This window comes from Kitasatospora sp. NPDC086801, assembly GCF_044745805.1.
Lineage (GTDB): Bacteria > Actinomycetota > Actinomycetes > Streptomycetales > Streptomycetaceae > Kitasatospora.
In genome coordinates this window covers 1-54297 of record NZ_JBIVAX010000019.1, presented here as the reverse complement: position 1 = coordinate 54297, position 54297 = coordinate 1, and the positions used below count along the sequence as shown (strand labels likewise).

Annotated in this window: 54 protein-coding genes, 1 pseudogene and 1 riboswitch (1 of these 56 only partly in view); of the genes and pseudogenes, 29 read left to right on the top strand and 26 right to left on the bottom strand. The window is 73.7% G+C overall.

Translation table 11 applies throughout. From position 1 onward, the window contains the following. Positions 1 to 297: the beginning of a helix-turn-helix transcriptional regulator gene (locus ACIPLC_RS20785; RefSeq protein WP_400474472.1), read on the bottom strand. Its footprint begins 927 nt before the window's first position; only the first 297 of its 1224 coding nucleotides appear in the window; its start codon is at positions 295 to 297; its stop codon lies off the left edge, out of view. A gap of 186 nt (positions 298 to 483) precedes the next feature. Here ACIPLC_RS20785 and ACIPLC_RS20780 point away from each other — a divergent pair, with 186 nt between their 5' ends. From ACIPLC_RS20780 to tgmC, 4 genes are all read left to right on the top strand, one after another. Next, the gene (locus ACIPLC_RS20780; RefSeq protein WP_327074898.1) at positions 484 to 747 is read left to right on the top strand and encodes a hypothetical protein; all 264 of its coding nucleotides are present in this window, start codon (positions 484 to 486) and stop codon (positions 745 to 747) included. A 906-nt stretch (positions 748 to 1653) separates the two neighbouring features. Continuing rightward, positions 1654 to 1932, top strand: a complete 279-nt coding sequence (gene tgmA, locus ACIPLC_RS20775) for a putative ATP-grasp-modified RiPP (RefSeq protein WP_266272923.1) — start codon at positions 1654 to 1656, stop codon at positions 1930 to 1932. Between the two features lies 1 nt (position 1933). After that, positions 1934 to 2905, top strand: coding sequence for an ATP-grasp ribosomal peptide maturase (gene tgmB, locus ACIPLC_RS20770; protein ID WP_380408255.1), 972 nt, complete (start codon positions 1934 to 1936; stop codon positions 2903 to 2905). After that, positions 2902 to 4035 (top strand): ATP-grasp peptide maturase system methyltransferase, encoded by a 1134-nt coding sequence (tgmC, locus tag ACIPLC_RS20765; RefSeq protein ID WP_329875931.1) that lies wholly within the window; start codon positions 2902 to 2904, stop codon positions 4033 to 4035. Before tgmB ends, tgmC begins: the two co-directional genes overlap by 4 nt. A gap of 109 nt (positions 4036 to 4144) precedes the next feature. Here tgmC and ACIPLC_RS20760 read toward each other — a convergent pair whose 3' ends face one another. Further along, positions 4145 to 4396, bottom strand: a complete 252-nt coding sequence (locus tag ACIPLC_RS20760; RefSeq protein WP_400474471.1) for a GntR family transcriptional regulator — start codon at positions 4394 to 4396, stop codon at positions 4145 to 4147. A gap of 162 nt (positions 4397 to 4558) precedes the next feature. Between ACIPLC_RS20760 and ACIPLC_RS20755 the strand changes: the two genes are divergently transcribed. Then, the gene (locus ACIPLC_RS20755) at positions 4559 to 4906 is read left to right on the top strand and encodes a hypothetical protein (RefSeq protein ID WP_400474470.1); all 348 of its coding nucleotides are present in this window, start codon (positions 4559 to 4561) and stop codon (positions 4904 to 4906) included. 463 nt (positions 4907 to 5369) lie between these two features. Here ACIPLC_RS20755 and ACIPLC_RS20750 read toward each other — a convergent pair whose 3' ends face one another. Further along, a complete protein-coding gene (locus ACIPLC_RS20750; RefSeq protein WP_400474469.1) occupies positions 5370 to 6830 on the bottom strand; it encodes an NCS2 family permease in 1461 nt (486 codons plus the stop codon). Positions 6831 to 6992: 162 nt separating this feature from the next. Between ACIPLC_RS20750 and ACIPLC_RS20745 the strand changes: the two genes are divergently transcribed. From ACIPLC_RS20745 to ACIPLC_RS20735, 3 genes are read left to right on the top strand one after another with little or no spacing between them, the layout of a single operon-like run. Then, positions 6993 to 7295 (top strand): DUF2530 domain-containing protein, encoded by a 303-nt coding sequence (locus ACIPLC_RS20745; RefSeq protein WP_400474468.1) that lies wholly within the window; start codon positions 6993 to 6995, stop codon positions 7293 to 7295. A gap of 52 nt (positions 7296 to 7347) precedes the next feature. After that, complete coding sequence (locus tag ACIPLC_RS20740; protein ID WP_400474467.1) at positions 7348 to 9822, top strand: HAD-IC family P-type ATPase; 2475 nt, start codon at positions 7348 to 7350, stop codon at positions 9820 to 9822. A 57-nt stretch (positions 9823 to 9879) separates the two neighbouring features. Next, positions 9880 to 10137: a hypothetical protein gene (locus ACIPLC_RS20735; RefSeq protein ID WP_400474466.1), complete on the top strand. Its 258-nt coding sequence runs from the start codon at positions 9880 to 9882 to the stop codon at positions 10135 to 10137. 58 nt (positions 10138 to 10195) lie between these two features. On the opposite strand, the gene ACIPLC_RS20730 is transcribed toward ACIPLC_RS20735, so the two are convergent. Both ACIPLC_RS20730 and ACIPLC_RS20725 read right to left on the bottom strand, forming a co-directional pair. Then, entirely contained in the window at positions 10196 to 13492 is a 3297-nt protein-coding gene (locus tag ACIPLC_RS20730) for a sacsin N-terminal ATP-binding-like domain-containing protein (RefSeq protein ID WP_400474465.1), read from the bottom strand. Positions 13493 to 13666: 174 nt separating this feature from the next. After that, the gene (locus tag ACIPLC_RS20725) at positions 13667 to 14548 is read right to left on the bottom strand and encodes a DUF3027 domain-containing protein (protein ID WP_400474464.1); all 882 of its coding nucleotides are present in this window, start codon (positions 14546 to 14548) and stop codon (positions 13667 to 13669) included. A 522-nt stretch (positions 14549 to 15070) separates the two neighbouring features. Here ACIPLC_RS20725 and ACIPLC_RS20720 point away from each other — a divergent pair. From ACIPLC_RS20720 to ACIPLC_RS20705, 4 genes are all read left to right on the top strand, one after another. Further along, the gene (locus tag ACIPLC_RS20720) at positions 15071 to 16462 is read left to right on the top strand and encodes an MFS transporter (RefSeq protein ID WP_400474540.1); all 1392 of its coding nucleotides are present in this window, start codon (positions 15071 to 15073) and stop codon (positions 16460 to 16462) included. Between the two features lie 72 nt (positions 16463 to 16534). Then, positions 16535 to 17065, top strand: coding sequence for a hypothetical protein (locus ACIPLC_RS20715; protein WP_400474463.1), 531 nt, complete (start codon positions 16535 to 16537; stop codon positions 17063 to 17065). A gap of 10 nt (positions 17066 to 17075) precedes the next feature. Continuing rightward, positions 17076 to 17831, top strand: coding sequence for a futalosine hydrolase (locus tag ACIPLC_RS20710; protein WP_400474462.1), 756 nt, complete (start codon positions 17076 to 17078; stop codon positions 17829 to 17831). After that, entirely contained in the window at positions 17824 to 18675 is an 852-nt protein-coding gene (locus ACIPLC_RS20705; protein ID WP_400474461.1) for a 1,4-dihydroxy-6-naphthoate synthase, read from the top strand. The genes ACIPLC_RS20710 and ACIPLC_RS20705 overlap by 8 nt, the downstream gene beginning before the upstream one ends. Positions 18676 to 18691: 16 nt before the next feature. On the opposite strand, the gene ACIPLC_RS20700 is transcribed toward ACIPLC_RS20705, so the two are convergent. After that, positions 18692 to 19075 (bottom strand): cold-shock protein, encoded by a 384-nt coding sequence (locus tag ACIPLC_RS20700; protein ID WP_063348207.1) that lies wholly within the window; start codon positions 19073 to 19075, stop codon positions 18692 to 18694. Positions 19076 to 19548: 473 nt separating this feature from the next. On the opposite strand from ACIPLC_RS20700, the gene ACIPLC_RS20695 reads away from it, so the two are divergent. After that, positions 19549 to 19791, top strand: coding sequence for a hypothetical protein (locus tag ACIPLC_RS20695; protein ID WP_400474460.1), 243 nt, complete (start codon positions 19549 to 19551; stop codon positions 19789 to 19791). Between the two features lie 19 nt (positions 19792 to 19810). Here the strand turns inward: ACIPLC_RS20695 and ACIPLC_RS20690 are convergent, their stop codons facing one another. Next, a complete protein-coding gene (locus ACIPLC_RS20690) occupies positions 19811 to 20437 on the bottom strand; it encodes an HAD family hydrolase (protein ID WP_400474459.1) in 627 nt (208 codons plus the stop codon). A gap of 99 nt (positions 20438 to 20536) precedes the next feature. Between ACIPLC_RS20690 and ACIPLC_RS20685 the strand changes: the two genes are divergently transcribed. The 4 genes from ACIPLC_RS20685 to ACIPLC_RS20670 all read left to right on the top strand — a co-directional run bounded on the left by ACIPLC_RS20685 (position 20537) and on the right by ACIPLC_RS20670 (position 24487). Next, positions 20537 to 21568, top strand: a complete 1032-nt coding sequence (locus ACIPLC_RS20685; protein WP_400474458.1) for a FecCD family ABC transporter permease — start codon at positions 20537 to 20539, stop codon at positions 21566 to 21568. Beyond that, positions 21565 to 22641: a FecCD family ABC transporter permease gene (locus ACIPLC_RS20680; protein ID WP_400474457.1), complete on the top strand. Its 1077-nt coding sequence runs from the start codon at positions 21565 to 21567 to the stop codon at positions 22639 to 22641. The genes ACIPLC_RS20685 and ACIPLC_RS20680 overlap by 4 nt, the downstream gene beginning before the upstream one ends. After that, positions 22641 to 23447 carry an ABC transporter ATP-binding protein gene (locus ACIPLC_RS20675; protein WP_400474456.1) on the top strand — a complete coding sequence of 269 codons (807 nt, stop codon included), beginning with the start codon at positions 22641 to 22643 and terminating at the stop codon, positions 23445 to 23447. The genes ACIPLC_RS20680 and ACIPLC_RS20675 overlap by 1 nt, the downstream gene beginning before the upstream one ends. 68 nt (positions 23448 to 23515) lie before the next feature. Continuing rightward, positions 23516 to 24487: an ABC transporter substrate-binding protein gene (locus ACIPLC_RS20670; RefSeq protein ID WP_400474455.1), complete on the top strand. Its 972-nt coding sequence runs from the start codon at positions 23516 to 23518 to the stop codon at positions 24485 to 24487. Here ACIPLC_RS20670 and ACIPLC_RS20665 read toward each other — a convergent pair. Continuing rightward, complete coding sequence (locus tag ACIPLC_RS20665) at positions 24450 to 25280, bottom strand: DUF6597 domain-containing transcriptional factor (protein WP_400474454.1); 831 nt, start codon at positions 25278 to 25280, stop codon at positions 24450 to 24452. The two genes, ACIPLC_RS20670 and ACIPLC_RS20665, sit on opposite strands and share 38 nt — an antisense overlap. Before the next feature lie 112 nt (positions 25281 to 25392). On the opposite strand from ACIPLC_RS20665, the gene ACIPLC_RS20660 reads away from it, so the two are divergent. Then, a complete protein-coding gene (locus ACIPLC_RS20660) occupies positions 25393 to 25836 on the top strand; it encodes a MarR family winged helix-turn-helix transcriptional regulator (RefSeq protein WP_400474453.1) in 444 nt (147 codons plus the stop codon). A 109-nt stretch (positions 25837 to 25945) separates the two neighbouring features. On the opposite strand, the gene ACIPLC_RS20655 is transcribed toward ACIPLC_RS20660, so the two are convergent. Continuing rightward, on the bottom strand, positions 25946 to 26557 hold the full coding sequence (locus ACIPLC_RS20655; RefSeq protein ID WP_400474452.1) for a cysteine hydrolase family protein: 612 nt from the start codon (positions 26555 to 26557) through the stop codon (positions 25946 to 25948). An 87-nt stretch (positions 26558 to 26644) separates the two neighbouring features. After that, positions 26645 to 28060 carry an MFS transporter gene (locus ACIPLC_RS20650; protein ID WP_400474451.1) on the bottom strand — a complete coding sequence of 472 codons (1416 nt, stop codon included), beginning with the start codon at positions 28058 to 28060 and terminating at the stop codon, positions 26645 to 26647. A gap of 251 nt (positions 28061 to 28311) precedes the next feature. Between ACIPLC_RS20650 and ACIPLC_RS20645 the strand changes: the two are divergent. Continuing rightward, positions 28312 to 28614 (top strand): annotated as a pseudogene (locus ACIPLC_RS20645) (TIGR03086 family protein); the annotation flags it as partial. A 205-nt stretch (positions 28615 to 28819) separates the two neighbouring features. Here ACIPLC_RS20645 and ACIPLC_RS20640 read toward each other — a convergent pair. Then, a complete protein-coding gene (locus ACIPLC_RS20640) occupies positions 28820 to 29296 on the bottom strand; it encodes a hypothetical protein (protein ID WP_400474450.1) in 477 nt (158 codons plus the stop codon). Between the two features lie 117 nt (positions 29297 to 29413). Then, positions 29414 to 30064 (bottom strand): hypothetical protein, encoded by a 651-nt coding sequence (locus ACIPLC_RS20635; RefSeq protein WP_363619103.1) that lies wholly within the window; start codon positions 30062 to 30064, stop codon positions 29414 to 29416. Positions 30065 to 30166: 102 nt separating this feature from the next. Between ACIPLC_RS20635 and ACIPLC_RS20630 the strand changes: the two genes are divergently transcribed. Then, positions 30167 to 30901: a TetR/AcrR family transcriptional regulator gene (locus tag ACIPLC_RS20630; RefSeq protein WP_400474449.1), complete on the top strand. Its 735-nt coding sequence runs from the start codon at positions 30167 to 30169 to the stop codon at positions 30899 to 30901. Here the strand turns inward: ACIPLC_RS20630 and ACIPLC_RS20625 are convergent. Next, on the bottom strand, positions 30798 to 31775 hold the full coding sequence (locus ACIPLC_RS20625; protein WP_400474448.1) for a hypothetical protein: 978 nt from the start codon (positions 31773 to 31775) through the stop codon (positions 30798 to 30800). The two genes, ACIPLC_RS20630 and ACIPLC_RS20625, sit on opposite strands and share 104 nt — an antisense overlap. Before the next feature lie 159 nt (positions 31776 to 31934). Between ACIPLC_RS20625 and ACIPLC_RS20620 the strand changes: the two genes are divergently transcribed. Next, positions 31935 to 34436: a helicase-associated domain-containing protein gene (locus ACIPLC_RS20620; RefSeq protein ID WP_400474447.1), complete on the top strand. Its 2502-nt coding sequence runs from the start codon at positions 31935 to 31937 to the stop codon at positions 34434 to 34436. A 19-nt stretch (positions 34437 to 34455) separates the two neighbouring features. Here ACIPLC_RS20620 and ACIPLC_RS20615 read toward each other — a convergent pair whose 3' ends face one another. Continuing rightward, positions 34456 to 34707, bottom strand: a complete 252-nt coding sequence (locus tag ACIPLC_RS20615) for a hypothetical protein (protein ID WP_280678786.1) — start codon at positions 34705 to 34707, stop codon at positions 34456 to 34458. Positions 34708 to 34807: 100 nt separating this feature from the next. Here ACIPLC_RS20615 and ACIPLC_RS20610 point away from each other — a divergent pair, with 100 nt between their 5' ends. Both ACIPLC_RS20610 and ACIPLC_RS20605 read left to right on the top strand, forming a co-directional pair. Further along, complete coding sequence (locus tag ACIPLC_RS20610) at positions 34808 to 35215, top strand: hypothetical protein (protein ID WP_400474446.1); 408 nt, start codon at positions 34808 to 34810, stop codon at positions 35213 to 35215. A gap of 82 nt (positions 35216 to 35297) precedes the next feature. Further along, positions 35298 to 36935: a DNA repair helicase XPB gene (locus ACIPLC_RS20605; RefSeq protein WP_400474445.1), complete on the top strand. Its 1638-nt coding sequence runs from the start codon at positions 35298 to 35300 to the stop codon at positions 36933 to 36935. 57 nt (positions 36936 to 36992) lie between these two features. Here the strand turns inward: ACIPLC_RS20605 and ACIPLC_RS20600 are convergent, their stop codons facing one another. Continuing rightward, the gene (locus ACIPLC_RS20600; protein ID WP_400474444.1) at positions 36993 to 37187 is read right to left on the bottom strand and encodes a hypothetical protein; all 195 of its coding nucleotides are present in this window, start codon (positions 37185 to 37187) and stop codon (positions 36993 to 36995) included. A 288-nt stretch (positions 37188 to 37475) separates the two neighbouring features. Here ACIPLC_RS20600 and ACIPLC_RS20595 point away from each other — a divergent pair, with 288 nt between their 5' ends. After that, positions 37476 to 39527: a HelD family protein gene (locus tag ACIPLC_RS20595; protein ID WP_400474443.1), complete on the top strand. Its 2052-nt coding sequence runs from the start codon at positions 37476 to 37478 to the stop codon at positions 39525 to 39527. Between the two features lie 47 nt (positions 39528 to 39574). On the opposite strand, the gene ACIPLC_RS20590 is transcribed toward ACIPLC_RS20595, so the two are convergent. From ACIPLC_RS20590 to ACIPLC_RS20580, 3 genes are read right to left on the bottom strand one after another with little or no spacing between them, the layout of a single operon-like run. Beyond that, the gene (locus ACIPLC_RS20590) at positions 39575 to 40261 is read right to left on the bottom strand and encodes a copper homeostasis protein CutC (protein ID WP_400474442.1); all 687 of its coding nucleotides are present in this window, start codon (positions 40259 to 40261) and stop codon (positions 39575 to 39577) included. Between the two features lie 57 nt (positions 40262 to 40318). Beyond that, positions 40319 to 41311, bottom strand: coding sequence for a hypothetical protein (locus ACIPLC_RS20585; protein WP_400474441.1), 993 nt, complete (start codon positions 41309 to 41311; stop codon positions 40319 to 40321). Then, entirely contained in the window at positions 41308 to 41691 is a 384-nt protein-coding gene (locus tag ACIPLC_RS20580) for a PadR family transcriptional regulator (RefSeq protein WP_400474440.1), read from the bottom strand. Before ACIPLC_RS20580 ends, ACIPLC_RS20585 begins: the two co-directional genes overlap by 4 nt. Positions 41692 to 41748: 57 nt before the next feature. Between ACIPLC_RS20580 and ACIPLC_RS20575 the strand changes: the two genes are divergently transcribed. Next, positions 41749 to 42414, top strand: a complete 666-nt coding sequence (locus ACIPLC_RS20575; protein WP_400474439.1) for a hypothetical protein — start codon at positions 41749 to 41751, stop codon at positions 42412 to 42414. A gap of 12 nt (positions 42415 to 42426) precedes the next feature. Here the strand turns inward: ACIPLC_RS20575 and ACIPLC_RS20570 are convergent, their stop codons facing one another. From ACIPLC_RS20570 to thrC, 5 genes are all read right to left on the bottom strand, one after another. Further along, positions 42427 to 42783 (bottom strand): hypothetical protein, encoded by a 357-nt coding sequence (locus ACIPLC_RS20570; RefSeq protein WP_400474438.1) that lies wholly within the window; start codon positions 42781 to 42783, stop codon positions 42427 to 42429. 94 nt (positions 42784 to 42877) lie between these two features. Continuing rightward, positions 42878 to 44500 (bottom strand): chaperonin GroEL, encoded by a 1623-nt coding sequence (gene groL / locus ACIPLC_RS20565; RefSeq protein WP_400474437.1) that lies wholly within the window; start codon positions 44498 to 44500, stop codon positions 42878 to 42880. Between the two features lie 346 nt (positions 44501 to 44846). Next, complete coding sequence (locus ACIPLC_RS20560) at positions 44847 to 45050, bottom strand: cold-shock protein (RefSeq protein ID WP_030289665.1); 204 nt, start codon at positions 45048 to 45050, stop codon at positions 44847 to 44849. A 579-nt stretch (positions 45051 to 45629) separates the two neighbouring features. After that, positions 45630 to 45908 (bottom strand): MoaD/ThiS family protein, encoded by a 279-nt coding sequence (locus ACIPLC_RS20555; protein ID WP_400474436.1) that lies wholly within the window; start codon positions 45906 to 45908, stop codon positions 45630 to 45632. Positions 45909 to 45944: 36 nt separating this feature from the next. Further along, positions 45945 to 47225 (bottom strand): threonine synthase, encoded by a 1281-nt coding sequence (gene thrC / locus ACIPLC_RS20550; RefSeq protein WP_400474435.1) that lies wholly within the window; start codon positions 47223 to 47225, stop codon positions 45945 to 45947. Between the two features lie 17 nt (positions 47226 to 47242). Next, positions 47243 to 47379: riboswitch (SAM riboswitch) on the bottom strand. Between the two features lie 147 nt (positions 47380 to 47526). On the opposite strand from thrC, the gene ACIPLC_RS20545 reads away from it, so the two are divergent. Then, positions 47527 to 48528, top strand: coding sequence for a glucosyl-3-phosphoglycerate synthase (locus tag ACIPLC_RS20545; protein WP_400474434.1), 1002 nt, complete (start codon positions 47527 to 47529; stop codon positions 48526 to 48528). A gap of 50 nt (positions 48529 to 48578) precedes the next feature. Continuing rightward, positions 48579 to 50045 (top strand): trehalose-6-phosphate synthase, encoded by a 1467-nt coding sequence (locus tag ACIPLC_RS20540; protein ID WP_400474433.1) that lies wholly within the window; start codon positions 48579 to 48581, stop codon positions 50043 to 50045. A gap of 26 nt (positions 50046 to 50071) precedes the next feature. On the opposite strand, the gene otsB is transcribed toward ACIPLC_RS20540, so the two are convergent. Further along, the gene (gene otsB / locus ACIPLC_RS20535) at positions 50072 to 50911 is read right to left on the bottom strand and encodes a trehalose-phosphatase (RefSeq protein ID WP_400474432.1); all 840 of its coding nucleotides are present in this window, start codon (positions 50909 to 50911) and stop codon (positions 50072 to 50074) included. A gap of 30 nt (positions 50912 to 50941) precedes the next feature. Next, positions 50942 to 51202, bottom strand: a complete 261-nt coding sequence (locus tag ACIPLC_RS20530; protein WP_400474431.1) for a DUF3263 domain-containing protein — start codon at positions 51200 to 51202, stop codon at positions 50942 to 50944. Between the two features lie 67 nt (positions 51203 to 51269). On the opposite strand from ACIPLC_RS20530, the gene ACIPLC_RS20525 reads away from it, so the two are divergent. Beyond that, positions 51270 to 51620, top strand: coding sequence for a cupin domain-containing protein (locus tag ACIPLC_RS20525; protein WP_400474430.1), 351 nt, complete (start codon positions 51270 to 51272; stop codon positions 51618 to 51620). Positions 51621 to 51654: 34 nt separating this feature from the next. On the opposite strand, the gene ACIPLC_RS20520 is transcribed toward ACIPLC_RS20525, so the two are convergent. Continuing rightward, a complete protein-coding gene (locus tag ACIPLC_RS20520; protein WP_400474429.1) occupies positions 51655 to 52935 on the bottom strand; it encodes an extracellular solute-binding protein in 1281 nt (426 codons plus the stop codon). Between the two features lie 293 nt (positions 52936 to 53228). On the opposite strand from ACIPLC_RS20520, the gene ACIPLC_RS20515 reads away from it, so the two are divergent. Continuing rightward, positions 53229 to 54176: an ROK family protein gene (locus tag ACIPLC_RS20515; protein WP_400474428.1), complete on the top strand. Its 948-nt coding sequence runs from the start codon at positions 53229 to 53231 to the stop codon at positions 54174 to 54176. Positions 54177 to 54297 lie beyond the last annotated feature (121 nt).

Sequence of the window (54297 nt, the reverse complement as noted above, 5' to 3'; positions counted from 1 at the left end):
GCGCGCCAGCTCCAAGGCGTCGATTTCGTCGTCATAGGACGGCGGTACGGTTGCGGAAGCCCGCATAACCTGCGAGCGCCCCTGATCCACGCCACCGTACAGAATGGCGTCAAGCTCGGCCAGCGTCACCCTCAGCACCTTGACAAGAGTGGGGCGCTGCCAATCCTGCGGATCGACTTTTCCGCTTTCCCATCTCGCCACCGTCGAGCGGTCAACACCCACGCTCTGAGCCAAGGAATCCTGAGTGAAACCAAGGGCCTTGCGCCTTTCGATAAAGGCCCTGCGCCGAGCTGCCATGTCGCCTCCCTGTCTCTGAGTAACTGTTCTAGCAGGTCAGGGCACTCGATGCAGTAACTATGAGACAGGGATGCCACAAGAGTGCGTCATCCATGCTCTGTTCACGCGGGGCCTTTGACCCTGAACTGGTGCCTCGCCCAACGTCCGGCAGTGATCGGAGGGATTGTGATGCGGCACAAAGCAACTGTGATCAGCGCTGCCCTGGCAGCCGTGGTCGGACTCGGACCCGCCGTCCTGGTGTTCGCCCTCGGCAGGCTCGACCCGCAGACCGGGCGCCGTTGGGTGTGGGCCTTCCTCGCCCTGGCGGTGGCCATGCTCGGCATCGTGTACGGCGGAGACTGGGAGACCTGGTTCCGTCGCCGAAGACAGGCGAGGGCGCGCGTTCGCAGGGCGCTGCACCACGGCTCGGCACTGTGCCGCGAGGCACGGCGCGGGCGTACCGGCTCATGAACCCAGAGACCGGGATTCTCCCGCTGGTGCCGGACGGGCTCCGCTGGGCCTCGGGCTGGTGCTTCCCCTGCGGAGTGACACGGGACGTGGTGCCCATACCGGCGATAGGGCTTCGCACGGTCATGACGGTCTGTCGCTGGCACCACGGCCAGTACTCGGCTCGGTTCGTCCGGACGGTTCAACTCCGGCCCTGGTATGGGCTGCTGCGCCGTCCGCTTGTCCGCCCCGAGCCGTCCAAGTCTCCCGGAGCGAGTCCCCCGCGCTCCGGGTCGCCCGTCGGTCCCACCCGGCGGAAGGGCGCGTGCGGCGGCGCGCGTCGGTGGTCCTGGTTCAGCCCCCGGCGCGGACCAGGACCACCCTTAGGGCCCCGGCGGGTGCCTGTCTGCCGTCGGGAAGCACAACCCCCGCCCTGGTGACGTGACGAGTGGACGGCACGGACGACCAGGGCGGGGGCCCAGACCGAGAACTAGCGGCGGAGAACAGCGGATGTACAAGTGCCCCGAGGGCGCCGGACACAAGGTCGAGCGGGCCGAAGAGTCGGGCGCCGTGCAGAGCGGTCCGGGTGGGCCGGTCTGGCGGTGCACGACGTGCGGCCGGTGGGGTGCCTTCCTCACCGACGAGTGGGCCGAACTGTTCCCGGGCGAGCCGGAGTTGTTCCCCCTCGGGTGGACGCAGCCCGGCGAGCCGGCCCCGATCCGCAGGGCGTACCCCCTCGGGCGCGGAAGCTAGCGCCCCACGATCACCCGTCCTGGCGGACGGAAAGGGAATCACCCGCCAGGACGGGGCACCACTCCCGCCCCGGTGTCACGTGGCTATGTCGGTCGGGGTGGGCTTGCCCCGCACCCTGCGCTCCCGCAGGGTGGTTGAACCTACTTGGCACCACCACGACAAGGAGGAACAGCACATATGACGACCACACCCGCCCCTTGGGGTGTACAGCGCATGGCGCCGTACGCACCCACCCTCGCGGTTCCGCAGTACACGCCCGTGATCGACCCCGAGACGCAGATTGCCGTGATCGTGGACGAGCACGGCCGGACGGTCGAGATGGGCGCGCACGGCACCAGCACGAACCAGACCGGCCCGACCACCACGGGTGGCGGCGACGGACAGAACGGCGGGCAGAACGTACCGTCCGACGTGGACACCATGCAGTCGAACGACCAGGACCAGGGCACGGGCTGACATGACACCGGATCGGGACGGGGCCGTACTGGTCCTCACCAACCCGTACGACGTGACCGCGGACCTGGTGTTACGCCGCTTGGCTGACCGCCGGGTGCCGGTCGTCCGTGTCGACCCCGGCGCCGATCTGCACGCGGGTGCCTCGCTGTCCGCCCGCTACGGGACAGGTGGACAGCGGGGCTCCCTCTGCACTGCAAGCCGGACGCTCGACCTGTCCAACGTCCGGGCCGTGTGGGTCCGCAGGCCCTCGCCCTACGACCCCCCTGCCGGGATGGCGGAGCAAGAGGGCAAGTTCGCTGCCGCACAGGGGTTCTGGGGCACCGGGGGCATCCTCGCGTCACTTCCCGGGGCGCACTATGTGAACCACCCGTGGCGCATCCGCAATGCGGAGTACAAGCCGGCTCAGCTCTCGGCGGCGAGCCGGAACGGGTTCCTGGTGCCAGACACGATCATCACAGCGAACCCGGACGAAGCTCGGGAGTTCTGCACCTCCCAACCTGGCGGCGCGGTCTACAAGCCCTTGTGGGACAGCCGGTACCGGGATGCCGAGGGCGCCCTGCAACAGGTGTGGGTGCGCGGGGTCGACCCGTCTGAGATCACCGATTCCGTGTCCCTGTGCCCGCACCTGTTCCAAGCCAAGGTGTCGAAGGTGTTCGACGTACGGGTGACTGCCGTAGGCGACCGCCTGTTCGGGGTCCGCGTGGACAGCCCCGATCTTGACTGGCGCTACCGGCAAGACCTGATGACGTGCGCACCGATCGAGATCCCCGAGGCGGTCGCACGTTCGGTTGCGGCTTACCTTGACGAACTCGGTTTGGTGTACGGCGCGTTCGACTTCGCCGTGACCTCTGACGGTTCCTGGTACTTCTTTGAGTGCAACGCAAACGGCCAATGGGCATGGCAGCCGACGGAGACAACTGCTGCTATCGCCGACGCCCTCGCCGACCAACTACAGAAAGGCCCCGACACGTGAGCACATCGGCCGAACTCCGCGCCGCCCTGGTGGACGGGTTCACTGGTGACGACATGGTCACCGATCCGGCGTGGAACCGCGCCGCCAAGTCCGTCCCCCGGGAACTGTTCGTCGGGTCCTACTTCCTGCCCGTGGAGGGGACCGCCCCCACCGAGTACCGGCCCGTCCAAGAGGGCGAACCCGGTTGGCTGGCGGGCGTCTACACGAATCAGACCCTGATCACCCAACTCGACGGCCGTATCAGGCCCGAGGACGGTACGGCGAGCGGTTCGCCGTCTTCGTCGTCCACCCTGCCGTCACTGGTGCTGCGCATGTGGCACCAGCTCGACACCGAGGCCGGGCACCAGGTGTTGGAGATCGGTACCGGCACCGGCTACTCGACCGCTCTTGGTGCGTACCGTCTCGGGGACGCCAACATCACCAGCATTGAGTACGACCAGGCCGTGGGGGAAGCGGCTGCTGCGGCACTCAAGTCCGCCGGACACGCACCCCGGCTGATCATCGGTGACGGGCTGCTCGGTGACCCGGACGGGGGCGAGTACGACCGCCTCATTGCCACCTGCTCGGTTCGGTACATCCCGCAACCGTGGCTCTACCAGGTCAAGCCGGGCGGAAAGATCCTGGTCACCCTCTCCGGCTGGTCGTACGGGTTCGGCCTCGCGCTGCTCACCGTGACCGAGCCCGGCAGTGCCACGGGCCGGTTCCTGCCTGGGTGGACGAGTTTCATGATCGCCCGTCCGCACGACCGGCCGCCCCGTCAGAGTCTCGCGCTGCTGCCTGGCGACGAACGCCCGAGCCGGATCGATCCCGAGATCATCAGCACGTGGACCGGTGGTTGGGTGGCTCAGCTCGCGGCACCCTCGGCCGAGCGGATGGGTGCGGGCGGGCAACAGATCCTCTCGGACGTGGCCACGGGATCGCAGGCCCGGACCATGCCCAACCCTGACGGAGGGTGGACCGTGATTCAGCGCGGACCGCTCCGACTCTGGGACCAAGTGGAAAGCGCCGTTGAAGCCTGGCAGGCGGCCGGGGAGCCCCACCAGGACGGTTTCGGCATCACGGTCTCGCCCCTCGGCCAGCGCGTGTGGATCGGCAGCGAGGCCGGTCCAGGTTGGAACCTGCCGATCTGAGCCGGATACCCGGAGCCGGGACGCAGGGGCGCCAATGGAAGAACCACCCTTGCCGACTCTCGCGCCCAACTCGGCCCCGTCCCGCTGGTCTCCGGCAGGGCGGGGCATTCTACTTTTCGGGGATCCGCTCGGCCACGTACGTCCCGCGCTGCGGCACGGTGTAGACGTACCCGCCTTCGCGCAGATGCCGGACCGCTCGACGGGCCGTGTCCCGGGCCACGCCCCACCGCTGGATCAGTGCCGACTCGGACGGGATCGGACGGTTCGCCGCGAGTACCCCGGACTCAATGTCGCGGATGATCTCCGCCGCAATCTGCTGGTACGGCGGGGTGGGTGCGTCGTAGTCGATTTCCGAGGCCATGGGCCAAGGGTAGACAACGAGCCACATCCCGAGCTATGTGCACACGTAGGTAGACGAGGGTAGAGGAGTTGCCTTACCTTCGAAGCCGAAAGAACCCCCGGCGCCGCTTAGGACCGGCTCCGGGGGTCGAGTGTCCGACAGCTAATTGGGAGCTGAACGAACATGCGACACCTTATCGCCGTCGCCCTGCGCGCCGTCCTGCGCCTGGTCCTGCCGGCTCGCGGGCAGCACCGTGCCGTCTCGGCCGAGCCGAAGCCCATCCCCGCGGCTGTGGCTGCCCCAGTCATCACCCGGCGAGCCGACTACGAAGCCCCGTTTGTAAGCGCCCTGGTGCGCCCCTACGTCGACCGCAACGCCTGGTTGGCCGAGCTGGACGCCATGCAACGCGAGTTCGAGGAGCGGGAGCAGCAGCGCGCGCGGCGCGACGCACTTCGGGCAGTCGTGATGGGGGAACCGGACCCCGGATACACGTTCCCTGGTGCGCACACCCTCGCCGGGGCGGTGGCGTGATGACCTTCGCTGCCATGGAGAAGCCCACGTGCGGCGACCCCCGTCCCGGGAAGTACGACGGAGCCCCGTGCAACCGTAAGCCGTTTCACGGGGGCGACCACTCGAACCGGCTCCGCGAGACGTGGCCCCGCCTCGCTCCCGTGCGCTGTGTCCGCTGCAAGAGGCCCGCCCCGAAGCCGGTCCCCGTGGGCCACCAGGAAGCCGCTAGCGGCCCCGGGTACACCCTGTGGGCGTGCTCGCTGGACTGCTCGCAGTAGTATCCCCTCGCCCCGTCCGGAGCCGATCCGGACGGGGCACTCTCGGCCCTGCCGTAGAACCCCTAACATCACCTCTCCGGAGACCCGGAGGGCAACAAGTTCTGCGTCCACTGACCGCCGGCCCCGGGGTCGGCGCCCCCGGGAACGACGGCGGCCCCGCGCTCCTCCAGGAGCGCGGGGCCATCGGCGGGACCGGGCCGGGCCGGTCAGAGCAGGCCGAGGGCCGGCATCAGGTAGTAGAAGGCGAAGACGCCCGCCACCAGGTAGAGCGGGACCGGCACGCTGCGCCCGCGCCCGGCGGCGAGGCGCAGGACGCAGAAGGTGATGAAGCCGAAGCCGATGCCGTTGGTGATGCTGTAGGTGAACGGCATCATCACGATGGTCAGGAAGGCCGGGATCGCGATGGTGAAGTCGGCCCAGTCGATCTCCTTGATGGAGTTCGCGAGGATCAGGAAGCCGACGGTGACCAGGGCCGGGGTCGCGGCCTGGGCCGGGACCATGGTGGCGAGCGGGGTGAGGAAGAGCGCCACCACGAAGAGCAGACCGGTGACGATCGAGGCGAAGCCGGTCCGGGCGCCCTCGCCGACACCGGCGGTGGACTCCACGAAGCAGGTGTTCGCGGAGGCGGAGGTGGCGCCGCCGGCCGCGGTGGCGATGCCGTCGACCATCAGGATCTTGTTGATGCCGGGCAGGTCGCCCTTCTCGTCGAGCAGGTGGGCCTCGTCGGCGACGCCGAGGATGGTGCCCATCGCGTCGAAGAAGCAGGACATCAGCACGGTGAAGACGAACAGCGCGCCGGTCAGCACGCCGACCTTCTCGAAGCCGCCGAACAGGCTGACCTTGCCGACCAGGCCGAAGTCCGGGGCGGCGACCGGGTTGCCCGGCCAGGCCGGGACGGTCAGGCCCCACTTGAGCGCCGGGATGTCGACCAGCTTGTCGATCACCACGGCGAGCGCGGTGCTGACCACGATGCTGATCAGGATGGCGCCGGGCACCTTGCGGATCACCAGGACGAGGGTGAGCAGCAGGCCGAACACGAAGATCAGCACCGGCCAGCCGAGCAGGTGCCCGCTGCCGCCGAGTTGCAGCGGGACGGTGGTGTGCGCGGCGTCCGGCATGCGGCTGACGAAGCCGGAGTCGACCAGGCCGACCAGGCAGATGAACAGGCCGATGCCGATCGCGATGGCCTTGCGCAGGCCGAGCGGCACGGCGTTCATGACCCGCTCGCGCAGGCCGGTGGCGACCAGCAGCATGATCGCGAAGCCGGCCAGCACGACCATGCCCATGGCGTCCGGCCAGGTCATCTTGGGGGCGAGCTGGAGCGCCACGATGGTGTTGACGCCCAGTCCGGCGGCCAGGCCGATCGGGACGTTGCCGACCACGCCCATCAGCAGGGTGGTGAGACCGGCGGTGAGGGCGGTGGCGGTGACCAGCTGGGCGCTGTCCAGGTGGGCCCCGGTCATGTCCGTGGCGCTGGCCAGGATGATCGGGTTGAGCACCAGGATGTACGCCATGGTGAAGAAGGTGGCGACGCCGCCGCGGATCTCACGCGGCAGGGTGGAGCCGCGCTCGCTGATCCGGAAGTAGCGGTCCAGGGCGCCGGAGGGGGGCTGGGGCGCGCTGGAGGCGGGTTCGGGCGACTCGGTGGTCGGCTGGACCACAGGCATGCGTGCGTCCTCTGTGGGGGAGCTGAGGAGGGGGGACGCCCGGGGCGACGGTGGCCGGGCGGGGAGTTTTCAGTATGGTTTCCCGATCGCACACGCGCTATCTTCGCGCGTAGAAGCCCGAGGGCCCCTGAGGGCCGGCCGCCGCACCGTACGCTAGGCCCCATGCCCAAGAAGCCGCTGCACCCCTCGCCCCCTCCGTTGGAGGCCAACGACGTCGCCATCGTCGGCGGCGGCACGGTGCTGTGGTTCGTCGCCTTCCTGGCGCTGCTCCCCTTCCAGGGCACCCTCTCCGACCACGGCCACGGCACCTGGCCGTGGATCTGCCTCTCCGGCGGCCTGCTCGGCCTGATCGGCCTCTGGTACTGCCGCGCCCGGCGGGACGCCATCGCCCGCGACCGCGCCGCCGAGGCCGCGAACCGGGCGGCCGGAGACGACGGTCAGGGCCCGGCCACCCAGTCGGACTGAATAGTCCTTTAGTAGCACGCACCGGACATAAGGCGCCCGTAGAGTCGGTGCCATGACGCAGCCTGCCCACCCCGCGGAAGAGCAGCCCGGCGATGCCGACCGCCCCGACGGTGCGCACCCCCTCGGGCTGCTGCCCGGCCGCCGCGGCGGGCTGACCTCCGCCGAGGTGGCCGAACGGGTCGCGCGCGGACAGGTCAACGACGTTCCCGTACGGTCCAGCCGCTCCGCCAAGGAGATCGTCCGGGCCAACGTCTTCACCCGCTTCAACGCGATCATCGGCGTGATGTTCGGGATCATCCTGGTCGTCGGCCCGCTCCAGGACGGCCTGTTCGGCCTGGTCATCGTCGCCAACACGGCGATCGGCATCATCCAGGAGCTGCGCGCCAAGAAGACCCTGGACAGCCTGGCCCTGATCGGCGAGGCCCGCCCCCAGGTCCGCCGGGACGGCACCGTCCAGCAGATCGCCGTCGCCGAGATCGTGCTCGACGAGACGGTGCTGCTCGGCATCGGCGACAAGGTGATCGTCGACGGCGAGGTCACCGAGGCGGACGGCCTGGAGATCGACGAGTCGCTGCTCACCGGCGAGCCCGACCCCGTCCTCAAGCAGCCCGGCGACCAGGTGATGTCCGGCAGCTTCGTGGTGGCCGGCGCGGGCGCGTTCACCGCCACCCGGGTCGGCCGCGAGGCGTACGCGGCGCAGCTCGCCGAGGAGGCCAGCCGGTTCACCCTGGTGAAGTCGGAACTGCGCAGCGGCATCAACAGCATCCTGCGCTTCATCACCTACCTGCTGATCCCCACTGCCATCGGCCTGATCATCAGCCAGCTGGCCGTCGAGGGCCGCGACTGGCGCGAGGCCGTGCGCCGGATGGTGGCCGGGATCGTACCGATGGTCCCCGAGGGGCTGGTCCTGCTGACCTCGGTCGCCTTCGCGATCGGCGTGATCCGGCTGGGCCGCAAGCAGTGCCTGGTCCAGGAGCTCCCGGCGATCGAGGGCCTGGCCCGGGTCGACACCGTCTGCCTGGACAAGACCGGCACCCTCACCGAGGGCGGCATGGACGTCGTCGACCTGCGGGTCCTCTCCGACGGCGAGCCCGGCGCCGTCGGCCCGGACACCATCAAGCACGCGCTCGGCGTGATGGCCGGCGCCGACGCCCGCCCCAACCCCTCCATGCAGGCCGTCATCGACGCCTACGGGCGCGGCGACGGCGGCACCCCGGGCGACGGCGGCTCCCCCGCCGCCGACGGCTGGCGGGTGATCGAGGCGATGCCGTTCTCCTCCGCCCGCAAGTGGAGCGGCGTGCAGTTGCTGGAGCCGCAGGGCGGCGAGGCCAGCTGGCTGCTCGGCGCCCCCGACGTGCTGCTGCCCGCCGGGCACCCGGCGCTCACCGAGGTCGATGAGCTGGGCGCCAAGGGCCTGCGGGTGCTGCTGCTCGGCCGCACCCCCACCCCGCTGGACTCCCCCGACCCGGCCGCCGGGCTCGCCCCGCTCGCCCTGGTGGTGCTCCAGCAGCGGCTGCGCCACGACGCCGCCGAGACCCTGCGCTACTTCGAGGGCCAGCAGGTGCAGGCCAAGGTCATCTCCGGCGACGCCGCGGTCTCGGTCGGCGCGGTCGCCGGCCACCTCGGCCTGCCCGGCGCCGACCACCCGCTGGACGCCCGGACGCTGCCCGCCGAACCGGAGGCCCTCGCCGACACGGCCGAACGGACCACCGTCTTCGGCCGGGTCACCCCGCAGCAGAAGCGCCAGCTGGTCGCCGCCCTGCAGTCCCGCGGGCACACCGTGGCGATGACCGGCGACGGCGTCAACGACGTGCTCGCGCTCAAGGACGCCGACATCGGCGTGGCGATGGGCACCGGCAGCGACGCCACCAAGGCGGTCGCCCAGATCGTGCTGCTCGACGACTCCTTCGCCACCCTGCCCTCGGTGGTCGCCGAGGGCCGCCGGGTGATCGGCAACATCGAGCGGGTCGCGGGCCTGTTCCTGGTGAAGACGGTCTACTCGGTCCTGCTGGCCCTGCTGGTGATCTGCACCCACTCGCCGTACCCGTTCCTGCCCCGGCACTCCACCGTGCTCTCCACCCTCACCATCGGCGTGCCGGCCTTCTTCCTCGCCCTCGCCCCCAACAACGAGCGGGCCCGCACCGGCTTCGTCAAACGCGTCCTGCGACTCGCCGTGCCGGGCGGCGCCATCGCCGGCACCGGCACCTTCGTCGCCTACGCGCTGGCCCGGGCCGACCACGCGACCGACCTCAAGGCCGACACCAGCGTGGCCACCCTGACGCTCTTCCTGATCGCCATCTGGGTGCTCGCCATCGTCGCCCGCCCCTACAACTGGTGGCGCCTGCTGCTGATCGGCACCATGGGCGGCGCCTTCGCCCTGGTCCTGCTGGTGCCCTGGCTGTCAAACTTCTTCCAGCTCTCGCTGGTCGGCACCCGCGACCCCCTGGTCGGCGTCGGCATCGCGGTGGTCTGCGGCCTGGCCCTGGAGATCGCCTGGCGCTTCATGAAGCGCCGCGGGATGGAGTGAGGCCCTGGCACCCCCGGCCCGCAGCCTGGATGATGGATCGCGGAAGGGGGTGCCGACATGGCCCGCACAGGTGGGGAAACCGAGCGCGAGACCGGGCAGGTGGAGGCGTTCGCCGCCTTCCTGGCCGGCCTGCTGGCCGCCGGACTGACGGTCCTGGCCCTGATGGGCGGCCGCTGGCTAACGAACGCCGGCGCGGTGACCGCCCCGGCGCTGCCGTGGGTGCCGACGGCCGTGAAGGCCCTGGTGGCGGCCGTCTGGCTGGCCACCACCACCGCCGTCTACCTGCGGTTCAAGCGCCGCGGGCGGGCCCGCTGAGGGCCAAGGTCCTCTCTTTCGGATCACGCCGCGCCCGGCGTGATCCGAAAGAGAGTGCCTAGCCCTCGAAGTCCCGCGCCGCGGACAGCTCGTACGCCCGGTCCGGATCGGTGAGCGCGGCCAGCACCTCGAACCGCCGGTGCCACTGCCCGACCGACCAGGCGAGCCCGGCCGCCAGGCCTTCCGGGGTGGCGGCGTGCAGCAGCCCGGGCACCGGCGGGAGCTCGAACTCGTCGTCCTCGTCGGCGGCCTCGGCCGCGTCCGGGTCGTAGGGCGCCTCCGGGGCGTCCGCCTCGACGTCCCAACGCCAGTCCACGGCGGCGTCGTCGCCGTCCGGGCCGACCACGAGCAGTTCCTCGTGCTCCTCGTAGGCGACCGGACAGCCGGGCAGCAGCTCCCGCACCACGGCGGGGACCCGGTGCAGCACGCCCTCGGAGAGCACCCGCCCGCCCGCCACCTCGCTGGCGAGCGAGACGTGCAGCCGCTCGGCGAGGTCGGCGGCGAGCGCCGGGGCGACCGGCACCAGCGGGTACGGGTGCAGGAGCTGGACCAGGTCGGGGGCGTCGGCGACGACCGCCCGGGCGGAGTCGACGATCACCGTGTGGGCCGGCCGACGGCCGGTGTCCGGGTCGAGCGGCGGCAGCGCCCGCACCACGTCGAGCGGTTCGATCCGCTCGATCTCGATCCGGGCCAACGCGCTGTGCAGGCCGTGCAGTTGGCGGTGGCCGAGGTCGGAGGCCGGGTCGGTGAGGCGGTCCAGCACCTCGTCCGGGCCGTGCGGTTCGGCGAGCAGTGCGGCCAGCGTGGTGCGCACCCCGAGCGCGTGCAGGAACTGCTCGTCCAGGGTCGTCCGGGCCTCGTCGTAGAGGCCGCGCAGCAGCGGGTCGGCCCCGGCGGCGCGCAGCCCGGCGGGCTCGCGACCGTCCAGCACCGGGTGGTCGCGCAGCCACCAGGCGGTGTACGGCGGCAGGTCGGTGTAGGAGCCGTCCGGCAGCAGGGTGCGGACGGGGTTGACCACGGCGTCCCGGTACGGCGGGCGGGCCAGCGCGGCGAGCGCCTCGGGCCAGGCGTCGTCGTCGACCAGGTCGAGGTCGCGGACGGCCAGCAGTTCGGCGGCCACCGGCGGGACGCCCGCGACGTCGTCGGCGTGCAGGGCTTCGAGGGCGTCCTCGGCCCAGTCGGCGAGGCCGTCGGGCGCCTCGTCGAGCAGCCCGGTGGGGTGGCCGCCGGCCGCGCGGTCGGCGGGCGCGGTGGGGTCGAGCCGTTCCAGGTCGTCCGGGTCGAGCACCACGTCCTCGGCGCGGACCAGGACGAAGTCGGCGAGCACGCCGACGGCGGTGAGCACCTCCGGGCCCCAGCGCTCCAGCAGTTCGTCGTCCACCCAGCCGGCGTCCTCCTCGCGGGCGAGCGCCGCGAACGGGCTGCCGGGCAGGACGAGTTCACCGGCGCGGGCGGGCTCGCCCTCGTCGTCGAGCAGGGCCAGCCGGGCCAGCCAGGGGTGCTCGCCGGCGACCGGACCGGCGGCCTTGACCAACGCCAGGACGGCGTCGGCCAGTTCGAGCGCGGCCTCGACGTCGTCCTCGGCCACCTCGTAGGAGCGGGCGACGGCGGCCCGCACCTCGGGGGTGTCCAGCACCCCGGCCGGGGTGGCGGTGCCGGCGCCGAGCTTGGCGAGCAGCGGGTGGGCGGCCTCGGGGTGGGCGAGCCGCAGGTCGAGGGCGGCGAGCGCGTCGGCCAGCGACTCGGGGTAGCCGGGGAAGGCGGCCCAGTCGGCGTCCTCGGAGGGCAGCAGGACGCGCCGCGGCCCGGTGACGGTCCGGCCGTCGGCGAGCGGGACGGGCAGCGCGCCGAGCGCCTCCGGGTCCGCGGCGCCGAGCGCCGCGTACAGGTTGCGCCACCAGGCGGGTTCGCGGTCCAGGCCGCCGAGCTGGTCGACCACCTCGGCCAGCGGCACCCGGCGCACGTCCAGCACCCGCAGCTCGGAGCGGCGCTCCAGTCCGGCCGGCAGCAGCCCGGGGAAGATCGGCGCGAGCGCCTCGACCACTGAGCCGTCCGCGCCCTCCAGCAGGGTGGCGTCCCGGGGGCGCAGCGCGGGCGTGCCCGCCTCGACCGGCGCCGGGTGCGGCAGGAACGGCGTGCCGGGCAGCCGGGAGAGGACGGCCGCGCGGAGCGCGTTGTCGAGCGCGCCCTGGCCGAGCCGCCCGGGGACGAGGCCGAGCGAGCCGAGGTCGGCGCCGCGGGCGCGCAGCAGGTCGGCGTAGCTGTCGGCGGCGCGCTCGGTGAGGAAGTCGGCGAGCGGGCCGGGGGCGACGTGCCGGCGGGTGGAGTCCAGCGGGTAGGAGGCGATGAGCAGCGCGGGCAGGCCGATCGGCTCGTCGCTGGGGGTGGGCGCGTGCAGCACCGGCGCGATGCCGGGCGCCTGCGGGGTGCCGTCGGCGGCGACCGGGACGGCCCAGGTGACCGTCCAGTACGGGCGGGCGCGCTCCTCGGTGGGGCGGTCGGCGAGCAGTTCGGCGGCCAGGGTGCCGGTGGCGCCGACGGTCTGCCAGAGGGTCCGCCGCGGCCGGCCGTCCGCGTCGTCGGTGACGGTGACCTCGGTGACGCCGTCCGGGCGGGGCTCGGCGGCGGTGCGGGTGAGCGTCCGGGTGCCCTCCGGGGTCTCCACCACGACCTCGGCGAGGCCGGGCAGGGTGAGCAGCAGCGCGTCGTCGATGCCGGCCAGCAGACGGCGGGTCAGGTCCTCGGCGGCGGCGTCCCGCAGGGGCAGCACGACCACCGTGTCGTAGCCCTCGGGGGCCTGGCCCTCGGCGGCGAACGGCAGCCGCAGCAGCGGCACGTGGCCGTCCCGGCGGCGCAGTTCCTCGGCCAGTGCGGGCTGCTCCTCGGCCAGCGAGCGGGCCTCGCCGAGCGACCAGCGCACCCCGCCGGCGGCGCCGAGCACGGCGGGCTCGTCGGTGACGGCGAGCACGGCGGCGAAGCCGACGCCGAACCGGCCGACGGCGGGCGTCTCACCGCGCTTGGAGGAGGCGCGCAGGGTGGACAGCGACTCGACGGCGGCCGCGTCCAGCGGGGCTCCGGTGTTGGCGGCGGCGAGGACGCCGTCGGCGAGGGTGAGTCGCAGCCGCCCGGGCCCGTGGCCGGCCCGGACCGCCGCGTCGGCCGCGTTCTGCGCCAACTCGACGACCAAGCGGTCGCGGTAGCCGCCGAGCGCGAGTTCCTCCTCGGCGTTGGCGTCCTCCCGGAACCGGGCCGGCGAGGCGGCCCAGGCGTCCAGCACCCGCCGGCGCAACGCGGCGCTCCCGAAGGGGTCCGCGAGGTGCTCGTCCGTGCCGCTGCCGATGATCCGAGGTTCCACTGGACCTGCCGCCTTCCGCCGCCCTGTACTTCGTACGGGGGGCATTCTCCCCCGGCCCGGCCGCTGCTCCGGACCGCGCCCCCGCCGCCACCCGCCCGCAGGGCCCCCCACCCGCACGAACGCCGCGGCCCGCCCCACCGGTTCGGTGGAGCGGGCCGCGGGCCGGTACCTGGATCAGGAGTGCCCGAGCTCCTCCGCCGGGCCGTCCGGCTCGACCGAGCCGGAGGTGCGGTCGGGATGCAGTTGCAGCGGCTCGACCACCAGCTCGTCCAGGATCAGCTCGGACGGCGCCGGCGGGGCCGGGATGACCGCCGCCTCGGAGTGACCGCCGCAGCCGTACGCGAAGGAGACGATCTGCCCGTCGGCCGGCCCGAACTCGTTGCCGCACACGCCGAAGGCCTGCCCGAGCGAGCCGCCGATCGGGATCAGGAAGCCGCAGCTGCCGCACGCGGCGGGCGCGGCCTGCGCCATCGGGGTCTGCGGGCCGTGCGCCTTCTCCCAGCGGTCGGCGGCCAGGTGCAGGCCGAGCCGGGAGAGCACCCGGCTGCGGCCCATGCCGAGTTCCTCGGCGACGGCGTTGATCTGGGCCCGGGCCGGGGCGGGCTGGATGCCCGGGTCGGTGACGACCACGTCCTCCTCGGCGGCGAGGGCGACCGCGGAGTTCGGGGCGGGCTCGTCCTCGCCGCTCCAGCCGGGTTCCAGGCGCGCGTCGTCGGCGTCGGTGGGCAGCAGGTCACCGGGGCCCATGTCGCCGGGGCGCAGCCGCTCGCTCCACGGCACCCACTGGGGGGCGAGGACGGCGTCGGGGCCGGGCAGCAGGACGACCTCGTCGAGGGTGACGTTCTTGGCGCGCGGGGCGCGGGCGACGGTGACCGCCCAGTGCCAGCCCCGGTAGGCGGCGTCCAGGCACTCGAAGGTGTGGGTGACGACGCGGTCGGCGTCCGCCTGGGCACCGAAATGTGGTCCGACGGTCTCCGGGCCGACGGCCTCCTCGGCCGCCTTCCGGGCGAGTTCGACGGCCTCGGCACAGAGCCGATCGGGGGTACGGCTTCGCATCGCAGCACTCACGGCGTCGATTCTCTCCCAGTTCTTCTGTCGCCCACGGCGTGTTGCCTGTTCCGTCGCGGCTCGATAGTCCCTTGTCCATTCTGCGCGACCAGGGGCCGCCGCGGATACCGGCCGCGCCGCTCGTCCGGGCCTGCCGGCGCCCCGGCGCTCGGCGCGCGGCCCTTGGGCAGGCTACCCGCCGGTCGGCGCCCCGGCACAGTCCGGGGCGGCGGCGACCGTTCCGGGGCCGCGCCGAGCGGGCTGGAATCCCGCGTCACTGCGGCGATTCTGGGGCAGGATGGGCATGTGGCGGACGAGAACCCGTCGCAGCACGCACTGCACGCCTCGCAGGCCGGCAGCCCCGACGAGGCGGACGCCGTGCCGCGACAGCAGCCTCCGGCCCCCGCTGCGGGCGAACCGCAGCCGGGGGGCGATCCCGAGTCGCCCACCGCCCCCGTGAGCCTCGTCAAGACCGACGCCGCGACCGACGCCGGCGCCGACCCGGCCGTCCCCGCCCGGCAGCTCACCGCCCTGGACGGGGCCCCTGGCGAAGAGGACCCGGAGCCGAGCCGCAACCTCCTGGTCCGGACCGCCTCCGCCGCCGGCGCCCGCACCGGCCGGGTGGTGCACGGCACCGGCCGCCGGATCCGCAAGGCCACCTCCGCGGAGGGCGCGGGCGAATCCGGCCTGGCGAAGCTGATCGAACTGCACGCGCTGAACTCCTTCGGCGACATGCTGATCACCATCGCGCTGGCCTCGACCATCTTCTTCTCCGTGCCCACCGGCGAGGCCCGCGGCCGGGTGTCGCTGTACCTGCTGATCACGATGGCCCCGTTCGCCCTGCTCGCCCCGGTGATCGGCCCGCTGCTGGACCGGCTGCCGCACGGCCGCCGGGCCGCGATGGCGATGTCGATGCTGGCCCGGGCGGTGCTGGCCTGGACGATGGCCGGGGTGATCACCGGCGGCGGTCTGGCGCTGTACCCGGAGGCGCTGGGCGTGCTGGTGGCGTCCAAGGCGTACGGGGTGGTGCGCAGCGTGGTGGTGCCGCGATTGCTGCCGAGCCGGCTGTCGCTGGTGAAGGCGAACTCCCGGGTCACCCTGGCCGGACTGCTGGCCACCGGGGTGGCGGCCGGGGTGGGCGGCCTGCTGCACCTGATCGGGCCGGGCTGGCCGCTGCGCGGCGCGTTCCTGGTCTTCGTGATCGGCACCCTGATGGCCTTCCACCTGCCGCACGCGGTGGACTCCGCGAAGGGCGAGCAGCGCGCCGTCCTGCACGCCGAGGTGCCCGGCGAGCCGGCGCGGGAGGACGCCAGGGCCCCGAAGGCCTCGCTGCGCACGGTCGGCCCGTCGGTGATCCTGGCGCTGCGGGCGATGTCGGCGCTGCGCTGGCTGGTCGGCTTCCTGGTGATGTTCCTGGCGTTCCTGCTGCGCGACGAGCCGATCGGGGGCCTGCGGCCGACGCTGGCGCTGGGCCTGGTGGCGCTGGCCGCGGGGACGGGCAACGCGCTGGGTTCGGTGCTGGGCTCCTGGCTGCGCACCCGGGGCCCGGAGGCGACGGTCACCGCGATGCTGCTGCTGGCGACCGGCGTGACGGCGGCGGCCGCGCTCTGGTACGGCGTGGTGACGGTGGTTCTGGTCGCGGGCGTGTCCGGGGTGGCGGCCTCGCTGGGCAAGCTGGCGCTGGACGCGCTGATCCAGCGGGACGTCCCGGAGGCGGTGCGGACCTCGGCGTTCGCCCGGTCGGAGACGCTGCTCCAGCTGTCCTGGGTGGCCGGCGGCGCGGTCGGCATCCTGCTGCCGCTGAACGGCGTGCTGGGCCTGTCGGTGGCCGCCGGGGTGGTGGGGCTGATGCTGCTGTGGACGGTCCGGACGCTCTTCCGGGTGGGTCTGCGGCGGCGCCCGGCGGCGCCCCGGGTGGCCTGAACCGGCCACGGGCAACACGCGGCGGCCGACCCCCGCGTAGCGTGATCGGCGAAGCCCGGTAGATTCTGACGCATGAGCCTCAATACCCGTGCCTTCGCCGCCCTCGGCGCCGTCGTCGTGGTCGGTGCCGCCACGGTCGGCACGTCCGTCGCGATCGCGAGCGGCCAGACCGAGCACAGCTCCCACCGCGCGACCCTCACGGTCGGCAACTCCTCGATCGTCGCGGACCCGCTGTGCTTCAACGGCGGCAGCCCGATCACCGAGGACCTGCAGCAGGAGTGCCAGAACAAGGCCACCCAGGCCCTCCAGGACGGCACCCTCCCGACCAAGGACGTCGTGCTGAGCGACCAGGTCGGCGTCGGCGTCACCCCGAACGTGGCCGACAAGGGCTGGTGGGCCTTCAGCAACGGCGGCTCGCAGGCCCAGGGCGGGCGCTACAGCCTGTTCACCTACGCCAAGGGCCCGACCTACTCCGGCTCCCAGTCGGCGAGCAAGGTGCTGAACGCCGCCGGCAAGACCCTGGTCACCGTGGTCGAGGGCGACAAGAACTCGGACAACCCGGTCGCCGTCTGGTACTTCCAGCTGAACACCAAGGACAACTGACGGTCCCGCGATGACCGCGCACGCCGTCGCCGACGAGCGGAACGAGCAGTCGGGCCCCGACCGGGCCCGGCTGCTCGTCGTCGTCGCGGTGCCCGCCGAGGCCGAGGCCGTCCTGCGCGGGCTGCCCGGCCCGGCCACCGTGCTGCCGCTGCCCGGCGGCGCGCTGCACCGCGCCGCGGGCGTCCCGGTGGACGTCCTGGCGGGCGGGGTCGGCCCGGCGGCCGCCGCGGCCGCCGCCTCCGCCGCGCTGGGGGCCCCGGGGGGCCGTTACGGCCTGGCCGTCTCGGCCGGGATCGCCGGCGGGTTCGCCCCGTACGCCCCGGTCGGCGCCACCGTGCTGGCCGACGCGATCGTCACCGCCGACCTCGGCGCCGAGACCCCCGAGGGCTTCGCCGACGTCACCGAGCTGGGCTTCGGCACCGTCCGGCACACCCCTCCCCCGGCCGCCGTCGCACTGGCCGCCCGGGCCCTGGGCGCCGCCACCGGCCCGGTGCTGACCGTCTCCACCGTCACCGGCAGCGCCGAGCGGGCCGCCGCGCTGGCCGCTCGCCACCCGGGCGCGCTGGCCGAGGCGATGGAGGGCTTCGGCGTGGCCGAGGCCGCCGCCCGGCACGGCGTGCCGGTGCTCGAACTGCGGACCGTCTCCAACCCGGTCGGCCCGCGCGACCGGGCCGCCTGGCGGATCGGCGAGGCGCTGGCCGCCCTGGAGCGGGCCTTCGCCGCACTGCCCGTCCACGAACTGATCGAGGAGGCCGGCCGTGGCTGAACGGCTGAGCATCGCGTACTCGCCCTGCCCGAACGACACCTTCGTCTTCCACGCCTGGGCGCACGGCCTGGTGCCCGGGGCGGACGCCCCCGAGGTGACCTTCGCGGACATCGACGTCACCAACGGCCTGGCCGAGCGCGGTGAACTGGACGTCCTGAAGATCAGTTACGGCGCGCTGCCCTGGGTCCTGGACGAGTACACCCTGCTGCCCTGCGGCGGCGCGCTCGGGCGCGGCTGCGGCCCGCTGGTGCTCACCCGGCCGGGGACGGACGCCCCCGCGGACCTCACCGGGAAGACGGTGGCGGTGCCGTCCGAGCGGTCCACCGCCTACCTGCTGTTCCGGCTCTGGGCCGCGAAGGCGGTGCCGGGCGGCTTCGGCGAGATCGTCGTCCTGCCGTTCCACGAGATCATGCCCGCCGTCCGGGACGGCCGGGTGGACGCCGGCCTGGTGATCCACGAGGCCCGCTTCACGTACCAGCAGTACGGCCTGCACAGCCTGGCCGACATGGGCGAGGCCTGGGAGCAGGAGACCGGCCTGCCGATCCCGCTCGGCGCGATCGTCGCCCGGCGTTCGCTCGGCGCCGAACGGCTGCGCGCGCTCACCGACGCCGTCCGCGCCTCCGTCCGGCAGGCCTGGGCGGACCCTCGCGCCAGCCGGGAGTACGTGCTGGCGCACGCCCAGGAGATGGACCCGGCCGTCGCCGACCAGCACATCGCGCTGTACGTGAACGAGTTCACCGCGGACCTCGGCGAGGAGGGCTACGCGGCCGTCCGCGCGCTGCTCACCCGGGCCGCCGCGGAAGGGCTGGTGCCCCCGCTCGACCCGGGTGCGCTGGCGTTCTGATCCCCGGCCGGACGCCTCAGACGTCGAACTGGTCGGCCACCGCGCGCAGCAGGCCGGCCAGCTTCTGGCCGGTCGCCTTGGCCGGGTAGCGGCCGTGCTGGAGGCCCGGCAGCACCGCGTCCAGCGTGGTGATCAGGTCCTGGACGATCGGCGCCATGTCGTCGGCGCTCTTGCGCTGGGCGGCGGCCACCGACGGCAGTGCGTCCAGCAGCTGCACGGCCATCGCCTGGTCGCCGCGGTGGCCGGCGACCACGCCGAACTCGACCCGCTGGCCCGGCTTCAGCACGGTGACACCGGCGGGCAGTGCCTTGGTGTGGACGAAGACGTCGCCGCCGTCGTCGCGCGACAGGAAGCCGAAGCCCTTCGTCTCGTTGAACCACTTGACCTGGCCGGTGGGCATCTCGAACAGTCCTCGAATGGGTGTGAGGGATCCCGGCCCTGGCCGGGGATCACTGGGTGGTGGGGAAGGCCGCCGACCTCGGCTCGGCGCCCGCGGGCGCTCATGGTCAGCACGCTGTCAGGAGCAGACTAACGGTCCGTCACTGCCTCATCCGCGTTCCGCGAAAGATCCGCGTTCCAGGGCCCGTTGGGGGCGGTACGGGCGCGGCGGTCTCGCGGTCACGGGCGACCCGGCACTGGCACGGCCGGGGCGCGGCTCAGCGCGGTCCATCGGCTCACACCCCCGGGTCTGAGGAAACGGGGCGCACCTGTCGCACCCCTCGGCACCCCCTGCATACCCCCGCCCAGCAGGGATCAAAACGTTCAGCTTCCGAGAAACTGCGCAACGTGACCGAACCGCTCCGGTGGCCGGGCCCGGCGGCCGCTCTGCCAGACTGGACGGACCGCCCGACCAGCCCCGAGGAGCGAGCAGACGTGAGCAGCCAGAGCGCCGACCCCGGCGACGTGTACGTCAAGGCCGGAACGATCGTCTTCGGTCTGGGCGCGCTCGCCACCCTGGTCACCTTCGTCCCGCTGTTCCTGCACCTGACGCCGCTGCCGACGGCCGCGTACTGGCTGAGCATGCTGATGCCGGCGGGCTTCCTGGCCGCGCTGACCGGGCTGTTCCTGAACGCGCGGGCCCAGCGCCGCCGGGTGGAGGCCTCGGGCGCCTCCTAGGACGCCCCCGGGCTGCGGCTCAGCGGGCCAGGTGGGCGTCGAGCCAGGCCGGGAACCCGGTGAGGTCCGCCAGCACCACGTCCGCCCCGGCCGCGCGCAGTTCGTCCGCGCTGTACGGGCCGGTGGCCACGCACACCGCGACGGCGTCCGCGTGCCGGGCGCCCCGGATGTCGCCGAGGTGGTCACCGACGTAGACGCTCGCGCCGTGCTCGCGCAGCGCCTCGCCCTTGGTCTCCGCCCAGAGGTCGCCGGCCAGCGCGTCCGCGTGCAGGCCGGCGTGCTCCAGGTGGAGGCGGGCGTTCGGCTCGTACTTGCCGGTGATCACCGCGACCCGGCCGCCGTGGTCGCGGACCGCCTCGACGGCGGCGTGCGCGCCGGGGAGGGCGACGGTCGGGGCGAAGGCGAGTTCGCGGTAGAGCTCGCGGTAACGGGTGACGGCCCGCTCCACCTCGTCCTCCGGGAACCAGTTGCGGATCTCGTCCAGCAGCGGCGGCCCGAGCCGGGTGACCACCAGGTCGGCGTCGATGTGGGCCCCGGTCTCGGCCGCGAGCGCCAGGTAGGTGGCACGGATCCCCGGCCGGGTGTCCAGCAGCGTCATGTCGAGGTCGAAGCCGACGGTGAGCGGGGCGGTGCGGGTCTCGGGCATGCCGTCAGGCTATCCAACGGGCGGTGCGGGCGCCGAGGCAATTTGCCCCGGCTTCCGGCGGGAACTTAGGTTTACCTGAGTTGTCTGCGGAGAGGGCTCATGACCGACACCACCGCGCCACCCGGCGCGCGACGGACACCGCGCCGCCGAATACCGTGGCTCGCCGCCGCGCTGGCCGTCCTGGCCACCGCTGTGCTGCTGAGCCTGGCGGTCGGCAGCCGCACCATCCCCTTCGGCGACACCCTCGACGCCCTGCTGCACGGCGGCGACACGGCCAACGCCGTCGTCGTCCGCGAGCTGCGGGTGCCGCGCACCGTCGTCGGGCTGGCCGTTGGCGCGGCGCTCGGCCTCGCCGGGGCCGTCATGCAGGGCCTCACCCGCAACCCGATCGCCGACCCCGGCATCCTCGGCGTCTCCCAGGGCGCGGCGGCCGGCGTGGTCCTCGCCATCTCCGGCTTCGGCGTCTCCACCCTCACCGGGTACGTCTGGTTCGGCTTCGCGGGCGCCGTGATCGCCACCGTGCTCGTGTACGGCCTGGCCGGGCGCGGCCGGGGCGGGGCCACGCCGATCAAGCTGGCGCTGGCCGGCTCGGCGATGTCCGCGTTCATCGCCTCGCTCAACACCCTGGTGCTGACGACCGACGCGGCCACCATGGACCAGTTCCGCTTCTGGCACGTCGGCTCGCTCTCCGGGCGGACCTCGGACGTGGCCTGGCAGTTGCTGCCGTTCCTCGCGGTCGGCACGGTGCTGGTGGTCGCGGTGGCCCGCGGCCTGGACGCGCTCGCGCTCGGCGAGGACACCGCCAAGGGCCTCGGCGCCAAGACCGGCCTGGTCCGGGTGGTCGGCGCGCTCGGCGCGACGGTGCTGACCGGCTCGGCCGTCGCGGCCGCCGGGCCGATCGCCTTCATCGGCCTCGCCGTCCCGCACGCGGCGCGGGCCGTCGCCGGCGCGGACCACCGCTGGGTGCTCGCCTTCTCCGCCGTCCTCGGCCCGGCCCTGCTGCTGCTCGCCGACACCCTGGGGCGGGTCCTCTTCCCGCCGTCGGAGGTCCCGGCGGGCGTGATGACGGCGCTCGTCGGCGTCCCGGTCCTGGTCGCGCTGGTGCGCCGCCGGAAGGTGGTCGCGTCATGAGCGCGCAGGGCGGGCGGACCGTCGGGCGCGGCGCCGTCTCCCCACGCGGGTACGCCGTGCTGCGGGCCGGGCGGGCGTCCGTGCTGCTGCACCGCCGGTCGGCGGTGGTGGCGCTGGGCCTGCTGGTCGCGCTGGCCGGGACGGTCGTCGCCTCGCTCTGCCTGGGCGAGTCGGCGGTGTCACCGGTCGAGGTGGTGAAGGTGGTGCTCGGGCAGCCGAGCCCGCACGAGCTGGTGGTCGGCGAGTTCCGGCTGCCCCGGGTGGTCGTGGGCCTGCTGGTCGGCACGGCGTTGGGGCTGGCCGGGGCGCTGATCCAGACCGTCGCCCGCAATCCGCTGGCCAGCCCCGACGTGGTGGGCGTGACCTGGGGCGCGACCGCCACCGTCGTCGGGCTGATGGCGTACGGCGTGGTCGGCTCGACCGGTCAGGCCCCGTACGCGGCGGTGGCGGGCGGGCTGGTGGCCGGGCTGCTGGTGTACGCGCTGGCGTGGCGGCGCGGCCTGCACGCGCAGCGCTTCGTGCTGATCGGGATCGGGATCAGCGTGGCCCTCTCCTCGCTGACCTCCGTGTTCCTGACCAAGGGCGACGGCTTCCAGGCGCAGGCCGCGAAGGTCTGGATGACGGGCAGCCTGAACGGCGCCGGCTACGACCAGGCCGGCTGGCTGGCCTGGGTGCTGCTCGCCGCCGTCCCCGTCGTCCTGTGGGCGGCGCGGGCGCAGCGCTCGATCTCCTTCGACGACGCGACGGCCGTCGGTCTGGGCCTGCGGCTGGACCGGATCCGGCTCGGCATGGCGCTGCTGGGCATCGTGCTGGCCTCGTGCGCGGCGGGCGCCGCCGGGCCGGTGGACTTCGTGGCGCTGATGGCCCCGCAGATCGCGCTGCGGCTGGTCCGGTCCGCGCAGGTCCCGCTGTTCTGCTCGGCGCTGACGGGCGCGCTGGTGGTCGTGCTGGCCGACCTGATCGCCCGGCGGCTGCTGGCGCCGACCGAGCTGCCGGTGGGCGTGGTGACCGGCATGGTCGGCGCGCCGTACTTGATGTGGCTGCTGATCCGTTCCCGTCGTGGAGGTTCCTGATGTCCGCTCACCGTCTGGAGGCCCGGGGCCTCACCCTGGCCTACGAGGCGCGCACGGTCGTCGAGGGCCTGGACGTCGGCATCCCGGACGGGCGGGTGACGGTGATCGTCGGCCCGAACGCCTGCGGCAAGTCGACGCTGCTGCGGGCCCTGGGGCGCCTGCTGAAGCCGGTCCGGGGCGCGGTGCTGCTGGACGGCGAGGAGCTGGCGCGGATCCCGACGAAGCGGATCGCCCAGCGGCTGGGCCTGCTGCCGCAGTCTCCGACGGCGCCGGAGGGCATCTCGGTGGCGGATCTGGTCTCGCGGGGCCGCCAGCCGCACCAGAGCTGGTGGCAGCAGTGGTCGCCGGAGGACGAGGCGGCGGTGACGGAGGCGTTGGAGCGGACGTCCACGGCGGAGCTGGCCGAGCGCAGCATGGACGAGCTGTCCGGCGGCCAGCGGCAGCGCGCGTGGATCGCGATGGCGCTGGCGCAGGGCACGGACATCCTGCTGCTGGACGAGCCGACCACCTACCTGGACATCGCGCACCAGGTGGAGGTGCTGGACCTGGTCCGCCGGCTGAACGTCGAGCGCGGCCGGACGGTGGTGGCGGTGCTGCACGACCTCAACCAGGCGGCCCGGTACGCGGACCACCTGGTGGCGATGCGGGACGGTCGGGTGGTGGCGCAGGGCGCGCCGACCGAGGTGGTGACGGCCGAGCTGGTGCGGGAGGTGTTCGGGCTGGAGTCGGTGGTGGTGCCGGACCCGGTGACGGGCACGCCGTTGGTCGTTCCGGGGGCCCCGTGGGCGGCGACCGCGGGCGCCTGACGGCGATTCGGGTACCGACCCGGACATAATCGACGCGCCCCCGAAGCCTCATCGTCTGAGGACCGCCGATGCACCGGATCGCCCGCCGTTCGTTCCTCGCCGGTCTCGGCGGGGCCGCGCTCGCGTCCTGCACGACCCGGCGGCCGGCGCCGCCGACCACCGACGGCCTGGGTGCGTCCGCCTCGCCCACCCCGGTGCCGCCGGTCACGGTGGGCGCGGCCACCGGGCCGGTGCTGGTGCCGGGCGAGCCGCTGCGGGTGGTCGTCCTCGACACGGACGTGCTGGACTCGGCGCTGACCCTCGGCATCACCCCGATCGGCGCCGCGCTGCCGGCCGCCGAAACCCGGTTCCCGGACTACTGGCCGGCCTCCCGGGTCGCCGGGATCCACCGGGTCGGCCCGGTCGGCGCCCCGGACCTGGCCGCGATCCGGGCGCTGCGGCCGGATCTGATCCTCTCCAACCAGGCGCGCGACGGCGACCGCTTCGACCAGTTGCGGGAGATCGCGCCGACCGTGCTCACCCAGACCACCGGCGCGCCGTGGAAGGCCGACTTCCAGGTGCACGCCCAGGCGTTGAGCCGGGAGGCCGCGGCGGCGGCCTTCGTCGGCTCGTACCAGCGGCACGCCAACCAGGTGGCCCAGGCCCTGTCGGCGGCGAAGGCGTCCGGCCGGAAGGTGAGCCTGGTGCGGTTCGTGGAGGGCGGCGGGATCCGGCTGTTCGGGAAGCAGAGCTTCCCCGGGATCGTGCTGTCGGACGCCCAGGTGGGGCGGCCGGACGCGCAGAACGTCGACCAGTCCGACGTCGAGATCCCGCTGGACCAGATCGGGAAGGCGGACGGCGACCTGCTGCTGTACGCCACCTACGGCGACCCCGGCCGGGCCGGCACCGACGCCGCGCTGGAGAGCCCGGGTTGGCAGGCGTTGGGGGCGGTCAAGGCGAGCCGGGCGTTCCCGGTGGACGACCAGCTGTGGTTCCAGGGGATCGGGTACACCGGCGCCAACTTCATGCTGGCCGAGTTGCAGCGCTACCTGGGGGCGTGACCCGCCGCGCGGCGCCGGCGTAGCGGGCCGGGGAGGTGCCGACAGCGGCCGTGAAGTCGCGGGTGAGGTGGGCCTGGTCCGCGTAGCCGAGTTCGGCCGCGAGCGCCGCCAGGTCCAACGCGCCGCCCGCGTCGGCGCGTTCGGCGGCCTCGTGGAGCCTGGCGCGGCGCAGCACCCACTTCGGGGAGGCGCCGACGTACTCGGCGAACAGCCGCTGGAGCCGGCGGACGGTGAGGCCCAGCTCCCGGGCCAGGTCGTCGACCCGGCACAGGTCGGGGGTGCCGGTGATCCGGTCCACCATGGCGGCGACCTCCTGCGCGACCGGGTCGGGCGCGGGCAGCCGGGGCAACAGGAAGGCGTCCGCGAGGACGGCCGGGTCCTGCGGCGAGCGCAGCACGTCCTCGTTGAACCGGTCCGCCTCGGGGCCGAAGTAGGCGACCGCGGGCACCGACCGGTCCGCGAGCCCGGCCACCGGGTGCCCGGCGAACGAACGGAACGCGCCCGGCCTGAACTTCACGCCCAGCACGTGCCCGGCACCCTCCAGGCGGCGGACGAAGAGCGACCGGTCGACCCCGTAGACGCGGGCCCGCGGGGCCTCGAAGACCAGGTGCACGTTCGGGTGGGCGAGCACCTTCTGCTCGTACGGGGGCAGGCCACGGCGGTCCCAGCGGACCAGCCAGTAGAACTCGACGAAGCGCGCCACGGCGGGGGCGGGCACGCGCCGGTCCACCCTGATCGCCGCCGCCGCGCGGGCGGGGTGGAGCACGCCGCGTCCGAGGTCGGGAGAGTCCATACCGGCCAGGCTAGGGCGTGTCCTCCGGATCCGCCGGACGGTCGGCCCCGCCCCCGTGCACCGGGGTTCCGGCGCTGGTCGGGGCGGCCGTGCCCTGCCATAAGCTGGCACGGTGAGTAGCGAACCGGCCCCGCCCGAGGACACCGCCGTCGAGCTGATGCGCGCGATGACGCGGCTGCGGGCGCGGCTGCGCACCGAGGCCCCGATCGACGACCTGCCGTGGAACTGGTCGCACCTGACCACCCTGCACCGCGTCGTGCAGGAGGGCCCGGCGACCGTGACCGAACTCGCCCAGGCCGAGCACGTGCGCCGCCAGTCCATGGCGGAGACCGTGGCCGCGTTGCGGGCCGGCGGCCTGGTCAGCGCCGCCAAGGACCCGAACGACGGGCGCAAGTCCCTCTTCAGCGCGACCCCGGCCGGAGCCGAGCTGTGCGAGCGGATCCCGGCGGCGCGGGAGGCCTGGCTGGCCGCGGTGATCGGGTCCACGCTCCGGGCCGGCGAGCGCAAGACGCTCGACCGGGCCGCGGAGATCATGAACCGCCTGGCGGATGTCTAGGGTCTCTCTTTCGGATCTTTCGGATCTTTCGGATCACGCCGGATCACGCCGGATCAGCGCGCGGCGTGATCCGAAAGCCCTGCGGCGGGTCCGGCCGAGGCGCCGCGCGTCACCGGCTCCCGGGCGCGCTCAGCGTGGCCAGGTCCGCGGTGGCGGCGATCCAGGCCTGGCGCGGGAAGACCTTCTCCATGAGCACCCGGTGCACCTCCGGGTCGGGGTCGGCGGTGGCGTCGGCCAGGACGAACAGGCGGTAGTCCTCGTCGGCCGCCTGCCGGAGGGTGGTCAGCACCACCCCGCTGGTGGAGAGCCCGGCGAGGACGAGGGTGTCCACGCCCCGCGCGCGCAGTTCGGCGCGCAGATCGGTGTCGCTGGCGAAGGCGCCGAAGCGCGTCTTGCGCACGGTCACGTCGTCCTCGCGCGTCTCCAGGGACTCGTGCACGGCCGTCGCGGGGTGGCCGTCGGCGAGGTAGCCGGCCTCGGCGACCCGGGCGAAGGCCTTGTTGCGGGCGGGGACGGCGGCGAGGTCCGCCTCGGCGAACGCGACGCGGACGAGGACGACGTGCGCGCCGTGGGCGCGGGCCCAGGCCAGTGCCTCGCCCGCGCGGGCCAGCAGGCCCTCCGGGTCGGGGACGGCGCCGAGGACGGCGGGCTGGAAGTCCATCAGCAGCAGGGCGGTGCGGGCGGGGTCGATCGCGGGCGCGGTCTCGGTCACGGTGGTCATGTCGTGGATCGGCTCTCTGTGGGTTGAGGCAGGCCCGGGTCGGGCGGGCTTGGATCGGGCGGGCCCGGGTCGGTTCGCTTGCGGCGGCTAGGACTTGGCGAGTCCGCGGTCGCAGACGGTCAGGACGAGGAGGAGGGCGGAGATCGCCACCAGCACCCAGGCTATGGAGTGCAGGCCGCCGTCACCCACCCGGTCGTGGAAGGCGGTGCCGGTGATCGCCGCCGAGGCGATGGAACCGAGGTAGCCGAAGGTGCGCAGCAGCCCGGAGGCGGTGCCGACCGTCGCGGCGGGGGCCTCCTGGTAGAGGACGGTCTGGTTGGCGACCGTCCCGGCGCCGGAGGTCAGGCCGAACACCGCACCGACGGCGACGACCGCCGCCATCGGGGTGCCGCCGCCCACGAACAGCACGGCCACCGCGCCGAACAGCAGCAGCACCGCGCAGGCGATCAACGGCAGCCGCACGCCCGTCCGTTGTGCCACCACCCGGGCGGTCACGGCGCTCAGGACGCCCATCGGCATCAGCGCCAGGCCGGCCTGGTAGGCGGACAGCCCGCGGGCCGCCTCCAGCCACTGGGTGAGCCCGTAGAGGATCACGTACGTGCCCATCAGCGTCAGGCCGTTGCGCACGTAGGTGCGGGTCAGGGCCCCGTTGGAGGCGAGCAACCGGACGTCGAGGAACGGGTGGGCGGCGCGCAGTTCCCAGCCGACCAGCACGGCGGCGAGGACGAGGGCGGCGACGAGCGCGGGCCAGTTCGGGCGCGGCAGGGCGGAGAGGAAGACCATCAGGGCGGTCAGCGAGCCGCCGAAGCCCACCATGCCGGGCAGGTCGAGGCGGGAGGCGAGGGCGCGTGGTGAACCGAGGCGCACCGGGTCGGGGTCCGGCGCGATCCCGACCACCGCCAGGACCAGGGCGACGGCGGCGAGCGGGATGTTGATCCAGAAGGCGGTCCGCCAGCCGAACCAGCCCACCAGCAACCCGCCGAGGGCGGGACCGACGGCGACGGTGGCGGCTCCGGTGATCGCCAGGCCGCCGAGCACCCCGCGCGGCGGGGCCTGGTACCCGACCTGTTCGGCGCGGCGGCGGATCAGCAGCATCGCGGCCGGGTAGCCGGCCGAGGTGCCCGCACCGATCAGCACCCGGGCCGCGATCAGGGCGGCCATCGAGTGGGCCAGCGAGCCGACGATCCCGGCCGCGAACACCAGCACGATGCCGGCGATGAAGATCCGCCGGGGCCCGAACTCCTCGGCGAGCCGACCGGCGGCGGGCTGGGCCAGCGCGCTGGTGAGGTACAGGCAGGAGATCAGGATCGCGGTGTCCCCGACGGGGAGGTGCAGGGCCGCCGCGATGGCCACCAGTGCGGTCGCGATGATCGAGCTGTTGACCGGGTTGAGCGAGGCCCCCAGGTACAGCGGGGCCACGAAGCGCGGGCCGAAGGGGTTGCCGGTGGGCGTCGCGGTCGTGGCCGTCTGCTGCGGGGTGTGGGTGTCACCGGGGAGAGGCATGTCGGCCCCCTTCCTCCGGAACCTCTGCGACGGAGCGGGCCTGCTGGGGAGGTCCCGGCAGAGATAGGCAGGCTGCCTGCTTAATATTAGCAGCCTGCCTGCCTACTCTGAACCGGTTGCCGCAGCCGGGGCGGCCACCGCGGGCCCCGGGCCGGCGCTCCCGGCCGGGGCCCGCGGCGTCGCTCCTGGTCAGGGCACCGGCCGTCGCGTTTCTTCAAGACCCGGCGGCCCGACCGGCGCAGGATCGGGGCATGAACGATCACCCGACCCCGGACACCAACCCGCTGCACCCCCTGCTGGCGCGCGCCGCCGCGGCCGCCGCCCGGGTGGCCGACGGCGTCCCGGCGGACCACCCGCTGGACGGCCCGACACCCTGCACGGACTTCGACGCCCGTGCGCTCGTCAACCACTGGGTGCTCTACACCTCGCACGGCCTGGAGCACCGGGCCCGCCGCACCGAACTGCCCGAGGAACTGGTCGACCGCGACTTCACCGCCGACCCCGGCTGGCCCGCCGCCTACGCGGCCCGGCTGGCCCGCGCCGTCGCGGCCTGGGGCCACGTGGAGAACGGGAGGATCACCCGGATCCGGGTGACCTTCGACCCGCGGGGGCTGCTGGCGGGCTTCGCGCGCTGAGCGGAGGTCGCACCGGCCGCCGGGCTGAGCGATCCGGGCCCGACAGGGCGGGCGATCCGGGCCCGGCGGGGCGGGCGATCCGGGCCCGGCGGGGCGGGCGATCCGGGCCCGGCGGGGCGATGCCCTACTCGTCGTCGCCGTCCTGGATCTCCTCGGGCGGCGGCGCGAGGATGATCGGCCAGTCGTCCTCGGAGGCGAGGAGGTCTTCGAGCGGGGTGCCGGGGCCGGCGGTGAAGACGGCCAGCCCCTCGTCGAACCAGGCGGGCAGCACCGGATCGACGGTCGTCCCGGCGCGCAGGACCAGGTGGGCGCGCGGGTCGACGGTCGAGCGGTCGGGGAAGTCGGCGGGGTCGACGCCCACCTGCTCCAGCGCCACCGGGTAGACGGCCACCGAGATCGCCAGCCGGTCCCCCTCCAGGGAGGGCTCGAACCAACCGTCCGTCTGCACCAGGTAGAACACCCCGTCGCCCTCGTAGCAGTACGAGCCGAGCCGGTCCAGGGCGCGCTCACCGGGGGTGCCGTCGGGGTCGACGACCAGGACCGCGGCGGGCGCGTCCGGTTCGTCGGGATTCAGGCCGGGCCGTACGTACAGGCGGGCCATCGGGCACCTCCGGGTCGTGGCGGGTCGGGCGGGACTCAGCGGGTCGGGCGGGACTCAGCGGGTCGGGCGGGGCTCAGCGGGTCGGGCCCAAGCTACCGTCGCGCCAGGCGGTCGCAGCTACCGTCGCGCCAGGCGACCGCGAACCGCCCAGGCCACCGCACCGAGGGCGAAGCCGTAGACCGCCACCAGGCCGTGTCCGTTGTCCTGGGCGAGCCACATGGCGAGGCCCAGCACCGGGACGCCGACCGCCAGGGCGCGCTCCTTGGGGAGGCGGGTGCGGGTGAGGAAGGCGAGGGCCAGGGTGGCGCCGAGGAAGTAGGTGGCGCCGGAGCTGCCGGCGAAGTTGCGGGGGTCGGTGCTGGGGCCGTCGCCGAAGCCGAGCAGGTCGTCGATCCGGCCGGGCAGCAGGATGCCCGCGAGGAAGAACGCGAGGGTGAGCGGGCCGCCCCAGTACCACTGGGCGAGCGCGGCGACGGCGGCGAGGGTGGCGAGGTTCCACAGGCCGCCGCCGAGGCCGCCGTTCTGCATGAAGACCGAGGTGAACTCGCGCCACCAGCCGGACTTGGCGGGGTCGGCGTCGAGCGCGTCCATGGCGCCGGACCAGAGCAGTTGGAGCAGCACGCCGCCTACGGCGAGCGCGGTCAGGGCGACCGCCGCCCACGGGATCGGCCGCCCCCGCAGCGTGTCCCGGCCGACCACGCCGAGCCCGCAGTTGACCATCATGACCATCAGCGCGGCCGTGGTCACGTTGAACAGGATCGCCCCCATGACTGCCCCTCCCCCATCACATTCCAACGCCGTTCGAAAACCGGGTAGGGCAAAGCTAGCACAGTTTTCGAACAGTGTTGGAAAGCGTTGTACGGTGGAGCCATGAAGCTCACCAAGGAGCGCATCGTCGATGCGGGCATGGCCGTCTTCGCGGAGGTCGGCTACCACAACCTGTCCATGCGCCAGGTCGCCGACCGACTCGACGCCCACGCCGGCAGCCTCTACTACCACGTGCGCGGCAAGGACGAGTTGCTCGCCCTGATGGCCGACCGCATCTGCCGGCAGGCCCACGACACCGGCACCGAAGCCCTCGCCGCCCTCCCACCCGACGCCACCTGGCGGGACCGGGTCGAGGCCCAGGCCGCCACCCTGCGCCGCAGCATCCAGCAGCACCCCGGCGGCGCCCTGCTCCTCGCCGAGAGCCCCGGCGTCCTCAGCCCCGGCGGCCTCTCCCTGATGGAACGCCTGCTGCGCACCCTCCTCGACGCCGGCCTGCCCACCGCCCACTGCGGCATCGCCGCCGACATCCTGCTCAGCCACGTCACCGGTTTCGTCCTCCAGGAACAGAACCAGCCGCCGGCCCCGCCACCCGTCAGCGCCGAGCTCTACGCCGACCTGTGCGCGCAGTTCCCGCTGATCATGGGCGAGTTGATCCCCCGGCTCAGTCAGGACGAGAAGTTCACCCGGAGCATCCGACTGCTCTGCACCGGCTTCGCCGCCCTCACCCCGGGCGTCAGCCCTGCTGCGGCGGCCGACGGCGCAGGCTCAGCAGCAGCAGGACCACCGCCGACAGCACCGCCGACAGGCGCAGCACGCCCGGGGCCGCCGACCAGCTGATCTGGCTGAACTGCGAACCGGCCTGCACGCCGGCGCCGCCCTGGGCGCCCGCCTTGGCCTGCATGGCGTGCAGGGTGGCCGCGCTCATCGTGATCAGCGGGACCCCGAGGATGGCGAACTTGCGCATCAGATCGGAGAGTTGGCGGGACAGGTAGCCGAGGCCCCAGCCCACCAGCATGGCCGGGAAGAAGCTCATGGCGGCGCCGCCGACCAGCAGCCCGCAGGAGAGCAGGACCAGCAGGGACGGCCGCCGGGCCCCGGCACCCGCACCCGCGCCCGCACCCGCACTTGCGCCCGCACCGGCCCCGGCGGGGGCGGCCGGCTGCGCCTTCGCCTTCCCCGCGGTGGCCGCCCTCGCCCTGGCCTTCCGCTGCTTCCTTCCCTTCGCCGAAGCCGCCGACCCCGCCCCCGCCCCCGCCGGATCGGCGGTCTGCGCACCCTCCGCCCCCGATCCCGCCTCGCCCCCGGCGCGCTGCTCGGGGATCGGTCTCGGCGGAGCCTGCGGCGCGTCCGAGAAGTTGAGCAGCACCAAGTCCCAGCCGTTCGCGCCGGAGCTGTACACCTGGGGCGGCGGGATGGAGCCCGGATCGTCCTCGGGCCCGTCGAAACGCGGCTTGTCCAGCGGTACGGGCGGCGCCCCGGACGCCGGGGTGCGCGGTGGCCGGGGCGGGTCCAGCGGCACCGAGGGGGTCCCACCACCGGGCGACGGCGCGTCGTACACGCTGTCCCCGTCGGAGGCACCGGAGGCACCCGAACCGCCGCCGCTGCCGTCGCCGGCAGCACCCGACCCGGCGGACCCGCCGGAGGCCCCCGCCCCGCCCCCCGAACGGCCGCTCCACGGCCCGCTCCTGCGCCACCACTCGCCGTCCGTCATCACCGACACCCCGCCTCGCGCCCGAACCCCGGCCCACCGAACCACCCTCGGCCGTGACGCTACCCACCCCGCCCCCGCCCGCGCGAGTCCCCGGGTCCGTGCGCCACGGGCCGCCGGACGGACACCCCGCCGTCCGCCCGCCCGACTAACCTAGGTCGAATGACCACACAGCAGGGCCCTCAACGCCAGGGCAGGTCCGCCGCCGGCCCCCGCACCCTCGCGGAGGAGCTGCGCGCCCGCCCCGACGACGCGCTCGCCGCCCTGCTCCGCTCCCGCCCCGACCTGCTCAACCCCGTCCCCGGCGACCTCACCCAGCTGTCCGCCCGGCTCTCCTCCCGCGCCTCGGCGCTGCGCGCCCTGGAGCGCCTGGACCGCTTCACCCTTCAGGTCGCCGAGGTCCTGGCCACCGCCCCGGACGGCACCGGCCTGACCACCGTCCGCACCCTGCTGACCGGCCCGGCCAAGGTCAAGCCGCACCCGGGCGCGACGCCACTGACACCGGCCGACCGGTCCGCCGTCGCCGCCGCCCTCCCCCGGGCGGTCGCCACCCTGCGCGACCGGGCACTGCTCTGGGGCCCGGACAACGGCCTGCGGCTGGTGCTCGCCGTCCGCGAGGCGCTCGCCCCGACGGCCGCCAACCCCGGCCGCACCGGCCTCGGCCCGACCCTCTCCGACGCGACCGTCGGCATGTCCCCGGCCCGGCTCCAACAACTGCTCACCTCCGCCGGGCAGCCCGCCACCCCGGACCCGGTCACCGCCGTCGCCGCGCTCACCGCCCTGCTGAACGACCGCGCCCGCTGCGCGGCGCTGCTCGACACCGCCCCCGAGCCCGCGCTGCGGCTGCTGGAGCGCCTGGTCTGGGGCCCGCCGACCGGCACCGTCCCGGACGCCACCCGCCCGGTCACCGCCGAGGACGCGCAGAGCCCGGTCGAGTGGCTGCTCGCCCGCGGGCTGCTCCTGCCCAGCGGGCCGGGCAGCGTCGTCCTGCCGCGCGAACTGGCCCTGCACCTGCGCGGCGGCCGCACCCACCGCACCGTCGAACCGGTCCAGCCCGAGCCCGCCCCGGCCGCCGCCCCGCGCGATCCACAGGCTGTGGACGGCGCGGCGGCCGGCCAGGCCCACGCCGCGGTCAAGACCGTCGAGGAACTCCTCGACACCTGGGGCCTCACCCCGCCACCCACGCTGCGCGCCGGCGGCCTCGGCGTCCGCGACCTCAAGCGCACCGCACAGGCCCTGGAGACCACCGAGCAGCAGGCCGCCTTCTGGCTCGAACTCGCCCACACCGCAGGGCTGCTGGCCCCCGACGGCGAGGCCGACGAACGCTGGGCCCCGACCCCGGCCTACGACGCCTGGCTCCAGCAGGACACCGCCGAACGCTGGTCCGCCCTCGCCAAGGCCTGGCTCGCCGCCACCCGCGTCCCCGCCCTCACCGGCACCCCGGACGGCAAGGGCAAGCCGCGCACCGCCCTCGGCCCCGAACTCGACCGCACCCTCGCCCCGTCCGTCCGCCGCGCCACCCTCGCGCTGCTCGCCGAACTCCCGCCCGGCACCCCGGCCACCGCCGCCGAACTCCTGCCCACCCTGCGCTGGCAGCGCCCGCTGCGCGGCGGTCCGACCGGCCCGGACGGCCACGAGCTGCGCGACGACCTCACCGCCTGGACCCTCGCCGAGGCCGAACTCCTCGGCGTCACCGGCCGCGGCGCCCTCGCCGCCCCCGCCCGCGCCCTGCTCACCGCCGAATCCGACCCGGCCGAGGTGCTCGCCCCGCTGCTGCCGCAGCCGCTCGACCACGTGATCCTGCAACCGGACCTCACCGCGATCGCCCCCGGCCCGCTGCTCACCCCGCTCGCCCAGGCCCTCGCGCTGTGCGCCGACATCGAGTCCAAGGGCGGCGCCACCGTCTACCGCTTCACCCCGGTGTCCGTCCGCCGCGCCCTCGACGCCGGACGCACCGCCGCCGATCTGCGGGCCTTCCTGGAGCAGCACTCCCGGACGCCCCTCCCGCAGCCGCTCGGCTACCTGATCGACGACGTCGCCCGTCGGCACGGCATCCTGCGGGTCGGCGCCGCCTCCTCCTACCTGCGCTGCGACGACCCGTCCCTGCTGAACGAGGTCCTCGCCGACCGCCGCTCCGCCGACCTGCGGCTGCGGCTGCTAGCCCCCACCGTCCTCGCCTCCCAGGCCGCCCCGGACGTCCTGCTCGCCGCCCTGCGCACCATGGGCTACGCCCCCGCCGCCGAGTCCGCCGAGGGCGACGTCCTGATCACCCGCCCGGACAGCCACCGCACCCCGCCCCGCACCGCCCCCACGCCCGTCCCGGACGGCCCGCCGACCCCCGACGACACCCTGCTCGCCGCCGCCATCAAGGCCATCCGGGCCGGCGACCGCGCCGCCACCGCCAACCGCCGCGACCCCACCCCCGACCCGCGCCAACTGCCCCGCACCGCCGCCGCCGAGACCCTCGCGGCCCTGCAGACCGCCGTCCTGCTCGGCGAACGGATGTGGATCGGCTACCTCAACGCCGAGGGCATCGCCAGCCAGCGCATCATCGACCCGGTCAAGGTCGAAGGCGGCTTCGTCACCGCCTTCGACCACCACGCCGACGAGCTCCGCACCTTCGCCCTGCACCGCATCACCGGCGTCGCGGAGCTCGACGAGTAACCCCGGTGGCAGGGCCTGCTCAGTGCCCCTGCGACTCCTTCATCTTCTCCTTGACCGCCTTGTCCGCCAGGCTGCCGATCTCCCCCTGTCCGACCGGCAGCGAGCCGCCGCCGACCTGGTCGGCGATCAGGAATCCGGGTGCTGCGAGCAGCCCGCCGGGCCCCTCCCCGATCCCCGCGAGGGCGTGCGCGGAGCCGGCGGACGAGGCGGTGGCCGCGAAGGCCGTGCCCATGAGGGCGAGAGCGGTGAGAACGCGCTTCGACTTCTTCATGACCGGCTCAACGAGCGATGCGCATCGTGGTCACCCGGAGCCGTTGCCCGCCGCCTGCACCCGGCGCAGTCTGGAACGGGGGATTCCGAGAGGAGGCACCATGCTGGGCGATCGGATAGCGGAGTTGACCACCACGGAGACCGGCCGACGGGTCCTGGCCACGGTCGGCGGCCTGCACCCCGCGCTGGAGGTGTCGATGACCGGCACCGGCCACCTGCTGGGCACCCACGTACGGGAGTTCATCACCTACGGGTCCGAGCTCCGCCCGGACGGCTCGCTGTTCGGCGAGGGCCAGGGCGTCGGCATGTCGGCGACGGGCGAGGCCTACAGCTGGCACGGCAGCGGCATCGGCCACTTCACCGGCGGCGGCACGGTCAGCTGGCGCGGCACGATCTACTTCGAGAGCGCCGCCGACGCCTTCCTGCACCTGAACGACCTGATCGGCGTCTTCGAGTTCGACAGCGACTCCCGGGGCGCGGGCACGGTCGCCCTGTACGAATGGAAGTAGCCCGCTCACGTTCGCCGCGGAATGCGCGACACTGGAGGGTCTGCGTCAATCCAGCCTGTCAGCCAGTGGAGGGCTTCCCCGCGTGAACGACGGACCGCTCATCGTCCAGAGCGACAAAACTCTTCTCCTGGAGATCGATCACCCCAAGGCCGCCGAGTGCCGGCGCGCCATCGCGCCGTTCGCCGAGTTGGAGCGCGCCCCCGAGCACGTGCACACGTACCGGGTGACGCCGCTCGGGCTGTGGAACGCCCGGGCGGCGGGGCACGACGCCGAGCAGGTGGTGGACGCCCTGGTGACGTACTCGCGCTATCCGGTGCCGCACGCGCTGCTGGTGGACGTGGCGGACACCATGGGCCGCTACGGGCGGCTCCAGTTGCTCAAGCACCCGACGCACGGGCTGGTGCTCGCCACCACCGACCGGCCGGTGCTGGAGGAGGTGCTGCGCTCCAAGAAGATCGCCCCGCTGGTCGGCGCCCGGGTCGACCCGGACACGGTGGTGGTGCACCCCTCCGAGCGCGGCCAGATCAAGCAGGTGCTGCTCAAGCTCGGCTGGCCGGCCGAGGACTTCGCCGGGTACGTGGACGGCGAGGCGCACCCGATCGAGCTGGACGAGGACGGCTGGCAGCTGCGCCCGTACCAGTCGCAGGCCGTCGAGGGCTTCTGGCACGGCGGCTCGGGCGTCGTGGTGCTGCCCTGCGGCGCCGGCAAGACGCTGGTCGGCGCGGCCGCGATGGCGCACGCCAAGTCGACGACGCTGATCCTGGTCACCAACACCGTCTCGGCCCGCCAGTGGAAGCACGAGCTGGTCAAGCGCACCTCGCTCACCGAGGAGGAGATCGGCGAGTACAGCGGGACGCGCAAGGAGATCCGCCCCGTCACCATCGCCACCTACCAGGTGATGACCACCAAGCGGAAGGGCGTCTACGCGCACCTGGAGCTGTTCGACGCCCGCAACTGGGGCCTGGTGGTCTACGACGAGGTGCACCTGCTGCCGGCGCCGGTGTTCAAGTTCACCGCCGACCTGCAGGCCCGCCGCCGCCTGGGCCTGACCGCGACGCTGGTGCGCGAGGACGGCCGCGAGGGCGACGTGTTCAGCCTGATCGGGCCCAAGCGCTTCGACGCGCCGTGGAAGGAGATCGAGGCGCAGGGCTACATCGCGCCCGCCGACTGCTGCGAGGTGCGGGTCACCCTGACCGACTCGGAGCGCCTGTCCTACGCCACCGCCGAGCCCGAGGAGCGCTACCGCTTCTGCGCCACCACGGCGACCAAGCGGCGGGTGGTGGAGGCGCTGGTCAAGAAGCACGAGAAGGACCAGACGCTGATCATCGGCCAGTACATCGACCAGCTGGACGAGCTCGGCGAGGTGCTGGACGCGCCCGTGATCAAGGGCGAGACCAGCAACGCCCAGCGGGAGAAGCTGTTCGAGGCGTTCCGCAACAAGGAGATCGGCGTCCTGGTGGTCTCCAAGGTCGCGAACTTCTCGATCGACCTGCCCGAGGCCACCGTGGCCATCCAGGTCTCCGGGACGTTCGGCTCCCGCCAGGAGGAGGCCCAGCGCCTGGGCCGCGTCCTGCGCCCCAAGGCGGACGGCCACGCGGCGCACTTCTACTCGGTGGTCGCCCGGGACACCGTGGACCAGGACTTCGCCGCCCACCGCCAGCGCTTCCTGGCCGAGCAGGGCTACGCGTACCGGATCATCGACGCGGACGACGTGCTCTAAGGCGTGCTGAAAGGCGCGCTCCAAGGCGCGCCGCAAGGCGTGCTGTAGCGGGAGGGCTCAGTACCGGACACCGTCGCGCCCGAGGAAGACCACGCGCGCGGCGGTGTCCAGGGCGATGCCGACGTTGCGCACGGCGGTGACCAGGGGGCCCCGGCGGCGGCCGCCGGGCACGGTGACGGCGGAGGCCCCCGCGGGGGCGGACGGGACGGACTTCTGAGTCGGCACTCCAGGCGCCGCGTGTACGGTGCTCATGCTTCAACGGTAGGTTCCGGACAGGCCGGGCACATCACCCCAAAGGCCGTACCCGCCGGGCCGGAGGTCGTCCTCCAGGTGTAGGGAACCCCTGAGACCTGCGGGGCTGGAACCCTGGGGCGCGCGGGTCTAAGATCGTCCGTCTGCCCCCTCCCGCACCGTGGTACCTGCTGAAGTCGCGCAGGCAGCCGGGGGAGGCGCCGACCGCACGGCAACCGGTCGGCCGTACCCACCGTGAGCTCCATCTATCCGCTGCGCCCGGTTCCGGCGCAGCCGGGAAGGTTCGCCGTGCCCGCCACCCCCACCACCGACCCCCTCCAGCGCGAACGCGACCACCTGGCCGCGTCCCGGTCCGCGCTGCGAGCGATGCGCGAGGACGTCCAGTCGCTGGACCTGCGCGACGTGACCGGCACCTGGGTGTCCGCCGCCGTCCTCCAGAACCAGATCGAGGCCCGGATCGCCGCCCTCGCCGACCTCTCGCACACCCCGCTGTTCTTCGGCCGCCTGGACTACCTGCACGTGATCAGCGAGGAGCTGAGCGAGGGCGGGGGCGGTGAGAGCTTCTACATCGGCCGCCGGCACGTCCACGACGCCGACGGCGACCCGATGGTGATCGACTGGCGCGCGCCGGTCTCCCAGCCGTTCTACCGGGCCAGCCGCACCGAGCCGCTGGACGTCGAGCGCCGCCGCCGCTTCGGCTACACCGGCGGCGAGCTCACCGCCTACGAGGACGAGCACCTGAGCGACCCGGCCGAGGCCGACACCGCCTCCGCCCTGCTCGCCGCCGAGATCGAGAAGCCCCGCGTCGGCCCGATGCGCGACATCGTCGCCACCATCCAGCCCGAGCAGGACGAGATCGTCCGCTCCGACGTGACGGGCACCATCTGCGTCCAGGGCGCCCCCGGCACCGGGAAGACGGCCGTGGGCCTGCACCGCGTCGCGTATCTGCTGTACGCGCACCGCGAGCGGCTGGCCCGGACCGGCACGCTGGTGATCGGGCCGAACAGCTCCTTCCTCTCCTACATCGAGCAGGTGCTCCCGGCCCTGGGCGAGCTGGACGTCGCCCAGGCGACCGTGCAGCAGCTGGTCGGGCACGTCGAGGTGCGCGGCGAGGACGACCCGGAGGCGGCCCGGCTCAAGGGCGACGCGCGGATGGCCGAGGTGCTGCGCCGGGCGGTGCGGGCGGGCATCGCGCTGCCCACCGAGCCCTGCATGGTGGTCCGGGGCTCCCGCCGCTGGCGCGTCCCGGTGTACGAACTCGTCGAGATCATCGAGGAGCTGAAGAGCCGCGAGGTGCGCTACGGCGCCGCCAGGGACGCCCTGCCGCAGCGGATCGCGCACGCGGTGCTGCTGAAGATGGAGCAGGGCGGCGAGGCCCCCGACGACCGGGTGCAGGACGCGGTGGCCCGCAACGCCGCGGTCAAGGCGGTGGTCAAGGAGTGCTGGCCGGCGGTCGATCCGGCCAAGCTGGTGCTGCGGCTGCTCTCCGACCCGGAGTTCCTGGCCGCCTGCGCGGAGGGCGTGCTGACCCCGGAGGAGCAGCGGGCGGTGCTGTGGCCCAAGCCGGGCCGCTCGGTGAAGACGGCCCGCTGGACGCAGGCCGACGCCGTCCTGGTCGACGAGGCGACGGACCTGGTGCAGCGCACCCCCTCGCTCGGGCACGTGGTGCTGGACGAGGCGCAGGACCTCTCCCCGATGCAGTACCGCGCGGTCGGCCGCCGCTGCACCACCGGCTCGGCGACCGTCCTCGGCGACCTCGCCCAGGGCACCACCCCGTGGGCGACGGCGAGCTGGCCGGACGCGCTGCGCCACCTGGGCAAGCCGGACGCCCACGTCGAGGAGCTGACCAAGGGCTTCCGGGTGCCGGAGGAGGTCATCGCGTACGCCTCGCGGCTGCTCCCGGCGATCGCCCCGGGCCTGGCCCCGGCGACCTCCGTCCGCGACGCCCCCGGTTCGCTGGCGATCCGCCGCCTCGCGGACGGGGAGGCCGTGCCCGCCGTCCTGGCGGCCTGCCGCGAGGCGCTGGAGCACGAGGGCTCGACCGGGCTGATCGCCGCCGACGCCCGGGTCCCGATGCTCGCCGAGGCGCTGACCGCGGCCGGCCTGCCGTACCTGTCCCCCGGCGACGAGACCAGCGCCGAGGCCCGGCTGACGCTCGTCCCGGCCTCGCTGGCCAAGGGCCTGGAGTACGACTACGTGGTGCTGGACGAGCCGGCCGCGGTGATCGCGGGCGAGCCGGACGAGCGGACCGGCCTGCGGCGGCTGTACGTGGCGCTCACCCGGGCCGTCTCCGGCCTGACGGTGCTGCACGGCGAGCCGCTGCCCGAGCAGCTGCGCTGAGGAACGGGGGCCGGCCCCACCGGGACCGGCCCCCGCCACCCGTGCGCTCAGGCGTCGATCTGCGCCCGCCACTCGGCGACCTTGGCCGCGTCCACCGGCGTCCGCCAGCCGTCGACCCGCACCGCCCCGCCGACGTGGAAGCCGTCGAAGCCCTCGGCCCGCAGTCCCTTCAGGTGTTCGGCCCGCAGGCCGCCGCCGATCAGGATCCGCTGCCCGTACCCGGGCCGGCCCGCGCGGGCCAGCTCCGCCAGCAGCACCTCGTACCCGGCGTCGACCCCGGCGGCCGCGCCCGAGGTGAGGAAGGTGTCCAGCCCGGGCAGCGCGCCGACGGCGGCCCGCAGGGCGGCCCGGTCGGCGCTGTGGTCGATCGCCCGGTGGAAGGTCCAGCGGCAGCCGGCCACCGCCTCGGCGACGGCGGTGGTGGCGGCCAGGTCGACGGCGCCGTCGGCGTGCAGGAAGCCGAAGACGAACTCCTCGGCGCCCTCGGCCCGCAGCGCGGCGGCCCGGGCGGCCAGTTCGTCCAGGTCACCGGGCGCGAAGCCGTCCCGGATCCGGAGCATCACGCGCAGCGGGAGGTCGACGGCGGCCCGGATCCGGGCGAAGTCCTCGACGGACGGGGTGAGCCCGTCCGAGGCCATGTCGGTGACCAGTTCGAGCCGGTCGGCACCGCCCGACTCGGCAGCCTGGGCGTCCTGGGGCGTCAGCGCGATGACTTCGAAAATTGGTCTAGACATATCAGTAGGTTGCCACATCCGGCCGGGCCCGGCGAGCCTTTCGCCCCGCCCCCCGGGTCACGCCAGGCTGCGCCCCTTCCCGGAGCCCCCGCCGGGCCGTCCGCCCAGCCATCCGCCGGGCCCGTCACCGGCCCCGATCCGGCGCACCGCCACCGCGGCCGCCACCAGGAGCAGCAGCACCGGCACCGCCATCGGCAGCACGTGCCAGACCCCCCGGCCCTCGCGCCAGATGTTGAACAGCCCCGCGAACATCGTCAGCGACAGCAGCGCGACCCCCACGGCCGCCGGCGCCACCCGACCGCGCAGCGCGGTGAAGGTCAGCAGCAGCGGCCCGATCAGCAGCGCCGCGAACCACTGCATGTCCAGCGGGAAGGTGGCATCGCCCCAGTGCTGGAGCGCCACCAGCAGCCCGCCCCCGAGGATCGCGGCGAGCCCCAGCCCGCCGGAACGCCACGAGGCCCTGGGCAGCAACTCCGTCGGCGCCGCGGCCAGCACCAACGCCCCCAGCACGAACGGCATGGTGGACACGCTGCTGTCCCCCACCCCCCAGAGGTCGAAGTACGGCGGCTCCACGACGGCCTGCGCCAGCACGAACAGCGCGGAGACGGCCTGGACCAGCAGGATGACCCGCACCGCCGTCCAGCGCCCCATCACGACGGCCGCCGCGAGCAGCAACGCGATCACCGGCGGCGCGATGGTCAGGGCGTACGTGGTGTACGAGTGGTCCCAGGTCAGCCGGTGGGCGGCCTGCTCCGCATCGCTCACCCACGGCACCAGCCCCGCGCCGGCCAGCGCCCCGGCGACCATCGGCGCGGCCAGCGCGAGCACCCGCCCGGCCAGCGAGGAGCCGGTCAGCCCGAGCCGCACCCGCAGCCCGTACACGGCCAGGTCGAACGCCTCGCGGGCGACGGCCGAGCGGCCCGCCTCCGCCGTGGTGTCGGCGAACACCGCGGCCAGTTCCTCGCCCCGCTCCCGGCGGTAGCGGGGCGGGTAGAACTGCAGCGCCGCCCGCAACGCGGTCGAAGGCGCCCCCATCGTCGGTGTGGTCATGCGGAGAACCCCCTCATCATCGACTGCCCCTTCGGCTCCGGCTTCCCCTGCAACGCCGACCAGACGTTCGCGAGACGGCGTTCCGCCTCGGTGGCGACGGCCCGCAGCCGCCCCGCCTCGGCGGCCAGCACCGCCCGGCCGGCGCTGGTCAGCGCGTAGCTGCGGCGCGCCCGCCCGTCCACGACCTCCTCCGCGGCGACCTCGATCAGCCCCTGCTGGAGCAGCCGGTCGAGGGCGCCGTACAGGGTGCCGGTGCGCATCTTGACCCGGCCCCCGGAAATGGCGGCGATCTCCTGGATGAGGGCGTAGCCGTGTCTGGGGGCGTCCGCCAGGGCGGTGAGCAGCAGCAGCGTCGGCTCCTGCATCGAGCGTTCAGTCATACGACTACATATATCGCCAACCTACCTATAGGTCCAGTACTTCGCCGACCCGCCACAATGGCCCCCATGCCCACCACGCCCAGCACCGAGGACCTCACCGACGGCCTGCTCGCCGACTGGACGGCGCTGCTGCACCGCTGCGCCGCCGCCGAAGACCCCGAGCCGTACGGGCGGGAGCTGCTGCGCCGCTGGTCCGAGCCGCAGCGCCGCTACCACACCCCGGAGCACCTGCACGCGGTCCTGCGGCACGTCGACGACCTCGCCGGGCACGCCGCCGACCCGGACGCCGTCCGGCTCGCGGCCTGGTTCCACGACGCCGTCTACCGGCCCGACCGCTCCGAGAACGAGGAGCGCAGCGCCGCCCTGGCCGTGCGCGCGCTGACCGCCGCCGGCCTGCCCGCCGCCCGGGTGGCCGAGGTCGAGCGGCTGGTCCTGCTCACCGTCACCCACCACCCGGCGCCGGGCGACCGCGACGGCGAGGTGCTCTGCGACGCGGACCTCGCCGTCCTCGGCGGCGCCCCGGAGGCGTACGCGGCGTACGCCTCCGCCGTCCGCGCGGAGTACGCCTTCGTCCCGGAGCCGGACTTCCGCGCCGGCCGGGCCGCCGTGCTGCGCCGACTCCTCGCCCTGCCCGCGCTCTACCGCACCCCCACCGCCCGCGAGCGCTTCACCGACGCCGCCCGCGCCAACCTGACGGCCGAACTCGGCGGCCTCGAAGGTTAGGGCGTGTCCGCCCTAGGGCAGCTCGCCGACCGGCGCGACCACCGCGCCCTGCTTGCCGCACACCCAGTGCGGCTCCGGCCCCAGCTCGGGCTCCACGCCGAGCGCGTGCGGGTCCCCGTCCACGGCGCAGGCGGTGCACAGCGGCCAGCGCCCGTACGCCTCCAGCAGCGCGTCCTGGACGTCCTGGGCGACCAGCCCGAGCACGTACTCGGTGCCGTCCGGCCACTGCTCCAGCCACCAGCGGCGGTGGGTCACGGCCTGCTCCACCAGGGAGACGACGGCGGCGTCTGCCACGTCCCGCGCGGTGAGGTCGGCCAGGATCTGCGCCCGCGCGTTGTGCAGTGCGGTCTCGATGTCGTCGGAAGCCATCTGTCCATTCTGCGGTAGAACGCCGTGTGGGCGGCCCCCCGAAGGGGACCGCCCACACGATCAGGAACCAGCCGATCCGATCATGCGATCAGGATCAGAAGTCCATGTCACCGCCCGGCATGCCGCCGCCGGCGGCCGCAGCGGCCTTCTCCGGCTTGTCGGCGATGACGGCCTCGGTGGTGAGGAACAGCGCCGCGATGGAGGCGGCGTTCTGCAGCGCGGAGCGGGTCACCTTGGCCGGGTCGATGATGCCCTCGGCGATCAGGTCGACGTAGGTGTTGGTGGCCGCGTTCAGGCCGTGACCGGCGGGGAGGTTGCGCACCTTCTCCACCACGACGCCACCCTCCAAGCCGGCGTTGGTCGCGATCTGCTTGATCGGGGCCTCCAGCGCGACCTTGACGATGTTGGCACCGGTGGCCTCGTCGCCCTCCAGCTCCAGCTTGTCGAAGGCGACCGAGGCCTGGAGCAGCGCGACGCCACCACCGGCGACGATGCCCTCCTCGACGGCGGCCTTCGCGTTGCGGACGGCGTCCTCGATGCGGTGCTTGCGCTCCTTGAGCTCCACCTCGGTGGCCGCGCCGGCCTTGATGACGGCCACGCCGCCGGCCAGCTTGGCGAGGCGCTCCTGGAGCTTCTCGCGGTCGTAGTCCGAGTCGCTGTTCTCGATCTCGGCGCGGATCTGGTTCACGCGGCCGGCGACCTGCTCGCTGTCGCCGCCACCGTCGACGATGGTCGTCTCGTCCTTGGTGATGACCACCTTGCGGGCGGTGCCCAGCAGGTCGATGCCGGCGTTCTCCAGCTTGAGGCCGACCTCCTCGGAGATCACGGTGCCACCGGTGAGGATGGCGATGTCGCCGAGCATGGCCTTGCGGCGGTCGCCGAAGCCCGGGGCCTTGACGGCGACGGACTTGAAGGTGCCGCGGATCTTGTTCACGACCAGGGTCGACAGGGCCTCGCCCTCGACGTCCTCGGCGATGATGACGAGCGGCTTGCCGCCCTGCATGACCTTCTCCAGCAGCGGCAGCAGGTCCTTGACCGAGCCGATCTTGGAGTTGGCGATGAGGATGTACGGGTCCTCGAACGTCGCCTCCATCCGCTCCAGGTCGGTCGCGAAGTAGGCGGAGATGTAGCCCTTGTCGAAGCGCATGCCCTCGGTGAGCTCAAGCTCCAGGCCGAAGGTGTTGCTCTCCTCGACGGTGATGACGCCTTCCTTGCCGACCTTGTCCATGGCCTCGGCGATGAGCTCGCCGATCTGGGTGTCGGCGGCCGAGATGGAGGCGGTGGAGGCGATCTGCTCCTTGGTCTCCACGTCCTTGGCCTGGGCCAGCAGCTGGTCGGAGACGGCGGCGACGGCCTTCTCGATGCCGCGCTTCAGGGCCATCGGGTTGGCGCCGGCGGCGACGTTGCGCAGACCCTCGCGAACCAGGGCCTGGGCGAGCACGGTGGCGGTGGTGGTGCCGTCACCCGCGACGTCGTCGGTCTTCTTGGCGACCTCCTTGACGAGCTCCGCGCCGATCTTCTCGTAGGGGTCCTCGAGCTCGATCTCCTTGGCGATGGAGACACCGTCGTTGGTGATCGTGGGGGCGCCCCACTTCTTCTCCAGCACGACGTTGCGACCCTTGGGGCCGAGCGTGACCTTCACTGCGTCGGCGAGCTGGTTCATGCCACGCTCAAGGCCGCGGCGAGCTTCCTCATCAAAGGCGATGATCTTGGCCATCAGAAGTGGTCCTCCGGGACACGGTCGACTGCTCGGACCAAGGGGTGCCCGCGACGGACGGCCCTGGTGTGCGGGGGTCCTTTCCCCTACCGCTCCCGGGGGCCTCACCGACCCGGTCCGCTGTCACTCTCACGCTGTGAGTGCTAACGCCAATAATTAGCACTCGGGGTGGTCGAGTGCAAGCCCAATCGCGATCCCGCGAGCCGCCCGGGGCGCTCCCGCCGGCCCGCGCAACTCCCCGCCGGGGAACGCCGACGGGCCCGTACGACGCGTGTCGTACGGGCCCGCCGAGAAGCGAGTGGTCACCAGCCGTGGGCCGCGCCGAGCTCCTGGGGTCGGAAGGGGGTCACACCGCGGCGCGGACCATGTCCGCCTGCGGGCCCTTCTGTCCCTGGGAGATCTCGAACTCGACCCGCTGGCCCTCCTCGAGGGTGCGGTAGCCGTCCATCTGGATCGCGCTGTAGTGGACGAAGACGTCCGCACCACCGTCGACCGCGATGAAGCCGTAGCCCTTCTCCGCGTTGAACCACTTGACGGTGCCCTGAGCCATTCCGAACTCCCCTAGTGCTGTGCTGGCCCTTCACGCGCCCGCAGGTCGCGGGCCCGGGTCTGGTTTGAAGGCCGGCCCGGGGAACCCCCCCTGGGCGCAGCCGTGCACGCCGCAGCCCTCCGCCAGGGGCACCTGACGGCGCCCTGTGAGCGGGTGATTACGTCGACCGCGGCTGAATGTATCCGGATCGACGCCCTCTGCAACAGGGTCAGCTGCGGGGAATTCCGGCACCGCGCCAAGGGGCAGGACGGGCTAAACCGGGAGGAATTCGGCATTTCACGCCGGACATAGCGGACGGATTACTACAAATCCCCGCGGGAATTCTGACATCTGCCTGACATGTTTCACGGCCCAGGCGCCCGACCGGTCCCAGCGGCCGGACGACCGTCCGGCGATTCGCGGGTGAGGATGGGGGGAAGCCCTGTTCCCAACCGAGCCACACTCTACTCCGACTTGACCCCGCCATATTCCCGCCGAAATACGACCGGCCGCCCGCGGGTACGGAGAACGGAATTCCGTACGTGCGGACGGCCGGTCGGACGAACGGCGCGGGCGGCGTGCCCCGGTCCGGGGAGCGGCTCAGCAGCCGCCGGCCACCGCCGGGATGATCGAGACGCTGGCGCCGTCCGCGATCCCGGTCGCCAGGCCCTCGGAGAAGCGCACGTCGTCGTCGTTCACGTAGACGTTGACGAAGCGGCGCAGCTTGCCGGCGTCGTCCAGGATCCGGGCGGCGATCCCCGCGTGGTTCTTCTCCAGGTCGGCGATGACCTCGCCCAGGGTGGCGCCCTCGGCGGCCACCTCGGCGGCGCCGCCGGTGTAGGTGCGCAGGATGGTGGGGATACGGACGTTGGCGCTCATGGTTCTCCTAGCGGGTGCGCAGCGGGGCGGGGGTGTTCAGGCGGACGCGAGGCCGGCGTCGTGGAAGGACGCCAGGGTCGGGCGGATGACGGCGGTCATCCCGGCCCCGGCGACGGCGTCCAGGGTCTTCAGGCCGTCGCCGGTGTTGATCGCGACGGTCTCCTTGGCCGGGTCCAGCTGCCCGGTCTCGACCAGCTTCTTCAGCACGCCGACGGTCACCCCGCCCGCGGTCTCGGCGAAGACGCCCTCCGTCCGGGCCAGCAGCCGGATCGCGTCCACCACCTCGGCGTCGGTGACGTCCTCGACCGCGCCGCCGGTGCGCCGGGCGATGTCCAGCACGTACGGGCCGTCCGCCGGGTTGCCGATCGCCAGCGACTTGGCGATGGTGTCCGGCTTGACCGGGCGGATCACGTCCTGGCCGGCCTTGAACGCCGCCGACACCGGCGAGCAGCCCGCCGCCTGGGCGCCGAAGACCCGGTACGGCCGGTCCTCGACCAGGCCGAGCCTGATCAGCTCCTGCAAGCCCTTGTCGATCTTGGTCAGCTGGGAGCCGGAGGCGATCGGGATGACGATCTGCTCCGGCAGCCGCCAGCCGAGCTGCTCGCAGATCTCGTAGGCCAGCGTCTTGGAGCCCTCGCCGTAGTAGGGGCGCAGGTTGACGTTGACGAAGCCCCAGCCCTCGCCGGCCGGGTCGCCGATCAGCTCCGAGCAGAAGCGGTTCACGTCGTCGTAGTTGCCCTCGATGCCGACCAGCTCGCCGCCGTACACCCCGGCCATGACGACCTTGCCCTGCTCCAGGTCGTGCGGGATGAACACGCAGGACTTGAAGCCGGCCCGGGCGGCCGCCGCGCCCACCGCGCCGGCCAGGTTGCCGGTGGAGGAGCAGGAGAGCGTCGTGAAGCCGAAGGCCCGCGCGGCCTCGATGGCGCAGGCCACCACGCGGTCCTTGAACGAGTGGGTCGGGTTGCCCGAGTCGTCCTTGATGTGCAGCTGCGCGGTGAAGCCCAGCTCGCGGCCCAGGTTGTCCGCCTTGACCAGCGGGGTCCAGCCGGGGTTCAGGTTGGGCTTGGTGGCGACGTCGGCCGGGACGGGCAGCAGCGGCGCGTAGCGCCAGATCGAGCTCGGGCCGGCCTCGATCCGGCGGCGCAGCTCCTCGGCGCCCTCGCTGCCGAAGTCGTACGCGATCTCCAGCGGGCCGAAGCACTCCAGGCAGGCGAAGCTCGGACCGAGCGGGAAGCGGGTGCCACACTCCCGACAGGACAGCGCGGCGGCGGGGCCGAGGTCCACGGATGCGGGTGCGACGGTGTCGATAGCCATGATGGCGGAGGCCTCTCTCCTCATCTTCCCCGTGGCACGGTCGCGCCACAGGCCGGAATTGGCACCTGTCCCGCCGGGGCCTGTCGACAGACAGCCGCGCGAGAAGGTTGCCGGGACGTCAACGGGCCGTTCCCTCAGTCCCTCTGGATGAGCTTGTGAAATTGTGGTGGTGCTCAACGACGACCCCGGCGTGCAAAGGTCCGGCCGCTGTACGAAGACTGTATCCGAAGGCGTCAACCCCGAATGGGATCGTCCGCCACGCGAGATGGCGCGTCCCACCGACCCCGCCGAGGAGAGTCCCGTGCCCGCCGAACCGACCCCCGCGCTGCTCCCGCAGGCGGCGTCCTGGCTGCGCCGCCGCTCGTGGAGCGCGGTCGACCGGCCGGTGCACGCCCTGCTGGAGGCCAAGCGCCGGACCGGCCAGACGGTCAGCGTGGTGCTCCCCGCGCTGGACGAGGAGGCCACCGTCGGCGACATCGTCCGCACCGTCCGCCGCGAGCTGATGGAGCGCCTCCCGCTGGTCGACGAACTCGTCGTGGTCGACTCCGGCTCGGCCGACGACACCGCCGCCGTCGCCGCCCGGGCCGGCGCCCGGGTGGAGCACCGCGACGCGATCCTGCCCCGGCTGCCCGCCGTCCCCGGCAAGGGCGAGGTGCTCTGGCGCTCGCTGCTGGTCACCCGCGGCGACATCGTCTGCTTCGTCGACGCCGACCTGCGCGAGTTCGACCCGGCCTTCGTCTCCGGCATCCTCGGCCCGCTGCTCACCGAACCGGACATCCAGCTGGTCAAGGCCATGTACGACCGGCCCCTGGAGACGGACGGGGCGGTGGTCCCGGCCGGCGGCGGCCGGGTCACCGAACTGGTCGCCCGCCCACTGCTCAACCTGCACTGGCCGGAACTCGCCGGTTTCGTCCAACCGCTCGGCGGTGAGTACGCGGCCCGCCGCGCGCTGCTCGAACGGCTGCCCTTCCCCACCGGCTACGGCGTCGAACTCGGCCTGCTGGTCGACGCGCTGGAGACGGTCGGCCTGGACGCCCTGGCCCAGGTGGACGTCGGCGTCCGGCACCACCGGCACCAGGGCGGCCAGGCCCTCGGCCGGATGGCCGCCACCATCTACCGCACCGCCCTGGAACGCCTCGACCGCACCCACCGGCTGAAGGCCTCCGCCGACCTGGTCCACCCGCTGCTGACCCAGTTCACCCGCGACCCGCAGAGCCGGGAGTTCACCGCCCACACCCACCCGGTGACCGCCCTGGAGCGCCCCCCGATGCACACCGTTCCCGAGTACGCGACCCGGCACTGAACACCCACCGAAAGGGTTTGCCGCTCCGGAGCCCAGGCAACGTACCAACCATGGGCGATCTCACGACCGAACGTTCGAGTGCGACCGGAACCGCCCCCGTCCTGGTGGCCTCCAATCGGGGACCGGTGTCGTTCAGCACCGCGGACGACGGCACGCTGACCCTCCGCCGCGGCGGCGGAGGCCTGGTATCCGGCCTCTCCGCCATCGACGACCCCGATGCGGTCTGGGTCTGCGCCGCCCTCGGCGCGGCCGACCGGCAGGCCGCCGGAGAAGCCCCGGACGGCCGCCTCGACCTCGCCGGGCACGACGTGGGCGGCCAGGCCGTCCGCATGCTCGACATCGACCCCGACACCTTCGCCCGCGCCTACAACGGCGTCGCCAACTCCACCCTCTGGTTCGTCCACCACCTGCTCTACGCCACCCCCACCGCCCCCGCCTTCGACGCCGGGTTCCGCACCGAGTGGGCCGCCTACCGCGCCTACAACGCCGCCTTCGCCGAGGCGCTGGCCGCCGAGGCCGCCCCCGGGGCCGCCGTGCTGGTCCAGGACTACCACCTCTCGCTGACCCCGGCCCTGCTCCGCGCCACCCGCCCCGACCTGCGGATCGGCCACTTCTCGCACACCCCGTGGGCCCCGCCCGAGTACTTCCGGCTGCTGCCCGACGACGTCGCCGAGGCCGTCCTCACCGGCATCCTGGGCGCCGACCGGGCCGGCTTCCTCACCCGCCGCTGGGCGCTGGCCTTCGCCGACTGCTGCGCCGACCTGCTCGGCGCCGAGGTCGACCGGGACGCCATGACCGTCACCCACGCCGGCCGCACCACCCGGCTCGGCGTCCACGCGCTCGGCGCCGACGCCGACTTCCTGCGCGAACGCTCCCACCGCCCGGACGTCGACGAACGCCTCGCCGCCCTCCGCGAGGCCGTCGGCGGGCGCCGCACCATCGTCCGGGTCGACCGCACCGAGCTGAGCAAGAACATCGTCCGCGGCCTCCAGGCCTACCGGCACCTGCTGCGCACCCGCCCCGAATGGCACGACCGGGTGGTGCACATCGCCTTCGCCTACCCCTCCCGCACCGACCTCGCCGAGTACCGCGCCTACACCGCCCAGGTCCAGCGGCTCGCCGAGGACATCAACGCCGAGTTCGCCACCCCCGACTGGCAGCCGCTGATCCTGCACGTCGACGACGACTTCCCGCGCTCCCTGGCCGCCTACCGGCTCGCCGACGTGGCCCTGGTCAACCCGATCCGGGACGGCATGAACCTGGTCGCCAAGGAGGTCCCGGTGGTGTCCGACCACGGCTGCGCCCTGGTGCTCTCCCGCGAGGCCGGCGCGTACGCCGAACTCGCCGAGGACGCGCTCACCGTCAACCCGTACGACGTCATCGCCACCGCCGACGCCCTGCACGCCGGCCTCACCATGCCCGAGGAGGAGCGCGCCGACCGCACCAAGCGCCTCGCGGCGGCGGCCACCGCGCTGCCCCCGCAGCAGTGGTTCCTCGACCAGCTCAACGCGCTGTGAACCGGCTCAACGCCCTCTGAACCGGCTCAACGCGCTGTGAGCGCCTCCGCGAGACCGCGCAGCAGCTCCACCACGCCGGCCGGGCCCGGGACCACCAGGTCCGCCCGGTCGGCGAGTTCGCGCACCGGCGCGTCCCCCACCGCGCCGCTGCACACCAGCAGCCCCGCCACCCCCTCGCCGCGCAGCTTCTCCACCGCCGCGAAGGCCGCCACGTCCCCCAGGTCGTCCCCCGCGTACAGCACCGAACCGGCCCCGCGCTCGCGCAGGAAGCCGGTCAGCGCCGCGCCCTTGTCCACCCCCGGCGGCCGCAGCTCCAGCACCAGCCGCCCGGGCTCCACCACCAGCCCGTGCCCGGCCGCCAGCTCGCCGACCGGCGCCCGCAGCAGCTCCAGCGCCTCCTCCGGCGCCGCCGTGCGCCGGGTGTGCACCGCCAGCGAGCGCCCCTTGTCCTCCAGCCACGTCCCCTCGGGCGCCCCCGCCGCCGCCAGGGCGCCCGGCAGCGCCGCCCGCGCCCCGGCCACCCCGGGGTGCACCGGCGGCGCGGTCACCTCGCCGCCCTCCCAGCGCTCGGCACCGTAGTGCCCCAGCACCACGACCCCGGGCAGCCCGTCGAGGCCGCCGTACTCCGCCGCCAACGCGGCCGGCCGGCCGGTCACCACCACCACGGCCCGCACCGCCGGCACCAGCGCCCGCAGCGCGGCCGCCGCCCCCGGATGCGCCCGCGCCCGATCGGGGTCCGCCACGATCGGCGCCAGCGTCCCGTCGAAGTCCAGCGCGATCACCGCCTCGCCCGGCGCCGCCAGGATCGCCCGCAGCCCGTCCCGCCCGGCACCAGTGACCGGCACCCACTTCTCGTCAAAGCCCATGCCCGAGCCCTACCCCGCGGCCCGGCCCCGCTACCGCGCGGCCCGGCGGGCCTCCCGGATCCGGCGCAGGCGGTTCACCAGCACCGGGGCGTGCGCCAGTGCCTCCGGCCGGTCCAGCAACGCGTTCAGCAGCTGGTAGTACCGGGTGGAGGAGAGCCCCAGCTCCTCCCGGATCGCCCGCTCCTTGGCCCCGGCCGTCCGCCACTGCCGCCCCTCCAGGGCCAGCACCGCCAGGTCCCGCTCACTCAGCTCGCCCACCAGGACACCTCCGCCATCACTACGGAGTGTCATTCTCGCGCGTGAGCCCGACACACTGTGCGCCCCCCGGCGCCCGGCCGACCCGGCTAGCGTCGGCGGTATGACCACGCCCAGCTTCGCCGTGCACATCCCCACCGCCGACCTCGAACCCGACCCGCTCGACCCGGCCCAGATCGTCTCCGGCACCCCGGAGGTCTCCGGCCGGGTCCTCGCCGAGTCGCCCGACGGCCGCCAGCTGCGCGGCATCTGGCAGATCACCCCGGGCGTGGTCACCGACGTGGAGGCCGACGAGCTGTTCGTGGTGCTCAGCGGCCGGGCCACCATCGAGATCGAGGGCGGCCCGACCCTGGAGGTCGGCCCGGGCGACTGCGCCGTGCTGCGCGAGGGCGACCGGACCACCTGGACGGTCCACGAGACGCTCCGCAAGGCCTACGCCATCACGCTCCCCTGACGACCCCGCCCCCGCGCACCACCCCGGCCCGGGTTCACTTGCGGACCCGGGCCGCCTCCTGGACCGCCGCGTCCTGCAGCCCGGTGAGCGCCTGCTTCGGGTCCCCGGTGACGGCCTGGCCGATCCCGGCCTTGATCCGGTTGCTGACATCGCCCCAGGCCGGGTCCCCGAACGGGTAGAAGCTGGCGTTGGTCAGCCCGACCGCGAACTGCTTGAGGTCCTCGTGCTTCGGGTCGGACGTCATCTGGGTGAACGCGTCCTGGGTGACCGGCAGCAGGTTGTACTGCTCGTCGAACTTCAGCTGGAACTCGCGGGAGTAGGCGAAGGACAGGAACTTCTTGATCTCGTTCTTGTGCCCGTTGGCCTTGAACGCCATCATCCAGTCCGCGACGCCGAGGCTGCCGGTCTTGCCCACGCCGTCCTTCTTGGGGATCGGCGCCGTCCCGAAGTCGATCTTCCCGGCGGTGGCCATCCGCAGCAGCGTCGGGTGCCCGTTCAGCATGGCGACCTTCCCGGCCGCGAAGTCCTGGAAGACCGGGGTGCGGTTCATCTTGCCCGGGTCCGGATAAGTCAGCCCGGTGGCCACCAGGTTGCTCTTCAGCCAGCTGAAGGTGGCCTGGTTCTGGGTGCTGTCGATGGTGTAGTTGCCGACGTCGTCGGAGAGGCTGCCGCCGCCGCTCAGCGTCCACAGCATGGACTCGGCCGGCGCCTCCTCCGGCCCGAGCGGGAGCCCGTACGGGGTCACGCCCGGCACCTTGGCCTTGATCTTCTCGGCGTCCTGGCGCAGTTCGTTCCAGGTGGCCGGCGGCTGGGTGATGCCGGCCTGGCGAAAGACCGCCTTGTTGTAGAAGAGCACCCGGGAGGAGGAGACGAACGGGATGCCGTACTGGGTGCCGAGCACCTGCCCGGCGTGCGCGAAGGTGTCCAGGAAGTTGGCCTGGGTGTCCATCGAGAGCACGTCGGCGGCCGGGTACAGCCGGTCCGCCGCGACCTGGTCGGCGAAGCCGCCGGTCTGCAGCAGGTCGGGGGACTTGCCGGCCGCGATCATGTCGTCGACCTTCTTGCCGATGTCGGTCCAGCTGTCCACCTCGACGTCGACCTTGATGCCGGGGTTGGCCGCCTCGAAGCCGCGCGCGACCTCGTCCCAGTACAGCTTGGAGCTGGTGTCGGCGCTCTCCCCGTAGTCGGCGGCGACCAGCTTGAGGGTGACCGGGCCGTCGTCCTGCCCGCCGCACGCGCTGACGGCGGTGAGTACCAGTGCTCCGGCCAGCGCGGTGCCGAGGACGCGGGTGGGAACGTGGGCGCGCCTGTTCAACGCGGGTACCGCCTTCAGGGGAGAACTGCGACCGGACGGGGGAATCCGGGAGGGGGGAGGCGCAACACTGCCAAACGCACCGGGCGGTGGTCCACACCACTGTGCCGCGCCCGCCGAGTAGTTATCGAAGTGCGGACGTCATTGCACGATGCGCAACAGAAGGTGAACGGAAGGCGCCCGACGCAAAGCCCCGCACACCGCCCCCATCTGCGACAAAGCTCACCTACTTTGGACCAGACCAATCCGACAACTGGACTAGACCTCTTCTACCCGACCAAGGGAAACTGTCCTCCGTGAAGCACGTCATCGCACTCGATGTAGGCGGCACCGGCATGAAGGCCGCGCTGCTCGCCCAGGACGGCTCCGTGCTGTTCGAAGCACGCCGACCGACCGGGCGGGAGCATGGCACGGACGCCGTGGTCTCCGCCATCCTCGACTTCGCCGCCGACCTGGCGGACGAGGGCCGGGGCCTCTTCGGCGTCGCCCCGCTCGCGGCCGGCGTCGCCGTCCCGGGCACGATCGACGAGAGGAACGGCATCGCGGTCTACTCGGCCAACCTCGGCTGGCGGGACCTCCCGCTGCGCAAGCTGCTGGGCGAGCGCCTGGCCGGCCCCGACGGCTCCGCCATACCCGTCGCGCTCGGCCACGACGTGCGCTCCGGCGGCCTGGCCGAGGGCCGACTCGGCGCCGGCCGGGGCGTCGACCGCTTCCTGTTCATCGCGCTGGGCACCGGCATCGCCGGTGCCATCGGCATCGGCGGCCGGATCGAGGCCGGCGCGCACGGCTACGGCGGCGAGATCGGCCACGTCGTGGTCCGCCCGGGCGGACCGCAGTGCGGCTGCGGCGCCCGCGGCTGCCTGGAGACGCTCGCCTCCGCCTCCGCCGTGTCCCGTGCCTGGGCCGCGGCCAGCGGCGACCCCGACGCCGACGCGGCATCCTGCGCCGCCGCGGTGGACGCCGGGGACGACCGCGCGCTCGCGGTCTGGCAGGGCGCCGTCGACGCCCTGGCCGACGGGATCGTGCTCGCCCAGAGCCTGCTCGACCCGTCCACGGTGATCGTCGGCGGCGGGCTGGCCGAGGCCGGTGACACGCTCTTCACCCCGCTGCGCACGGCGGTCACCGAGCGCCTGACCTTCCAGATGCCCCCGAAGGTCGTACCCGCCATGCTCAAAGACACCGCCGCGTCCCTGGGCGCGGGCCTGCTCGCCTGGGATCTGCTCTCCATGGAGGTGACCGCGTGACCACCGCGGACCGTGACCGTACCGCACTGGCCGGCGCCCGGCTGGTCCTGCCCGGCGGCGTCGTCGAGGGCGGCCGCCTGGCCGTCGAGGGCGACCGGATCGCCGGCCTCGGCGGGGAGGC

What these genes read in the sequence shown, in the direction of transcription:
- tgmA (WP_266272923.1), top strand. Translation starts at nt 1,654, where the DNA reads ATGACGACCACACCCGCCCCTTGGGGTGTACAGCGCATGGCGCCGTAC.
- tgmB (WP_380408255.1), top strand. Translation starts at nt 1,934, where the DNA reads ATGACACCGGATCGGGACGGGGCCGTACTGGTCCTCACCAACCCGTAC.
- ACIPLC_RS20760 (WP_400474471.1), bottom strand. Translation starts at nt 4,396, where the DNA reads ATGGCCTCGGAAATCGACTACGACGCACCCACCCCGCCGTACCAGCAG.
- ACIPLC_RS20755 (WP_400474470.1), top strand. Translation starts at nt 4,559, where the DNA reads ATGCGACACCTTATCGCCGTCGCCCTGCGCGCCGTCCTGCGCCTGGTC.
- ACIPLC_RS20750 (WP_400474469.1), bottom strand. Translation starts at nt 6,830, where the DNA reads ATGCCTGTGGTCCAGCCGACCACCGAGTCGCCCGAACCCGCCTCCAGC.
- ACIPLC_RS20745 (WP_400474468.1), top strand. Translation starts at nt 6,993, where the DNA reads ATGCCCAAGAAGCCGCTGCACCCCTCGCCCCCTCCGTTGGAGGCCAAC.
- ACIPLC_RS20740 (WP_400474467.1), top strand. Translation starts at nt 7,348, where the DNA reads ATGACGCAGCCTGCCCACCCCGCGGAAGAGCAGCCCGGCGATGCCGAC.
- ACIPLC_RS20735 (WP_400474466.1), top strand. Translation starts at nt 9,880, where the DNA reads ATGGCCCGCACAGGTGGGGAAACCGAGCGCGAGACCGGGCAGGTGGAG.
- ACIPLC_RS20725 (WP_400474464.1), bottom strand. Translation starts at nt 14,548, where the DNA reads ATGCGAAGCCGTACCCCCGATCGGCTCTGTGCCGAGGCCGTCGAACTC.
- ACIPLC_RS20715 (WP_400474463.1), top strand. Translation starts at nt 16,535, where the DNA reads ATGAGCCTCAATACCCGTGCCTTCGCCGCCCTCGGCGCCGTCGTCGTG.
- ACIPLC_RS20710 (WP_400474462.1), top strand. Translation starts at nt 17,076, where the DNA reads ATGACCGCGCACGCCGTCGCCGACGAGCGGAACGAGCAGTCGGGCCCC.
- ACIPLC_RS20700 (WP_063348207.1), bottom strand. Translation starts at nt 19,075, where the DNA reads ATGCCCACCGGCCAGGTCAAGTGGTTCAACGAGACGAAGGGCTTCGGC.
- ACIPLC_RS20690 (WP_400474459.1), bottom strand. Translation starts at nt 20,437, where the DNA reads ATGCCCGAGACCCGCACCGCCCCGCTCACCGTCGGCTTCGACCTCGAC.
- ACIPLC_RS20685 (WP_400474458.1), top strand. Translation starts at nt 20,537, where the DNA reads ATGACCGACACCACCGCGCCACCCGGCGCGCGACGGACACCGCGCCGC.
- ACIPLC_RS20680 (WP_400474457.1), top strand. Translation starts at nt 21,565, where the DNA reads ATGAGCGCGCAGGGCGGGCGGACCGTCGGGCGCGGCGCCGTCTCCCCA.
- ACIPLC_RS20675 (WP_400474456.1), top strand. Translation starts at nt 22,641, where the DNA reads ATGTCCGCTCACCGTCTGGAGGCCCGGGGCCTCACCCTGGCCTACGAG.
- ACIPLC_RS20670 (WP_400474455.1), top strand. Translation starts at nt 23,516, where the DNA reads ATGCACCGGATCGCCCGCCGTTCGTTCCTCGCCGGTCTCGGCGGGGCC.
- ACIPLC_RS20665 (WP_400474454.1), bottom strand. Translation starts at nt 25,280, where the DNA reads ATGGACTCTCCCGACCTCGGACGCGGCGTGCTCCACCCCGCCCGCGCG.
- ACIPLC_RS20655 (WP_400474452.1), bottom strand. Translation starts at nt 26,557, where the DNA reads ATGACCACCGTGACCGAGACCGCGCCCGCGATCGACCCCGCCCGCACC.
- ACIPLC_RS20650 (WP_400474451.1), bottom strand. Translation starts at nt 28,060, where the DNA reads ATGCCTCTCCCCGGTGACACCCACACCCCGCAGCAGACGGCCACGACC.
- ACIPLC_RS20640 (WP_400474450.1), bottom strand. Translation starts at nt 29,296, where the DNA reads ATGGCCCGCCTGTACGTACGGCCCGGCCTGAATCCCGACGAACCGGAC.
- ACIPLC_RS20635 (WP_363619103.1), bottom strand. Translation starts at nt 30,064, where the DNA reads ATGGGGGCGATCCTGTTCAACGTGACCACGGCCGCGCTGATGGTCATG.
- ACIPLC_RS20630 (WP_400474449.1), top strand. Translation starts at nt 30,167, where the DNA reads ATGAAGCTCACCAAGGAGCGCATCGTCGATGCGGGCATGGCCGTCTTC.
- ACIPLC_RS20625 (WP_400474448.1), bottom strand. Translation starts at nt 31,775, where the DNA reads ATGACGGACGGCGAGTGGTGGCGCAGGAGCGGGCCGTGGAGCGGCCGT.
- ACIPLC_RS20620 (WP_400474447.1), top strand. Translation starts at nt 31,935, where the DNA reads ATGACCACACAGCAGGGCCCTCAACGCCAGGGCAGGTCCGCCGCCGGC.
- ACIPLC_RS20615 (WP_280678786.1), bottom strand. Translation starts at nt 34,707, where the DNA reads ATGAAGAAGTCGAAGCGCGTTCTCACCGCTCTCGCCCTCATGGGCACG.
- ACIPLC_RS20610 (WP_400474446.1), top strand. Translation starts at nt 34,808, where the DNA reads ATGCTGGGCGATCGGATAGCGGAGTTGACCACCACGGAGACCGGCCGA.
- ACIPLC_RS20600 (WP_400474444.1), bottom strand. Translation starts at nt 37,187, where the DNA reads ATGAGCACCGTACACGCGGCGCCTGGAGTGCCGACTCAGAAGTCCGTC.
- ACIPLC_RS20590 (WP_400474442.1), bottom strand. Translation starts at nt 40,261, where the DNA reads ATGTCTAGACCAATTTTCGAAGTCATCGCGCTGACGCCCCAGGACGCC.
- ACIPLC_RS20585 (WP_400474441.1), bottom strand. Translation starts at nt 41,311, where the DNA reads ATGACCACACCGACGATGGGGGCGCCTTCGACCGCGTTGCGGGCGGCG.
- ACIPLC_RS20580 (WP_400474440.1), bottom strand. Translation starts at nt 41,691, where the DNA reads ATGACTGAACGCTCGATGCAGGAGCCGACGCTGCTGCTGCTCACCGCC.
- ACIPLC_RS20575 (WP_400474439.1), top strand. Translation starts at nt 41,749, where the DNA reads ATGGCCCCCATGCCCACCACGCCCAGCACCGAGGACCTCACCGACGGC.
- ACIPLC_RS20570 (WP_400474438.1), bottom strand. Translation starts at nt 42,783, where the DNA reads ATGGCTTCCGACGACATCGAGACCGCACTGCACAACGCGCGGGCGCAG.
- groL (WP_400474437.1), bottom strand. Translation starts at nt 44,500, where the DNA reads ATGGCCAAGATCATCGCCTTTGATGAGGAAGCTCGCCGCGGCCTTGAG.
- ACIPLC_RS20560 (WP_030289665.1), bottom strand. Translation starts at nt 45,050, where the DNA reads ATGGCTCAGGGCACCGTCAAGTGGTTCAACGCGGAGAAGGGCTACGGC.
- ACIPLC_RS20555 (WP_400474436.1), bottom strand. Translation starts at nt 45,908, where the DNA reads ATGAGCGCCAACGTCCGTATCCCCACCATCCTGCGCACCTACACCGGC.
- thrC (WP_400474435.1), bottom strand. Translation starts at nt 47,225, where the DNA reads ATGGCTATCGACACCGTCGCACCCGCATCCGTGGACCTCGGCCCCGCC.
- ACIPLC_RS20540 (WP_400474433.1), top strand. Translation starts at nt 48,579, where the DNA reads ATGGGCGATCTCACGACCGAACGTTCGAGTGCGACCGGAACCGCCCCC.
- otsB (WP_400474432.1), bottom strand. Translation starts at nt 50,911, where the DNA reads ATGGGCTTTGACGAGAAGTGGGTGCCGGTCACTGGTGCCGGGCGGGAC.
- ACIPLC_RS20530 (WP_400474431.1), bottom strand. Translation starts at nt 51,202, where the DNA reads ATGACACTCCGTAGTGATGGCGGAGGTGTCCTGGTGGGCGAGCTGAGT.
- ACIPLC_RS20525 (WP_400474430.1), top strand. Translation starts at nt 51,270, where the DNA reads ATGACCACGCCCAGCTTCGCCGTGCACATCCCCACCGCCGACCTCGAA.